Source organism: Trinickia sp. HAY1-2D (genome assembly GCF_056754935.1).
On record NZ_JBPGWX010000002.1, the window covers coordinates 57,672 to 115,342 of the forward strand.

Here is a 57,671-nt window from a genome sequence, read left to right on the forward strand (position 1 = left end):
CGATGCCACGGCGCTTCCCGAGGCGCTCGTGCGCACGAGCGCTTATCTGACCCACCACGTCTTCAACCGGCACCATTCGGAGACGGAGATGCTGCGCTATTTGCGCGGCCTGGCCGACAAGGACCTCGCGCTCGACCGCTCGATGATTCCGCTGGGCTCGTGCACGATGAAGCTCAACGCCACCTCGGAGATGCTGCCCGTCACATGGCCGGAGTTCGGCGCGATCCATCCGTTCGCGCCGGCGGAGCAAACGGTCGGATATCGCGAAATGATCGATCAGCTCGAGCAGATGCTCGTCGCCGCCACCGGTTACGCCGCCGTCTCGCTGCAGCCCAATGCCGGATCGCAGGGCGAATACGCAGGACTGCTGATCATTCGGGCCTATCACGCATCGCGCGGCGAGTCCCATCGCGACATCTGCCTCATTCCCGCCTCGGCGCACGGTACGAACCCCGCATCGGCGCATATGGCGGGCCTGAAGGTGGTGGTCGTGAACTGCGACGCGCAAGGCAACGTCGATACGGAAGATCTGCGTGCGAAGGCGGCCGCGCATGCCGACAAGCTCGCGGCGATCATGATCACCTACCCGTCGACGCACGGTGTGTTCGAGCGCAACGTGCGCGAGATCTGCGAGATCGTGCATGCGCACGGCGGTCAGGTCTACGTCGACGGCGCCAATATGAATGCGATGGTGGGTCTGACTGCGCCGGGCCAGTTCGGTGGCGACGTCTCGCACCTGAACCTGCACAAGACGTTCTGCATTCCGCATGGCGGCGGCGGCCCCGGTGTGGGCCCGGTCGCCGTCGGCGCGCATCTGGCGCAGTTTCTGCCGAATCAGACGTCGTCGGGCTACCGGCGCGCCGAAAGCGGCATTGGCGCGGTTTCGGCTGCTCCGTACGGATCCGCATCGATTCTGCCGATTTCGTGGATGTACATCGCGATGATGGGCGCGAAAAACCTCACCGCCGCAACCGAGGTCGCGATCCTCAACGCGAACTACGTGGCCAAGAAGCTCGCGCCGCATTATCCGGTGCTCTACGCCGGCCCGGGCGGCCTCGTGGGGCACGAGTGCATTCTCGATCTGCGGCCGATCAAGGACGCGAGCGGCATCACCGTCGACGACGTCGCCAAGCGCCTCGCCGATTACGGCTTTCACGCGCCGACGATGAGCTTCCCGGTGCCCGGCACGCTGATGGTCGAGCCGACCGAATCGGAATCGAAGGAGGAACTCGATCGATTCATCGAAGCGATGATCGCCATTCGCGAAGAAATTCGCGCAGTCGAGGAAGGCCGCGCCGACCGCGAGGACAATCCACTCAAGCACGCGCCGCATACGGCGGCCGCCGTGACGGCGAACGAGTGGGAGCATGCCTATTCGCGCCAGCAAGCGGCTTATCCGTTGCCGTCGCTCGTCACCCGTAAATATTGGCCGCCCGTCGGCCGCGCGGACAACGCTTATGGCGACCGCAACCTCTTTTGCTCCTGCGTGCCCGTGGCCGATTACGCGTAACGGGCGGACCGTGCGCGCGCCCGCTACGCCGCATTGCGCGGCTTCGGCGCGGAGCACGTCGCCGCGCGTCGCTCGACACGAATACCGGCTAACATCTCACACCGCGATCAAGCAAACGAAGGAGCGACGCATGGTGCGAATGGGGGCCACGACGAGCGGGCGCGCAACGCGGCTGCGGACATGGCGCGAACAGGGCGCGCGAGCGTTGCGCTGGCCGCGGCTGCTCGCCTGCGCGACGGCATGCACGATGCCGCCCGTACTGGCTCATGCCGCGATGAACTTCTGCGCCGCTCCAGGATTGCAAACGAGCGAACGCGCCAACGCGGCGCCGGATGTTCAGGCGTTGATGAAGCGTGTCGGTGGGCAACTCGGCGCCGAGCCCAAGCCGCTCCCGCGGCTGCACACCGAGGGTACGCTGCCGCACGAGGGGATTTACGACGAGAGCATCGAAGCCGAAAAAGAACTCGAGCTGATGCGCGACGCCGCGCTCGTTTGGCGTGCGACGGGCGATGACCGCTACCTGAAGCTCGTCGACCGGTTTCTCGCGGCCTGGGTGGGCACGTATCGGCCCAGTTTCGATCCGATCGACGAAACCCATTTCGACTCGCTGATCCTCGCTTACGACATGACGGCGAGTGCGCTGTCGGTCAAGACGCGCAATGCGACAGCGGCCTTCATCGCGACGCTGGGCAATGGCTACGTCGCACGCATCGACAGCGCAGCGCGTCCCCTGACCGGCACCTATCGGAACAACTGGGAAAGCCATCGCGTGAAGCTCGTTGCGATGGCCGCTTTCACGCTCGACGATCGCAAGCTCATCGATGCCGCGCAGCGCATCTTCGTCGAGCAGATCGGCAACAACATTGCGCCGGACGGTTCGACCGTCGATTTCGCCGAACGCGACGCGCTGCATTACGTCGCCTACGATCTCGAGCCGCTCGTCGCCGCGGCGCTTGCCGCGCGGCGTCACAACCGCAACTGGCTCACGCTCAAGGCGGGCAATGGCGCCTCGCTTGCGCTCGCGCTCAATTGGCTCGTGCCTTATGCGCTCGGCCAAAAGACGCATGACGAATTCGTGCATTCGAGCGTGCCGTTCGACGCGAAACGGCGCGCGGCCGGCGTGGCGGGCTTTTCGGGTCCATGGGACCCCAAGCGCGCGGCGCCGCTTTTTCACCTCGCGGCGCGTCTGTCGGGGCGCTATACCAGCGTCGCGCTGCTGCTTTCGCCGACGCCGCCGGCCTGGGTGGCCGTCTGTCTGCCGCTTGCGGCGCGATGAGCGGAGCATCGGTCTTCCTTTTCTGGAGCAACAATGGCAGTCAGCGTTTTCGATCTCTTCAAAATCGGCATCGGTCCGTCGAGTTCCCATACGGTCGGGCCGATGCGCGCGGCCTTGATGTTCGTGCAGGGACTCGAACGCGACGGACTCCTCGGCGCCACCGCGGCGCTCAAGGTCGAGCTCTACGGGTCGCTGGGCGCGACGGGCAAAGGCCACGGCACTGACCGCGGCGTGATGCTGGGGCTGCTGGGCGAGGCCCCCGACACGGTCGATCCGACCACGATCGCGGCGCGTCTCGATACGGTGCGCAGCACGCGGCGTCTCGCGCTGCTCGGCAAGCACGAAATCGACTTCACACCGAAGGATCACATCGCGTTTTATCGTCAGGCGCTCCCCGAGCACCCGAACGGGCTCAAGCTGCGCGCGGCCGATTCTGCGGGCACGACCCTGCGCGAATCGACGTACCTCTCGGTGGGCGGTGGCTTCGTCGTGACAGCCGGCGCGCCGAATACGAAGGTACTCGCCGCTGTCGACCAGCTCCCCCATCCGTTTCGCAGCGGTAATGAATTGCTCGCGCGGTGCACCGCCACGGGCAAGAGCATTGCGCAATTGATGTGGGAGAACGAGCGTGTCTGGCATACCGACGACGAGACGCGAAGCGGGTTGCTGAAAATCTGGGAGGTCATGCAGGCGTGCGTTGCACGCGGTTGCGGTGTAGGCAACCCCGACGCCGACGGTACGCTGCCCGGTCCTTTCAACGTCAAGCGCCGCGCGCCGCAGCTTTATCGCGACCTGTCCGGCAATCCGGAGCAAGGTTTGCGCGATCCGCTCTCGATGATCGACTGGATCAACCTTTATGCGATCGCGGTCAACGAAGAGAACGCGGCGGGCGGCCGTGTCGTGACGGCGCCGACGAACGGAGCCGCGGGCATCATCCCCGCCGTGCTGCACTATTACACGCGCTTTACGCCCGGTGCCAACGAACAAGGCGTGATCGACTTTTTGATGACGGCGGCGGCCATCGGCATTCTCTACAAACTCAATGCGTCGATTTCGGGCGCGGAAGTCGGATGCCAGGGGGAAGTCGGCGTGGCCTGTTCGATGGCGGCCGGCGCGCTCGCGGCGGTCATGGGCGGCAGCCCGAAACAGGTCGAAAACGCCGCGGAAATCGGCATGGAGCACAACCTCGGCCTCACCTGCGATCCGGTGGGCGGGATGGTGCAGATCCCATGTATCGAACGTAATGCCATGGCTTCGGTGAAGGCTGTCAATGCGGCGCGCATGGCCTTGCGCGGCGACGGCAGCCACTACGTCTCGCTCGATTCGGTCATCAAGACGATGCGCGAGACCGGCGCCGACATGAAAACGAAGTACAAGGAGACATCGCGCGGCGGGCTCGCGGTCAATATCGTCGAGTGCTGAGGCGCGGCGCTTTCGACGGATCCGCCGTATGGCGTGCCGATGTTTTCTCGAAGGACGTCCAACCAATCAGGAGGTCGCAGCATCATGGTCAACGCCGCTGACGCCGTTTCCACGACGGGTGCACGTCTCATCGTCGATGCCTTGCTCGCGCAGGGTGTCGATCGCGTTTTCTGCGTACCGGGCGAGAGCTTTCTCGCTGTGCTCGATGTACTTCATGACGAGGATGCGCATATCCGCACGTTCGTTTGCCGGCACGAAGCGGCGGCCGCCAACATGGCCGAGGCGACCGGAAAAATGACGGGGCTGCCCGGCGTGGCTTTCGTGACGCGCGGTCCGGGCGCCACCCATGCATCGATCGGCGTGCATACGGCGTTTCAGGATTCGACGCCGATGATTCTCTTCATCGGCCAATGCGCGCGCGAGCATCTCGATCGCGAAGCGTTCCAGGAGATCGACTATCGACGCATGTTCGGTCAAATGGCGAAATGGGTCGCGCAAATCGACGACGCGCGGCGCATTCCCGAATATCTGAGCCATGCGTTTCATGTTGCCTGTTCGGGGCGACCGGGGCCGGTCGTGTTGGCGTTGCCCGAGGACATGCTCTCGGACCCTTGCCCGGCCGTGCCGGCGGCGCCCCGGTTTCAGCGTGTCGCCGCGTCGCCGGCGCCGGCGCAAATCGAGCGCGTGCGCGCACTGCTCGAGAATGCGCGCCAGCCCATGCTGATTCTCGGCGGCAGCGGATGGACGGCGGGCGCCTGCGACGACATGCGCCGCTTCGCGGAAAACTGGCAATTGCCGGTGGGATGCGCTTTCCGCTATCAGGACCTCTTCGATAATGCGCATGCGAACTATGCCGGCGATGTGGGGCTCGGTATCAATCCGGCGCTCGGGCGGCGCATCGGCGAGGCGGACCTGCTGCTGGCGATCGGCCCGCGGCTCGGCGAAGCGACGACGGGCGGCTACACGCTGCTCGACATTCCGAAAACGAAGCAGACCCTAGTCCATGTGCATCAGGGGGCGGAGGAACTCGGGCGCGTTTATGCGGCCGATCTGCCGATCGTTTCGGGCATGCCTGAGATCGCGGCGGCGCTCGCGGCACTCGAGCCGGGCGCGGCGCCCGCATGGGCCGGCAGCGCGGAGGACGCGCATCGCGCCTACCTCGAATGGCACCGGCCACGCCCGATGCAGGGCGACGTGCAGCTGGGCGAAATCATGGTGCAACTGCGCGAGCGGCTGCCGGAAGACGCTTTCGTTTCGAACGGCGCGGGCAACTACGCGATCTGGCTGCACCGGCACTTCGCCTATCGGCGCTTCAAGACGCAACTGGCACCGACGAGCGGGGCGATGGGATATGGGGTACCCGCGGCGCTGGCAGCCAAAGCGCTCTATCCCGAGCGGATCGCGGTAGCCCTTGCCGGCGACGGCTGCTTCATGATGGCGGGCCACGAGTTGGCAACGGCCATGCAGTACGGCCTGAATGCGATCTTCATCGTCGTCAACAACGGTCATTACGGCACCATCCGTATGCATCAGGAGCGCCACTATCCTGACCGGCCGCATGGCACGGCGCTGACCAACCCAGACTTCGCGGCCTATGCGCGTTCGTTCGGCGCGCATGGCGAGACGGTCGTCAAGACGGCCGAATTTTTGCCCGCGCTCGAGCGTTCAATCGCCAGCGGCTTGCCGGCGTTGATCGAAATCCGCGTGCCGAAGGAGGTCAGCACGCCGTCCGCCACGCTGGAACAGATTCGGGAACAGGGACGCAAGGCACGCGCCGGAGCATGATGCCCCGGTTTGCGCGGGCTGTCGTCGCCCGCGCTGCGCCGCGCGGGGCATCCGGCTCAGACGTCAGTCAATGACCACGGTAGATTTCGGTATGCGACTCCGACACCTCGGTGGTCCGCGCCGGTTTGAGCCGCTCGCGGGGCTCGATCTCGGATAGCACCGTGTGCCAGGTCTGCTTGGCCATCGCCAATGGCGACGAGGCGGCTCCATGTTCTTCAGTACGCTCGGCCGTGCGCTCCGTTGCGCGTCGAACGGCCCGGGTCGATACCGCGGAGGCCAAGTGCTGCTTGGGCGTATGGTTCTTCGCCACTCGCTTCGCCGGTGTCTGCGTCTGTGTCTGTGTCTGTGCCTGCGCGGCTTGGCCATGATCCGCGCTGGACGCCCCTGCTGCCGAGGCCGCCGGAGTCCGCTTCACCGCCCCCGACCAGACTTCGTTCGATTGCCCCGCGGGCGGTGCGTGGGAGCCGCTCGTATCGGTAGGCGATGCGGTCTCCTTGCAGTCCGCGCTATCGCCGCCTGCCGCGCAGCCGGGGCGCAGGCGTGGATGCGCTTCGTCACCACGCTCGGCCGGCGCCGGGATGGCTGCCGGCACTGCGAGCGGGGCGGGTGCCGCGGATGTCAGGGATGCCGGCGATGGCCCCGCCGGCACGCGCGGCGTCTCGGCGTCCGTTGCGACCCGCTGTTCGGCGATGTGGGGCGGCTGTGTGGCGGAGGCCGGGCTGGGCGGCAGTGCCGGAGCTTGCGCTTGTGTAGCGGGGGCCTCGGCCGAGCCGGCGGTCGGCCGCGTAGCCGGTGAGGCTGTTGCGCGCAACGGCTCGGAGGCGGCCGGCTGTGTCGAGGCGAGCGCTTCCGATTGCGGTGTCGACGGCGCGGGACTTGCCGGAGGGCGCACCGGTGCTGCGACTTGAGCGGACAGCCGATGAGCCGAGACCGATGGCTGCGGCGCAGCCTTTTTCGCGAGCGTGGGCGAGACCGGCTTGCGCGGCGCAGCCGCAGCGCTTGCCGCGGCGCGCTTCGCATCGGGCGTCGCCGCGGTCCTGTTTGCCGGTTCGCCGCCTGGCGCAACGGCTGCAGGGCGGTTATGGACAGGCGGGCCGCCGATGGTGCGTTGGGCGTCGGCGGCATTCTCGTGGCGTACGGTATCGAGTTGTTGTCGAAGCAAATCGACGAGCGCCGCCGAAGAGAGCGCCTGCAGAGCCGAGCGTGACGCGGCGTGCGTTGCGGGGGCGTCCTGTTGACGCGGCGGCGGGTCTGCCTGCGGCCGGTCTTCCTGCGTTCCCTGGGTGCCGCGCGAGGGCGGGTCCGCCGGGGTGGGCCAAAGCATTTGGGCGTTATCGTGCTCGTCGATGGCCACGACAGCGCCAAAGATGGCCGCGAAGCCGAACAGTATCCATGCCACGCTCGCCGACACTCCCCAGCGCCGCGCCCCGTTCGAATCGCCCGAGGTGAGGCGGTGCGGCAGCGCGGCAAGCAGGCGCCGGCGCATCGGTGCGGTGGCGCCGAGCGCGGGCCGCGCGGGTGGCGCCGGCGACGCCGGAGGAGCTGGAGGAGCCGGACGCGCGGCCTTTCGCACGCGCGTTTGCCGCAAGACGGGCTGCCCACAACGCGGGCAGTGCAGGGCGTCGGAGCCCACGGCTGCGCCGCATCTGACGCAAGGCGCCGGAGCGGCCGACTGTGAGGTGGCTTCCGTCTGCATAAGCTTTCGATGGCGGCGCGCCCGCGCGAACGCGCATGTTTGCTGAGGTTGCCGATGGCCCGGCGAGCGAACGCGGGGCTCGCATGGGGCGCGGCGGTTCGCCTTCTGTCACTTTAGTCAGAACTATGGGCTCGCCTCCCTGCGAGATCAATTACCAATGGCCGGCGGATGTTCGCTGTTTAACATTCGACTGAATCTTGTCGACTATTGCAGCCCGGCAGGCATGCGTTATGAACGCGGCCGCGGCGGAACGAATCGCCATGTCAGCAGCACGATGAACGCGAAACAGGCATAGATCACGGTGAAAAGCCAGCCGGGGAGATCGTAGTAAAGAAGCCGCCCGACCCAGTAGGCGATGAAGCCTTGCGAGCTCGGGCCGCTCTCGCGCAGCCACGCCTCCAGCGTGGTCAGCGGGCACGGCGCGCCGAGGAGGGCGAGCGCTGCGACGATGCCGATCGACGCGAGATGAACGAAGCGAAAACGCGGTTCGCGCACCCAGCGCCAATGGCGTGCGGCACCGCACCAGATCGCCGCGAAGCCGCCCACGATGAAGAGCACGACGCACGCGTGCACGATCAAAACCGTATCGGCGAGCACAGTAGTCATGGACATGTTTGGCGCACGGACCGCAACGCGCCCGGTTTCAGCGACGCCGGTGCGCGCTTCCCGACATCAGTGCAGCAATAACGATGCAAGCGGCGAAGAGCGTTGCCACGACGGCGATGCTATCGCGATAAGCCTGCGCGTGGCGTGCTGCATTCGCCCCCTCGGCCGCGACGGAGAAGAACAGGCCGCCGATCGCCGTCGCGCCGAAGGCCGAGCCGATTTGCAGCATCGATGTGACGATGCTGCCCGCGAGCCCCGCTTTGGCCGGCGGAATTTCGCCGATGACGATGCGCACCACGTTCGGCAGCACCAGACCGTGCCCGGCGCCGGCAACGACCAGGCCCGCGTAAAACAGGCCGCCGGGCATGACCCGCAGCGAGGCGGCCGCTGTCGCGGCGAATCCGAGCGCAAGCGCCGCGAAGCCCGCAGTGAGGACATGATTGCCGATGCGGCGCACGATGGCGGGCGAGCACAGCGGCCCGAGAATCGAGCCTGCGCCGAACGGAAAGACCGCCGCGCCGGCGGCGAGCGCGGACCATCCCAGGCCCGACTGCAGATAGATGCCGTAGGTGAGAAAAAGGCGCTATCGCAATAGAAGCAGAACGCCAGCACGAGCCCGACGGAAAACACAGGATTCCTGAACAAAGCGAGCTCGACGAGCGGGTCGCGCCCGGCCCGATGCGCGCGATACTCCGCCAGCACGAAAGCGGCGAGCACCGGCACGCTGGCGGCGAGCATCGTCCACGCCCAGAGCGGCCAGCCCGCTTCGCGTCCCTGAGTCAGCGGATAAATGACGAGGGCGAAGAACGCCGATAGCAGCGTGAGACCCAGCCAATCGTTGCCCTCCGTGCGTGCGGCACGGCTTTCGGGAACGAAGCGCCATGCGCCTGCCAGTGCGAGCACGCCTACCGGAAGATTGATGAGAAAGATCGATTGCCATCCGAGCCCGAACGGGTGCAGCGTGACGAGCAGTCCGCCGCCGATCTGTCCGGCGACCGATGCGAAGCCATAGACGAAGCCATAGAGACTCATGACCGCCGTCTGCTGCTCTTTCGGAAAGGCGCTGCGGATGGTCGCGAGGATTTGCGGCACGAGCATGGCCGCCGAGGCGCCCTGCATGATGCGCGCCGAGACGAGAAACGCGCCGCTCGGTGCCAGGGCGCATAACAGCGAAGCAACGAGAAAACCTGTCATGCCGCCCATGAAGAGGCGTTTGCGGCCGAAGCGATCGCCAAGCCGACCACCTGTGACGAGCAGCACCGCAAAGGCCGAGGTATAGGCCGAGACGATCAATTGAAGCTCGGCACTGCTTGCGCCCAGGCCGCTGCGAATAGCGGGCAATGCAAGATTGACGATGAAGTAATCGAGCGGCGAGAGAAACGCGCCCGTCAGCAGCACGACCAACGCAGCGGCGTTCGATCGCGTGCCATAGGCCGTGTCGCCACGGGAATCGATTTCGGCGGTTGCCTCCTTTCCCGCCGAAGGTGGCGCCGAACGAATCGTCGTGCGAAGGGAGTCGGATCTGATCATGGTACGAGGCCTCAAAAAAGAGGCGAACGCTCGCATCGAAGGACACACGAGACGCGTTGCGCGCGTTCGCCATTCGTCGCTTGTCGCGCCGCTCGAGTCAAAAGGGTGGCGGCAGCGCCCCCAGCACCGATTCGATCGCAATGCCGATGGCGAGCAGCCTGCGATCGCTACCGAGCGGACCGTCGATCTCGATGCCGACAGGCAGGCCCGACGGTGTCAGGCCTGCGGGAATCGACAGACCGGGGATGCCGGCGATGCTCGCCGGATCGGTATGGCGCAGGTAGGCGGCCATTTCGTCGATGGGCTCGCCATTGCCGATCGTGACGACGGCGGAGCCTTCGATGTGGTCGATGTCGACCGCGGGTAGCGGCGTAGTCGGAAAGAGCAGCGCATCGAGGCCCGCCGTGTCGAATATCGATGCGTAGCGTCGTTGCAGCTCGGGGCGCAGGACCTGAATGGCATGCGGGTACGCCTCGGCATAGGTGCCGGCAAGCGTCGCCTCATAGATGCGCCTGACATCCGGGCTCGCAATGCGCTCGGCCAACGCGCCGAGCGTTTGCACCGGAGCGCCGTTTGCGGCGAGCCACGCGGGCACATCGTCGCCAAGCTCGGCAAACGCGATGGGCAGGCTGATGCGCTCGCAAATCGACATGACCTCTGTCAGCTCCACATCGACGAACGTCACACCAGCTTTTTCGAGGCGCTCGCGCGCCGCATGGGCAATCGCTTCGACTGTACTGTCGAGTTGCCGCCAGCAATCGCGCGGCAGGCCGATACGCAAACGCGCGAGTTCGATCGCGGGCAGCGCGGTATCGCCGGTCGCGATGCCGTCGATGAAGGCGAGGTCCGCGGCGGTGCGCGCCATCGGGCCGACCGTATCGCGCGTATGGCTGATCGGCACGACATCGTGTTCGTTGCGGTAGCGACGCTCGGCCCCGCCGTTTCCGACGGAGGGCCGCAAGCCGGCTGTACCGGTGAGGGCCGCGGGAATGCGCGTCGAGCCGCCTGTGTCCGTCCCTAGCCCGGCGGGCACGATGCGCGCGGCGAGCGCCGCGGCGGTGCCGCCGGATGAGCCGCCGGGTATCTTCGAGCGATCGTAGGGGTTGCGAACCGGCCCGGCGTGCGCAGCGAGGTTCGTGCTCGTGATGCCGACAGCCAGCTCGTGCATATTCGTTTTTCCGAGCACGATGGCGCCGGCCTCGACGAGCCGTGTCACGGTCGGCGCGGTGGTGGGTGCGACAAAACCTGCGAGCGCCGGTGTGCCGGCGCAAGTCCGCGTGCCCTTGACGTTGATGTTGGCTTTCACGGCGATCGGCAAGCCGGCGAGCGGGTAGCGCGCGCGCTCGTTGCCGGTGAGGCCGTCGATTCGCGAAGCAGCCGCAATGGCGCTTTCCGTTTCGAGGGTGATGAACGCGTGAAGCGAGCTGTAAGTGTCGGCACGCGCGAGCAGTGCCGTTACATAGTCGACGGCTTTCAGCCGCCCCGATCGTATCGCTTGGACAGCTTGCCGTGCGTCCAATGCCCAGCGTTGCGCGATGGTCGATGAGGTCATGCGGTATCTCCTGATTCGGTGAGCGCTTATTTATGAATGAACGGTCAATAAATTGCGGCGCTGCAGCCGGCCGCTGTCTGCGTCGAGCGCGACAAGCCCAATAACATGTCAGCTATTTTAGTAGTGACCGGCCCCAACTTCGGCTGGATCGCCGTCGATCACTCGTCGACACCTTGGCTTGATATTATGACTATTCAGTCAAGATATCAACCGGTGTATCGGACGGCTGCTCAGGTCCCTGCAAGCCGACGCCGGTGCTCCGATTGCACGCCCGGGCCATTGCGAGTAGCCTTCAAACCTGCGTCATTCATTCAACGGCAGCCCCACAACCCGTTTTCCTCATGAAAAGTGCAGCGCGTTCGTGTTTTGCCGTTGGCGGCATCGAGACATCGCTCGATGCTGCGCGCCGCTGCTGTCTCATTGCGTTTCCTCCTCCTGTCGCCTCGCCGCCCCCGTTCGGGCGGGTCGTCGCAGCGCTTGCACCGCCACACACGGCGGTGCTCGGCTAAGCGCCGACACTTCGTTTTCTCCTGCAGACCGGCCGTTCGGCCCGTGTAGCTGCGCCAAAGGGCGTAGATGCGGGTGCGCGAGTACGCGCGTGCGGATGCGTGCGCGTGTCCGTCGACGTGTGCCGGTCTGCCAGTTCAACGAATTCGACTGGCAGGTGAACTCATGGCTTGGTTCAAAACCGCTTTGGCGGCCTATGGTGCGACTGCGCTTTTTATTCTGCTTTGGAGCAGTGGCGCCATTTTTGCGGAAATCGGGGTGACGCATGCGAGCGCCTCGACGTTTCTGACGATGCGCTTTGCGCTTGCGACGATCATCCTTGCGCTCATCGGTGCAGGGCGGCACCGTTGGTTGCCGGCGCGCGGCACGCGCGTCCATGTCGCCGCCACGGGCGCGCTGATGATGGGCGGCTATTCGATCTGCTACTTCCTTTCGCTCGAGCGAGGACTGACGCCCGGGCTATTGGCGGCCATTCTCGGCGCACAGCCGATTGCCACGCTCGTTGTCACCGAGCGACGTTTTTCGGCGATGCGGATGGCCGGTCTTTTCATGGCGATGCTGGGCCTTGCGTCGATCGTGTTTCGCGGCGCATCGGCGTTGAATCCTTCGACGACCGAAGGAATCGCGCTCGCCCTTGCCGCACTTGCGAGCATTACGGTGGGGGCGATCATGCAAAAGCGCATCGTGCAGAAACCGATGGACGTGCTGCCCTTGCAGAACTTCGTAGGCTTGCTGCTTTCGCTGCCTCTCGGGGTTGCCGAATGGAACGGGTTACGGCTGGACGCACCGCTCGCCGTCTCCGTACTCTGGCTCGGGATTGTCATCTCGGTGCTTGCCCAATTGCTGTTCTATCGGCTCGTGCGCCGCGGCAATCTGGTCAATGTGACCAGCCTTTTCTATCTCGTGCCCGTCATTACGGCGCTGATGGACTACCTGTGGTTCGGCCACGCGCTGCAGCCGAGGGACGTCATCGGAATGATCTTGATTCTCGCCGGGCTGGCCCTGACGCTTCGCAACAAGGAGAAGGTGCACAGCGCGCCTCGCGAGATGACGCGTGAGCCGCGCGGCTAATGTCTCGTGGGCTGAACCGGTTCAGTGCAAGCGGGCGGAATCGGGTGGCCGGATACAATGCGGCAGCGTTGCATCGATCCGAATACATCCGATTCCCTCTATGTCCGAATCCGTCCGGGCCTTTTTACTCGGTCCGCTGTTGAAGAGCGTTTCACGCTCGTTTTACCTGACGCTGCGCATCTTGCCCGCCGGCATGCGCGACCCCGTTGCGCTCGCTTATCTGCTCGCGCGCGCGGCCGATACGATCGCGGATACATCGCTGATCGACCCGGCGCAGCGGCTCGAGCTCTTGCTTGCATTGCGTGCCAGCGTGAATGGCGCGCCGCCCGACGACGGCTCGCTCGTGCGTCGCCTCAGGGATGACGTGGCGAGCCAGCAAGGGCATGCCGACGAAAAATTGCTGCTCGAATCGCTCGGTGGCGCATTCGACGCCTTGACGCAATTGGATACGGCAGACCGGGACGCGGTGCGCGAGATCGTGACTACGCTGACGATGGGCATGGAGTTCGATCTGCGCACCTTCCCTGACGAACGTTCGGGCCAGCTCGGCGCGCTCGCGACGCTCGACGATCTGGACCGCTACACCTATCTCGTCGCGGGCTGCGTCGGCGAGTTCTGGACCAAAATGACCTACTCGCATCTACCCGGCACGCTCAAAGAGGCGGCCGCGACGATGATCGAGCGCGGGGTCCGCTTCGGCAAGGCGTTGCAGATGACGAACGTGCTGCGCGATTGCGCGAAGGATTTGCGTATCGGGCGCTGTTACCTGCCTGAGCGGATGCTCGAGCGCTTCGCATTGACGCCGCAAGACTTGCTCGCCCCCGATGCCTCGTCGCGCGCCCGGCCGCTGCTGTTCGAACTGGTCGGCAAGACGCTCGAGCTGTACCGCGATGCGCTGGCCTATACGTTCGCGATTCCTGCGCGCTCGGTCCGTTTGCGTCTGGCCTGCATCTGGCCGATTCTGATCGGCCTCGAGACGCTTGCGCTGCTTGTCGAAAACGACCGATGGCTCGATCCGGCATGCGTCTCGAAGGTCGGCCGCTCGCGCGTGTACGGCATCGTTGCGAAATCGAGCATGGTCGTCATGTCGACGCGGACCTTGAACGCTTGGGCGGAACGGCTCATCGGCACGATCGAAGCGCGCATCGGTGGCCGTGTTGGCGGGCAAGCGAGTACCGCTCGATCGTGAAATAATCGCCGGGTCCGCGCGACTGGCGCCTGGAGATGGACCACCATCGGGAAACGCGGACAGTGCCCGTGAATCGGGTGCATTGCCGCGCGCCTGGGCGTCGTCCTTCTTTCCTTCTCCGAGGAGTGATGCAATGCCCACGTCCAGTTCGTTGCTCGCTTTTGGCCTCGTCGCGCTCGGCATGGCGCTGACGCCCGGCCCGAATATGGTCTATATCGTCTCCCGCTCCATCTGTCAGGGCAGCGCCGCCGGCCTGGTCTCACTGGGCGGCGTCGCACTTGGCTTCGTCTTGTATATGGTTGCCACGGCATGCGGCATTACGGCCTTGCTGATCGCGGTGCCGCTTGCCTACGATGTGCTGCGCTTCGGCGGCGCGCTTTATCTGGGCTACCTTGCATGGCAGGCGCTCAAGCCGGGCGGACGCTCGCCGTTCCAGGTTCGGGACCTGCCTGCCGATAGTCCGCGCAAGCTCTTCGTCATGGGCTTTTTGACCAACATGCTCAATCCGAAGATTGCGGTGCTCTACCTGTCGTTGCTGCCGCAATTCATCGATCCGCAACACGGCCACGTCCTCGCGCAGTCGCTCGCGCTCGGCTCCCTCCAGATCGTGGCGAGCCTGACGGTCAACTCGGTCGTCGCTCTGTCTGCTGGCACGATTGCTCGATTTTTGGCCGGAAGGCCCCTCTGGCTCGTCGCTCAGCGGTGGCTCATGGGCACGGTACTGGCGGGGCTCGCGGTCAGAATGGCGACGGAAGCGCGGCGCTGAAGGGGCGAGCCGCTCGAAAGTGCGTTTGATGGCGTGCTGCTTCGGATCGAAGCGGTCGTGAACGCCGCGCCGCTATAGAGTTCGGCGGTATTCCAAACGCAGCGAGTGGTGAGCCGATATGATCAAGGGTCCCGAGGGAAGCGACGGGTTGCCGCCACGCCCCGTCGATGGTGGAACAGGCAGCGAGGCTGCTGATGGGACGGGAGACAATGCCTCCCAGCCTATGCCGGGCTCTGCGCACAGAGGAGGCATCAATCCGCGACTGAGTGGGTTGGTCCCGGGTGCTGACGCAGCCGCGGTGAGCGGGGGGCGTGCATCGCCCGGGAATCCTTCGCTCGCCGAGCTTCAGCTATCGCTGGACAGGCTCGTGGCCGACGTCGAGCGGTTCTCCGATCTGCAGCCGTTGCTCGGTCCGCAAGACGCTTCAGCGCGGCCGCCAGTCATCGACGGCCTGCCCGATTCAGCGAAAGACTATCTGCTGGCCGGTCTCACCGGCCGCATTCAAGCGATGCCGGAAGGGGAACGGCCCGCCGCCGAACTGGCCATTTCCATGGCGACCGATCGATCACCGGCGTTGGCAGAGCGAACCGCGTTGCTACTACTCCCTTCTTCGATTCTGCCCGCATATGAGCAAAGCACGAAGCTGAGCAAGTATGCCGCCCGTGCCAGCGATCTGAAAGACGTGCAAGCGGTATTGGCGCAACAAGCGCTCGCGGGGCCGCCGCCGCTGCCCCACGAAAGGCTCGAATCGACTGCGCGCTTCATCGGCGCCCCGGAACTCGGGCTGGTTGCGCGCCCAAAGCCGCTTTGCGTGTTAGCTATGCGAATAGCCGACGATGCATTTCCGGCGGCGCATCGCTACGCCGCTGTTTCGCTCGTGCTGGGCGCCATCGGCGAAGTACAGTTCAAGCGCCACCGGGTCGAGCCATTGGCCGATACGGCGGAGGCCGCCTCGTCGGTGGAGGATGAATCCCTTCGTACCGAAATGTACGAAGCCGTGTTGGAGGCGGTCCAACAACTCTGGCACGAGAGAGAAGAGGCGCCGGACAAGGCGGGCGAGATCACCGGGGCCGACTATGCCCACATGGTCCTGAGCCTTTCGCTGAATTTCCGTTGTTTGAATGGCGACACGGGTGGCATCCGAGATAAATTGCGGCTTGTAATCGAAGAGCTCCCCGAACGAGAGCAGCGTGAAACGGCTTACAACGCTCTCGCCGGCTGAAAAAGTGCCGGGCGGTGGTTCGCACCGGTAGTTGCCCGGCATCCCCCTTCAACGACGCGTCGCCTGATTCGCATCCGGATAATCGAGCTTCGGATACCAGTCGGTGCCGCGCCCGCCCGGCGTCAGATCGAGAATGGTCCAAAGCGGCATCAGATCGGGCGCGCCGCGGGGGTCTTGCCCGGGATCGGCCGTCTCGGGTCCCATCTCGCCCGCATAGAAATGGTGAATGGCGCCATTGCGGCGAACGAATACATTGATTGCCGGGTTATCGCCCGTGTCCGGATCTTCATGGGCGTAGTCGACATTGAACCTGTTGCCGCCCGACGAAAACAGCCGCAAATGGCGCCAGCCCCTTTCATTCTTGAAAGCGACGAGCCGATCGATGGGCGATCGTGCGACGACGGCCAACGCGACTCGCTGCTCGATGTCGCGCGCCTCGCCGTCGAGCGCGCTCAGAAATGAGGTGCACATCGGGCAGGGGCGCTCGCGCCGTGGGCCGAACATCCAGTTATAGATGACGAGCGTATCGTGCTTGCCGAACATGTCGGACAGCGTTGTGGAGCCGTGCTCGCCTTGAAAGCGATAGTCCTGCGGCACGGCGCCGCCGACCGGTAACGCGCGGCGCATCGCCGCGACGCGCTCGATCTGGCGCCGCAATTCGATTTCCTGTTCGAGCAGTGCATTGCGGGCTTTGCGGTATCCCTCGCTTTCGCCGGGAAAGCGGTACTTCGATTGGGCAAGGAGTGTGGCGGGCTTCAATGCGGGTGTGGATGTGTCTGCTTGACTCATGGAGCGTCTCCTTAGGAGTGCCGAACGAATGGGGGCGGAGCGCCGGTATCGATGACCTCGCCTCGGCATCGGCTCCCCCTTTTCGACGACGAACGAGCCCCGCCAGAATCGACACATCGCCACGAGTTTTGTGTTTCTGCATTTTTCGCGCCCGTTCGTCACACGAGGCTGGCGGCGCTTACGAAAAGCTGTCGCCGAGCGATGCGCGAATCGGATAAGTGTCGTAGATGATCAGCAGCCGCGCGATGCGACCCGCCTCGTCGAACTCGAATACATCGACACATTCAAACCGCACGGTCGGCCCGTCCTTGAGCGCCCATTCATAGACGAAATATCCCGTGGCGCGCGCGGCGCCCGTCGTGCTGACGCAGACATCGATCGGCGTAATGCTGCTTTGCCCCGACGCCGCCGACAGTTTCTCGAAGAACGGGCGCGGCGACACCCAGCCCAGCAAGGGCGAATACACCTGAGCATCAGACGCGAAGAGCGCGCAAATCGCCGCTGCATCGCCGCGTTCGAGCTGGCTCAGGTACTCGCGTATTCGGCTGGTATAAAGTGATTGCGCGGATGTCATTGCGAATTCCTCCATTCATCCGTTATCAAATACCGCACGCGCGATCTCTATGTGGCTACACGTGGGGCGGCTTCGGGACAGACGATATCGACGCCCAGATGAACCAACAATCGAAAAATTCGCAAACGGGCCATGAGCCGCTTGCATACCCGCTCGCCGAACTGACGCGTCCGTTTCCGACGCTCGCGGGCCTGCAGGTTTTCGTTGCCGTGGCGAGCCTCGGCAGCCTCACGAAAGCCGCGGTTCATCTGTGCCGCACGCAAGGCGCCGTGAGCCGGCAAGTCCAGCAGGTCGAGGCGCACTATGGATGTGCGCTGTTCGTTCGCCATGCAGGGGGGCTGACGCTGACGCGCGAAGGCGAGCGCTTGCTCGAAGTCGCGTTGCGCGTGCTCACTGAACTGAGCGATTACGCGCGCACGCGAATCGACGAGATCTCGATCGTGACGTTGAGATTGCCGTCGACGTTTGCCGTGCGGTGGCTCTTGCCGCGCATGGCACAGTTCGAGCGTGCGATGCCTGGCGTTGAACTGCGCATCGCCACGTCATCGGACGATCGCCCCGATTTCGCTCGACAGGATATCGATGCGATGGTCGTGCGGGGCAGGGGCCCGTGGAGCGGCATGGAGGCGGTCGAGCTTTTTCCCGAGTCGCTGACGCCGATGTGTGCTCCCGCGATCGCCGCATCGATTCGCTCCATTGACGACCTGAGACGAACGGTGCTCCTGCATGCCGGGCCGAGCCGCGCGGAGTGGCGTTGTCGGCTCGATGCGATCGGCGGCGCGGGTATCGATGTCACGAAGGGGCCTGCGTTGGACACGCTCGAACTCGCGCTGGCTGCGGCAGCCGACGGCCACGGTGTGGCCATCGGCGATCCGCGCATGGCCCGCGAACGGCTGCGCGAAGGCGTGCTCGTTGCACCGTTCGAGGAGGTCGCGCTGAATGGCGCGTCCTATTTTCTCGTCTACCCGTCGCAAAGCGGCGAGCAGCGGAAGATACGAGCACTGGCCGCCGCGCTGGCTACGCTCGCGCGCAACGAAGACGGCCAAGGTTCGATGGCTCAGGCGTAAGCGATGGCGTCATTCGCCGATTGCGCGCGCCGTCCCGTCCAGTTCGTGATTGAGCACGCGCTGCTCTTCATCGGACAGGCCGCCGCCGTGCTGCGCGGCCATATCGCGCGCTTCCTGGCGAATGACGTCAAGACGATGGTGCAGTGCGTTGCCTTGGGGAGGCGGGTAATAGCCTCCGTTGACGTGCCAGTCGATGCGGCGGCCGAGATTGTCGATGCGACTGTTGACCTGACCGAAACGCTCCAGTGCGACCTCGCGCGGGTTCGGGCGCAGCACTGGTGCGGGCGCCGGTACAACGACCTGGCGCGGCGGCGGTGGCTGATTGACGACGCAGGCGCTCAGCGACGCGATCAATGCGCTGCAAGCGAGCGCGCGAACCATTGTTTTCATCGTTTCGTTATCCCTTGTGATTTGCACGGCAGGGAGCGCCGCGGTCGACGTTCCCCTCCGGGGGATAAACGCGCCAGATGCCCAATGCGATGACAACGATCGGCGCGGTGCCGCGGCGGGTCAAGCCCCCATGCGCTCGAATCGCAGGCGTCGCCCTTCGCGCACGCTGCGCTCGGCGAGCTCGATGATCGTCATGACATCGACTGCATCTTGCGGCGAGACCGGGAATGGCTCGCCATCGCGAATGGACGCGGCCAGCGCGCGATAGAACTCGGGGTATGCACCGGTGAGCGTCGGCCATTGCCGCTCGATTTCACGCTCGCCTTCGAGCACGCGCAGCGTGGCCGGCCGATTGTCCGCTCCGAAGCCCGCGTTGCCCGGGCGAAGACCCGCTTTCAATTGGTCTTCCTGTGTATCGAGACCGTACTTCACATAGCTGCCGAGCGTGCCGTGAATGGCGAACCGGGGCGGCTCGATCGCGCAAAGCGCGCTCGCATGCAGGACCGCTTCCTTGTCCGGATAGCTGAGCAGCAGATGCACGTAATCGGCTGCGCCCGCGCCATCGCGATGCACCTTGACCGTGGCATAAACCGTTTCAGGCGGCCCGAACAGCACGAGCGCCTGATCGATCAGATGCGGACCGAGATCGAAGAGCAGGCCGCCGCCGCGCGACGCCTGCTCGCGCCAGCGCTCGCGCACCTGCGGGCGGAACCGGTCGAAATGCGATTCGTAGTGCGCGACGCGGCCCAGCGTGCCCTTCGCCAGTAGTTGACGCACGGTAAGGAAATCGCCGTCCCAGCGGCGATTATGGAAGGGCGCAAAGACCAGATTGCGCTCGTGCGCGAGGCCGGCGAGCGTGACCGCCTCCGCGGCACTCAGCGTCACGGGTTTATCGACGACCACATGCTTGCCCGCGCGAAGGACCTGCGCCGCCATATCAAAGTGCGTATCGTTGGGCGTGGCGATGACGACACATTCGATGTCGTCGAGTGCGAGCAGCGCGTCCAGGTCCGGGACGGCTCGCGCTTTCGGATAGTCGGCGAGCGCCTTTGCGGGCTGGCTCGTGGCGATGGCGGCGAGGCAGGCGTAAGGTTCGTTCGGTCGCTGCGCGGGCGCGCCGCAGTGCGCGATGACCGGTGCGTGAAACGTCGCGCCGGCGAAGCCGTATCCCATCAAGCCGATCTTTACGGATGTCGTCATCGTAGGGGACCTCTGGTTTGTCGTGGATGCCCGTGCTCGTGCGCGTCGCACGCATCGCAACAGGCGGCATGCGGCGCATGGAATTCGGGACGATGAAGCGTGCATTGTGGCACGCGTCGCCCGCCGCTTTGCAAGTGCCCATGCGCAAGCGTCTTGGGGCCAAAGCGATCGTGTGCTGCTCGTGTTAACATCGCGCACTCGCCCTCGATGGCATCGTCCGGAGCGCACGCGTGTGCGCCTTCGCGCGAGCCGCCAAACTGTAAGATCCACCAGAAATGTCCGCAGGATTGAATCCCGCCCAAAGCGAGGCGGTCCGCTATCTCGACGGCCCGTGTCTCGTGCTGGCCGGCGCCGGTAGCGGGAAGACCCGCGTCATCACGCAAAAGATCGCGCACCTGATCGAGGCGAAGGGCTTCGAGCCGCGCCATATCGCCGCCGTCACCTTCACGAACAAGGCGGCCGCGGAGATGCGCGAGCGCGTCGGCAAGCTGCTCGAAGGCAAGACGCTCACGGCGCCGGGCAAGGAAGGGCGCAAGGTGCCCGTGAACCAGTTGACCGTTTGCACGTTTCATTCGCTCGGCGTGCAGATCCTGCGGCAGGAAGCCGAGCATCTCGGCCTGAAGCCGCAGTTCTCGATCATGGATGCGGACGATTGTTTCGCGATGATTCAAGAGCAGGTGGGCTCGACCGACAAAGGCTTCATTCGCAAAGTCCAGACGATCGTCTCGCTCTGGAAAAACGGTCTCGTGACGCCGGAAGAGGCCATGGCCACGGCGTCGAACGAAGACGAGCACCTGGCCGCGATCGTCTATCGCAACTATGTCGCGACGTTGCATGCGTATCAGGCCGTCGATTTCGACGACCTGATTCGCCTGCCGGCCGAACTCTTCGCGAAGAACGAGGCTGTACGCGAGCGTTGGCAGAACAAGCTGCGTTACCTGCTCATCGACGAATACCAGGACACCAACGCCTGTCAGTACGAACTGCTCAAGCTGCTGGCCGGGCCACGCGCGGCGTTCACGGCCGTGGGCGACGACGATCAGGCGATCTACGGCTGGCGCGGCGCCACGCTCGAGAACCTCGCACAGCTCGGCAAGGATTTTCCGAAGCTGCATGTCATCAAGCTCGAGCAGAACTATCGTTCGACGGTGCGCATTCTGACCGCGGCGAACAACGTCATCGCGAACAATCCGAAGCTCTTCGAGAAGAAGCTGTGGTCCGAGCACGGCATGGGCGACTCCATCACCGTGACGGCTTGCAACGATGAAGAGCATGAGGCCGAATCGGTCGTCTTCCGGCTGTCGGCCCACAAGTTCGAGCGGCGCGCGCAGTTTCGCGATTACGCCATTCTTTATCGCGGCAATTTCCAGGCGCGCATCTTCGAGCAGGTTTTGCGGCGCGAGCGGATTCCTTACGTGCTCTCCGGCGGGCAATCGTTTTTCGACAAGGCCGAGATCAAGGACATCTGCGCCTACTTGCGCCTGATCGCCAATCCGGACGACGACCCCGCCTTCATCCGCGCTGTGACGACACCGCGGCGCGGGATCGGCAACACCACGTTGGAAGCGCTGGGCTCGTTCGCAGGACAAGCGAAGGTGTCGTTGTTCGAGGCTGTCTATATGGGCGGAATCGAGGCGCGCTTATCGGCACGGCAAGTCGAGCCGTTGCGGGTTTTTTGCGATTTCATGCAGCGCATTGCCGAGCGTGCGACTCACGATGCCGCCACGACGCTGCTCGACGACCTCATGGAGGCGATCCATTACGAGGCGTATCTCTACGACACGTTCGACGAGCGTCAGGCGCAATCGAAATGGCAAAACGTCCTTGAATTTCTCGAATGGCTCAAGCGCAAAGGTACGAAGCCGGAGGTCGAGGAACCGGAAGACGGCGACGCGACCGGCTACGACAATGCCGATGGCCTTGCCGATACGGGCAAGAACCTGCTGGGTTTGATTCAGACCGTCGCGCTGATGTCGATGCTCGACGGCAAGGAGGAAGACCCGGACGCCGTGCGCTTGTCGACCGTGCATGCGTCGAAGGGGCTCGAGTATCCGCACGTGTTTCTCGTCGGGGTCGAGGAAGGGATCATGCCGCATCGCGGCAATGCCGAGGACGACGAGATCGATGACGCGCGCATCGAGGAAGAACGGCGGCTCATGTATGTCGCCATCACGCGTGCGCAGCGCAGCCTGCATTTGAATTGGTGCAAGAAGCGCAAGCGCGCGAGAGAGACCGTGGTGTGCGAGCTGTCGCGATTCATCGCCGAGATGGGGCTCGACGAGGCGCCGCCACCGACCGCCGAGGAGGCGCCGATGTCGCCGAAGGATAGGCTTGCCAGCCTCAAGGCGCTGCTGCAGAAGGGGTGAGGCGCGCGAAACCGCGCGGCAGGCTTCGCGCGCGCATCGATCGGTTTCGCTTCGACCGATGCGCTTGATTGCCTTCGGTTCCCTACTCGATGAGCGGGCTATTTGGCGGCATTGACCATATAGTCGACGGCCGCTTTGACCTCGGCATCCGGTGCGTTCGAGCCGCCTTTCGGGGGCATCGAGCCTTTGCCGTGAAGTGCGTAGTTGTAGATCGTGTCCATCGGATCTTTCAGGCGCGGCGCCCATGCCGCCTTGTCGCCGAACTTCGGTGCATTGAGCACGCCGGCGGCGTGGCAGGCCTGGCAAACCTTTTCGTAGAGCGCCTTGCCGGCCTGCGCGGTGTCCGCGCTTGCCGTGGCCGCGGCAGGCGCGGCGGCGGGAGCCGTGGCGTTCGTCGATGCCGAAGCGGGGACTCCGCCCGTTTGAGCGGTCGGCATCGAGGCAGCCGTTGCCGCGGTTTGTTCGCTGGCGGCTGCCGTCGGGTTGGCCGATTCCGCTGCGGTGGGGCTTGCCGGCGCGGCGGCCGTTGCGGCTGCGCTCGAGCTTGCGCCTTGAGCGGGTGCCGGTGGCTCGGGGAAGTTCGCGCCGCCGTGATCGGCCATATAGACGACTGCGCGTGCGATTTCGTAATCGCTGTAATCGTCCGGAGTCGTGCCGCCGCGCGCGGGCATGGCGCCTTTGCCGGTCAAGGCGGTGTGCAGCAGGGTGTCGAAGCCTTGGGCGATCCGGGGCGCCCAGGCGCTGCTGTCTCCGAATTTCGGTGCGCCTGCGGCGCCGGTGGCGTGACAGGTCGAGCAGACGGCCTTGAAGACTTCTTCGCCGGTCTTGTAGACGTGGGGCGCGTTAGCGTCTCGTACGGTGACTTGCGCGAGGGGCGCGATGCGTTTTGCTACGGCGGAATCTTTGGCTTCGTCGGTGCCGGCGCCGGTGCGCACCGTCTGGTTGACGTTATAGGCCAGGAGCCAGATGACGACGATGGGAATGGCGAATGCGGCGATGACTGCTGCAATCAGTTGCCCGGGGGTTTTGATCGGGGCTCCGTGTGGTGCTTCGCTCATGCTTGACTCGTCTCCCGGTGGGTATTGTTGGTGAGCGGTACAGCGTGACGGCAACGGCTTGACGGCAACAACTTAATTCATTCAGTCAAACACGGCGATTATAGACGGAAGGTTTTCGCGGCGGCCAGACGCGTGCAGGAATGCTGCCGGCCGCGTTTACCCGTAATTGGGGTGGGAAGAGACGTTTTTCGGGCGGCGACGCTTAGCGGGGAAGGAGTCGCGCGGGGGCGTGCGGTGGACGTGTCGCGTGAAACCGGGTATCCTCTCGGTCTCGCTCGGCGCTGCGCCCTCCCGGTCGCGGCGCCTTCGTGTTCAAGCGAAGCGCCCGTAGCTCAATGGATAGAGTACTGCCCTCCGAAGGCAGGGGTTGCTGGTTCGATCCCAGCCGGGCGCGCCAAAATTCGAACTGATGCTAGGTGGCTGAAACCTAGGAGAATCAAGGCCCTGAGGCAAATGCCGAGGGCCTTTTGCATTTCGAGCGCCGCCAGGAACCTCGCTATGCGCCATTTGGCGGGAATCGGGCAGAGCTGAGAATAGTTTTCGCCTGTGAAGAAGGGCGGCGCCGACGAAATCTTACGAATGGTTTGAATTGTGTTTGACGGCGAGTGCACCGTTAAGCGGGGCGAGTTGCTTGTAGTAAAGACGGGTAGCGCAAAGAGGGCCGTCCGGCATTAGCGCGTAATTGGGGATCGTTCCGCACGCAAGCCAGCCACCGCGTTCGTAGAGGCGCTCGGCGACGGGGTTGGCGGTGTCCAGCACGAGCAGTGACTTGCCGGCCTGCAACGCCGCCGCCTCAGCATGTCGCAGTAGCTCTGTGCCGACGCCACGCCCGCGGGCGCGGCGATGTACTAGCATCTTCGCGAGATCGCCGCGATGCGGTTGATTCTCGGGCTGGTCCAGCAGTACCTGCACAGTACCAACGCAGCCTTCTTCGTCTTTCGCGATCAATAGGATGCGCGCACCGCAGGCCACGCTCGCTCCTACGCCGCGCCAAAATTCCATCGCCTTGTGACGTTCTAGCGGCAGCATGAAGCTAACGGATGCGCCCCCCTCGACGCAATCTATCAGTAGGTCGCATAGCTCGCCGAGTTCTTGTTCGGTGATCGCCTTGACAGACTGAATAACGAACTTTTTCAATTTCCATCTCCAAAGCAACATCCGCTCGGGTGCGACATGATCACGGCATAGCGGGCGGGTTCGTTGGCGACATTGCGGTACGAGCGACCCCGATTCAACGCTGGAGAGTCGCCGCCTCGATCGTGAACGATGCCTAGCGCGCCCGCTGACGTCGTGCGATCAGCCGGCAGCCAAGCCAAGTCGCGATCGCTAAGACGACACCAACCAACGCTGAGCACGCCAAAATCGCGAGGATGATGGCGATCGTCTCGATGTCGTCCGTGTTGTCGAGTTGGCTGGCGCCAGTCAGGCGAATCCCCGCACGGATGCCAGAGTCGAGCCAGGACGGCATTTCATAAGGCAGGCTCGCGACGAACTGTGCTAGCCACCACCCACCCACCAGCGCAACCAGCACGTTGGCAAAAATAAAGAGAGCTTTCTTCATCGAACTTCGACCGTGCCGTAAGCCTTGAACTCAGCGCCAGGAACCGACAGCGTCGGGGCGCTCGGCCGCAGATAGGTTGCGGTCCCACAGGTCGCGGAGCGCCCCGACCTGCACACAACAACCCGGCTTCGGTCGCGACGGCCTTCTTAGACCTAGTGACGGTACCGTCATCAGGTTCAATGTCAGTTCCGCGCCGCGTGTGCTGAAACAGTTTCAGCAGCCCGCCGCAACGACCGCCCTCGACGATTTGAGAGTCCCGCTCAACGTTTCAGCGTCGTACGGCCTTCGTCCGGATCAATGCCGTGTTGACGCAATAGCTTCGTCAGGCGTGCGACCCGAAACCATAGCCCGACGGCCGTCACTGTGACGACCGTCGAATACACGTTGTCGTTGCCGATCCATCGCGACAGGAAGATCACGCCGGCAACGAACCCAAGCGCGCAAAGCAGCAACAGGCCGCGATCGATGAGCCATGCTTTCATCACTTCAACCCCGTGCCCGCTCGCGCATGCATCCCGTACGTCGCGCCCTTTGGGGGGCGCCCTTTTTACCGCACACCCGTCACACAGCGGGCCTCATGCCAGCTGTTGAGCCACGCTTCGAGCCGATCAGGCGGCAGCGGTCGACTCAAATGGAAACCCTGCGCCAAGTCGCACTCGAGATCGGTCAACCGTTGCAAGACAGCTTCCGACTCCACGCCTTCGGCAACGACCTTGAGCCCCATGTTGTGGGCAAGATCGATCGTCGAACGCACGATCGTTTCGTCGTCCCTGTTCTCGGTCATCCCCATAACGAACGATTTGTCGATTTTCAATTCATCGACAGGCATTCGCTTCAGATACGACAACGAAGAATAGCCGGTTCCGAAATCGTCGACGGAGAGTCGTATGCCTAGCGCGTGCAATCGATCGAGTGTTTCGATCGCATGATTCGGGTCGTCCATGATCGCGCTTTCGGTGATCTCGATCCACAACAATTCGGCCGGGACATTGTATTTGCGCAGCAACCCCGAGAACGTGTCGGGCAGCGACGACTGAATCAGCTCGCGCGCCGAAACATTGATGGATATAGCCAATTCGATGCCGACCTCACGCCACATCGCGCATTGCCGAATGGCCTTGTCTGCAACCCAATACGAAATCGTCTTGATGTATCCCGTCTGCTCGGCAAATGGGATGAACTGATCGGGCGACACGTAGCCGCGCGTAGGGTGATCCCATCGAACCAATGCCTCTACGTATTTGACCGTCTGCGTCGAGAGATCGACCTTCGGCTGATAGAACAGCAACAACTGATCTTGCTCGACCGCGCGCCGCAACTCGCTCATCAGCGAAAGCCGCTCGGCGCTGCTGTTATCGTAGCGCTCCTCGTAACGCGCCACGCCTGCATTCGATCGCTTCGCGACGTACATCGCAATGTCGGCTCGCCGCAGCAGCACGTTCATGTCTACGCCGTTATCGGGAAATGTGACGATGCCGATGCTTGCGCCGACGTCGACGGGCTGTCCCTCGATCGAGATCGGCTGCTCGAGCGCCTTCAGTATTTGAATGGCGACTCGCTCCGCATCGGCGAGATCGGCATCGGGCAACAGCACGCCGAATTCGTCGCCACCCAAGCGGGCCACCAAGCCCGAATGAACCGCCAACGCATCGCGCAAACGCAGCGCCACTTCGCGCAGCAGCAAATCGCCGATCGGGTGTCCGAGCGTATCGTTGACGTACTTGAAGCGATCGAGATCCATCAGCATGACGCCGAACGGCGTTTCGTTCGGGAGGGCCTCCGCAATGGCTTGCTGCAGCCTGTCGCTGAACATCGCGCGGTTGGGCAGGCCCGTCAGGCGATCGGTGTAAGCGAGCTCGGTGATCCGATGCTCACGGCGCGAAATACCTTCTTGCATGCGGTTGAACGCCTGGGCGAGCTCACCGATTTCGTCTTGATGGCTGACGGCGATCGGCTCGGCATAATCGCCGGAGCCGACGCGGCGCGCGAAATGCTTCAGCGCGGAGATCGGGCGCGTTACGCTGCGGGCCGTCACGATGCTGCCCGCGATCGACAGCAAGACGCCGATCAGCGTAATAACGAGCAGGGTCGACTGCAGCCGATGAAACGGCGCCATCGCGGCCGTCAGCGAGCGCTGGAGCACGACGACGACCGGCTTGCCCGTGGAGGTCAGCGAGATCACACGCGTCGCGTAGCGATCGTCCGCCACATCGCTCGGGTTCATGTGGGCAGTACGCTGGGCCGACAGCGTGCTCGCCAACGTGGTCCAGCGTCCATCAGGCTGTTGATCGAAGAAAGAAACGTCGAGCGAGGTCAAGCTCGCCATCTCGCGCGCCATCCTGTCGTCGATCAGAAAACCCATCGCGACCCAAGCCACGGGCAGCGGCGCTTTGACGGGCACGGCGACGAGTTGATAAAGACGCCCGTCGATTACGTCGATCGCAGAGCGCTCGCTCCCGTGCGTCGCGGTCTGCATCAACGCGCGAAAGGGGAACGCCTGGCTGCCGTGCGTATAGCCGCGGCTATCGGCAATGAGCTTGCCGTCGAGACCGGCCAGGATCACGAGGTCGGCGTCGATGCGGCTGCCGTGGTTTCTCAGCGCCGAAACGACGGTGCTTTCGTGATGCGTGGCGACGGCCTCGCGAAATCCGAAATCGGCCGCCACGACCGTGGCCGCTTGCGTCAGCTTTTCGGCGTTGGTGCTCAGCACTTGCCGGAAGACGCGCTCAGCGACAGCGAGTTGCTCTTGCGCGTTGCTGATCGCATTGCGTTCGATGACCGAACTGATGACGACATACGCTGCCGCTTGCGCCCCCAGCATCATCAGCACGACGACGAACGCAATTCTCGCGCGCAGGCTTTTGAATCGCATGGCGCTCACCTATTCGCTCTCGAGTTGAAGGGTGAACGCTGCGGGCTCGCCAGCGCCGGCGCTGGCCGAGACATCACGCGAGGGACGTTGCTCAGGCGCGGCCATCCGATAGTGCCAGACGGCGAGCCGATAAGCGCCGCCCGGCACATTGTCGATCGATGCTTGGCCGCGGGCGTCGGTCTTCGCAAACCAAGGCGTATCGACGACGAGCAAGTACGCGATCATCTGATCATGGATGTTGCAGCCCATCACCACTAGCCCGGGTTTGTCGAACATCACAGGCTTAGCCGGCACCCCGTGATAAAGATGCAGTTCGAACCGCTTGGCCGGCGAGAACGAATAGACATCGTGCTCGATGTTGTCGCGGTTCGGAAAGGCGACGGCAGTGCCGGTCTGCACGACAGACACCAATGGCACGAAGCGCCGCTTGATTTGATCGATGATGGCTTTTGGCCGTTTCGACACCGGCGCTTTCACCTTCATGTCGATCGGCATGGCGTAGACGACCGCATCGACTACCGGTGCGCCCGTTTGATCGACGACGGACGCACGCAACTGCTCCGCCCCTGCGCTGGCGGCGTGCAAGCACAGCGCGCTGACAAGGCACGTCAGCCCCACGCTCCGCATAGTTCGCATGTCGATCTCCCCGTACCGACGGGTGCGCATTCGCGCGTCCTCGCTCACACCGAGATCGCCTTGATCTCGTCATCGGCGATCTTGGATGTCGTGCGCCATCGGCATCAGCTTGGCCAGCAGCTTGTTCTGCGCATCGACGGGAATGTGATTCTTCTGCATCGCCTGTTTCAGATCGTCGATCCCGGCGGCGAATGCTTTGCCGTCGATGCCCAATCCCTCGTGTGTCCGCTTCATCGAACGGCCGGTATAGACGCAGGGGCCGCCCGTCAACGCACAGAATTGCTGATTGAGCATTTTTTCGATATGCGGAATCGATGCGCCGTCAAAAAACGATTTCGTTCTCGGATCGTCGAGCATTCGATCGTAGAAATCGTCGATGACATGTTCGATACCTTTTTTGCCGCCGAATTGGCGATAGAGCGAATCGTCGGCGAACGCGGGCGTTGAGATCGTCGCGGCCAGCGCTGACATCGTCAGCATGCAATGAATCGAAAGGCGGGAGAGCGTGCGCATCAAAGCTACTCGCTGAATGAGGCGTCGCCGTCTTGCGAACGACGACGCACGGAAATGCCGTCCGGCACGGCATTTCGCACTGTATGGGTCTGGGCGCGCCGGCGCCCCCTTACGGAAATAGCGACATGCGCGAGCGACTGATCCCTTTCAAGGTAGACGAAATGCGCGTCACCGTCGCTCTTTTGCGTTATCGGCCTGAATCGAATCGACTTGAGTGGGGGGAAAGCACTTACGGAGAATCGCGGAATATTTTGAATGTAAACGTTTTACATTTCGCGTCCTCACGGCGCGAGGCACGGCGAATGAGGCTGGGATGGCCTTGTTTCAGCGCGAAGAGCCCCTGGCGAGCTTCGGAAGCGACTGCTGTCGGCGTACGATATCGATCAAAGTCATCAGCGCGGGGTGCTTGTAACGGCGGCTGCCGTAGTAAATGTGAAACGGGTCTTCGTCGAACGCGTGTTTCTTCAACACGATTTGCAATTCGCCTCGCGCCAGCTCGTCGGCGATACGGGCCTCGAGCACATACGCGATACCCAGCCCCGCCTTGCATGCGCCGATCGTCGTGGCCGTGTCGTTGATCGTCAGTAGGCCGGGTACTCGAAGGCGGCGAGCCTCGCCGCCATCGTTGACCTCCCATCGATAGCTCGAGTTGTCCCCGAGCAGCAGTTGAAGGCACGTGTGATCGGACAGATCCTTGAGGCTGCGCGGCGAGCCGTGTCGCTCGAGATAGTCCGGCGAGGCCACCATGACCCATCGCTGGGGCCCCGTCAGCGGCACCGCGACCATATCCTCCGGGACGTAATGCCCGTAGCGAATGCCGGCATCGTAACCCTCGGCCACGATGTCGATCGGCCTGTTTTCGACGACGACCGTCAGGCGCACGTCGGGACACATGCGCGTGAACTCCGGCAACGCCGGTGCGACCAGCAAATGCGCGGCGTCCGCGAACACGTTCAAGCGGATTTCTCCGAGCCGTGCCGTGCCGGGAGCCTCGAAGGTTTCGAGCGCCGAGCCGATTTGATTGAAACCTTCCTCCAACCGCGCCGCAAGATCGCGTCCGGCCGCGGTCGTCGAAACGGATCGGCTGCTACGGTTGAGCAACTTTGCGCCGAGGCGATCTTCGAGCCGGCGCATGGCATGGCTGACGGCCGACGGCGTTTGCCCCAGTTCGATCGCGGCGAGCCTGAAGCTGCGGCACCTGACGATCGCTAAAAACGACTTCAAATCCGCGAAGTCGATTCGGTCTGATTTGCTCATGATGAATGATATTCAATAGCGCAATGAATCCAGTTCATTCTACGCCGTGCAATCATTGCCTCTGAACCGATGCAACGGCGGCGACAGGCGGCGCTTGCCAAGGCTGCGAACGAAGCTTTTCGAGAGGAAACGTATGCCGAATTTCGAGCACATGCGGATCAGTGATTTGGCCGGCACGAGGGTTTTCGTCACGGGCGCGTCGACCGGGATCGGAGCCGCGGTGGCTCGCGCATTCGCAGCACAGGGCGCTCACGTCGTCGCTCACTTCAACCGTAGCAAGGCGGCCGCTGAAGCGCTGCGCGCCGAATGGCCGGACCGTATCGAGCTGATTCAAGGCGAGCTGGGCGAACCGGGCGCTGCGTCGAGCGTCGTGCAGGCCGCGGCGAACATGCTCGGCGGCCTCGACGGACTCGTCAACAACGCCGGCGGCATGTTGGGGCGCATTGCCTCGACGGACATGCCGCCCGGTCATTTCGATGAGGTCGTCAATCTGAACGCCCGCTCGGTCTGGGAGGCGACGGTGGCCGCTCACCCGTTTCTGAAGGCGGCCGGCGGGTACGTCATCAATACTTCATCCGTGGCCGCGCGCACCGGGGGCGGCGCGGGCGCAGTGCTTTACGCCGCCACTAAAAGCTTTGTCAGCAGCCTGACGCGCGGCCATGCCAAGGAGTTCGTCCGCGACGGCATACGGGTCAACGCGGTGGCGCCCGGTCTCATTCAAACGCCGTTCCACGATAAATACACGCCGCCGGAACTGCTTGCTCAGCAAACCGCGTCGGTGCCGATGGGGCGCGAAGGCACGCCCGAGGAATGCGTTGGCGCATTTTTGTTTCTCGCTTCTCCCGCGCTGTCCGGGTATATCACCGGCCAGATCATCGAAGTGAATGGCGGGCAACTGATGCCTTGAAAGAGGAAAGACAATGAATCAACGGCCATTTGGCAATATTGGGCAAGTCGTTTCAGAGATCGGCTTTGGCGCGTGGGCGATCGGCGGCTCATGGGGCGAGGTGTCGGAAAGCGATGCAAAGGCGGCGCTGCATGCGGCGCTCGACAGCGGCACGACGTTTATCGACACGGCCGATGTCTACGGCGATGGCCGCTCCGAGCGCATCATCGCGGCCGTGCTGAAGGAGCGCGGCGGGCCGAAACCCTTCGTCGCGACCAAGGCGGGTCGCCGGCTCGACCCTCATGTGGCGCAGGGCTATACGGCGGCCAATTTGAATGCGTTCGTCGACCGGTCGCTCAAGAACCTCGACACTGAATGTCTCGACCTGGTGCAGCTGCATTGTCCGCCGACTGAGGTCTACTACCGGCCGGAGGTTTTCGATGCCATGGACGCCATGGTCGCAGCGGGAAAGATCCGCCACTACGGCGTCTCGGTGGAAAAAGTCGAGGAAGGTCTGAAGGCGATCGAATACCCCGGCGTCAAGTCGGTGCAGATCATCTTCAACGTATTCAGGCAGCGTCCCGCCGATTTGTTTCTTCGGCAAGCGCGCGAGAGAGGGATTGCCGTGATTGTTCGTGTTCCGCTCGCGTCGGGCCTGCTGACGGGCAAAATGACGGCGGAAACGGCGTTTGCGGCCGACGATCATCGCCATTTCAATCGGGAGGGGCAGGCGTTCGACAAGGGCGAAACATTCGCGGGTGTGCCGTTCGATGTGGCGCTCGAAGCCGTGGATGAAATCCGGCCGCTCGTTCCGCCGGGCGTCACGATGGCGCAATTCGCGCTGCGTTGGATTTTGATGAACGAGGGCGTGACGACCGTAATCCCCGGGGCCAAGAATGCGGAGCAAGCCAAGGCCAATAACATGGCAAGCGACTTGCCGCCGCTGACCGACGCCGCAATGGCCGCGCTGCGAAAGTTGTATTTGGACAAAATCGCGCCGTATGTCCATCAACGGTGGTGATGGCGCTCCCGATGCGGGAGGAGCTGGCCGGACGGGGGGGCAGTATGCGCTCTTCCGGCCTTCGGCTCTGCCTTGTAACCTGCCGTCCGCCGCACTGTTGTACTAGAATCGCCAAACAGTATTTGCCGGAATCTGCACTCGCCCCTTCCAAATCGAAGCGAGTTTTCATGACCAAAGCTTTTATTGCCATCGCCATCGGCATCGGCTGTCTGATCGCGGCGATTTTTACAATCCATTCGACGCGCGATTTTCTTCGTGCGTCTGTCGTCGTTCCGGGCCGCGTAATAGCGCTCAATGCGGGCGGAAGTCACCCGCAGATCGCATTTGTCACGCAATCGGGCGAAGCCATTGCCTATCCGCAAGGTGGCATGATCTTCGGCATGAAGATCGGCGATGCCGTGCAAGTTCGCTATCTCCCCGAAACGCCCCGACATAGTGCGACGCTCGATCGGTTCGGCGCGCTGTGGGATACCACGCTGTTTTTGGCGGTGCTGGGCAGCGCTGCGATCGTCTGCGGCTTGTTGAATCTGCCGTCGCGCCAATGATCCGAGCTCTTGAGGAGTGCACCGATGTCTCTCCTGAGACCCAGTAAATGGACCTATACGACAGGCGCGACGGGCGGCGTCAGCATTGAGTTCGTCGTCGCTTCCGGAGGCACGATCGTTCTCAACGACCCGGCCCAGCAAGAGCAGGACTTTCATTACGGCGGTATCGGCGTGGGCCTCGGTTTTGGAGCTAAGCTGCCGAAAATCAAGCTGCCCAAGATGACGTTGCCCGAATTGAGGTTGCCGAAAGTGGCGGGGCGAGAAGTTGGCGGCGCGGGCTCGGCGAAATCCTTTCCGAGCAGCGGTTCGGTCTATATGACGAACGCCTTTCGCGGTGACGAGTTGACGCGCTCGAATATTCAGGGCGGCACTATCTATGTCGACGCGGGGGCAGGGCTCTTCGTCGGCGAAGCGGGCTCCGCCATGCTGCTCGGCATCAACCCCGCGATGCTCACGCTCGGGATCATGAATCCAGGATTCGCGTGGCTCCTCCATGATGCGATCGCGCACGCGCCGGCAGTGCTCGTCATGCATGGATTGACCGCAGGTGTGCAAGCCGGGGCAGGCGTTGGATTGCTCGCCGGCTATTTGCATTGACTTGATACGTCCCATAAGCGGACAACGCATCTGCTCGAAGCCGAACTCAAACCAACGGCCGAGCCCCTCGCCGAGCGGGACACCGAATCAGTACCGCGCCGGTCCGCGCCGATCGCACAACCAACCGCACGAAATTATTTGTCGACGCATACGATTCGAAAAAGCGCGCCAATATGGCGGCGAAAACGCTGAGGCTGATATCGACCAACGCCGCGTCATCGAATCCGACAGTGATTTCCATACCCCGCACGAAAGAAGGAAACGAATCGTCGAGCGACATCCATTCGATGGCCGGTTTCCAGCCGAGGCTCGCGAGCGCGTCGATGCAACGGCGCGCGGCGAGACTGGAGCGGGCGGCATGCTGCTCGAACAGCGCTTTCAGTGAAGGCAGCCCCGCTTGCGTGAGCTCGATTGCATGCGGCGTCAGCGCTGACAACAACCGCCATAAGGCACCATCGCCGCGCGGCAGTTCGGCGGGGCCGCTGGGGGGCGCCAATAGCCTGATCGGGCATGAAAGCGCCGTTTGCTCATTCGAGAGATCGCCATCGGGCGAATCGATCGGCAAGCTCGACGGCAGATCGCCGTTGGTCGCGGTCGTCTCCACGTCGAGTTGAGGTTGCGCGGCGCGAGCCGGCTTACCATCCAGCCCGACGAGCGATAGCAGCAAGTCGCCGTTCCTGCCGACGAGCGCGGCGTCTCGGTCTCGCGCGGCGATCCAGTAGACCGCCGAACCCGTGGCGCCCGGGCGATGTCCGAACGCACGAAATGGTTGCACCTCGATGCGCGTGCCGCGCTCGGCCCGCGGCGCCGTTTTGTCGGTGCCAGCGAGCTCCCCGAGCCAAACACTGTCGATCGAAAAGACTTCGGTCACGGACTCGGCGGCAAGCGGCACTGGCCGCACGGGATAGCGGGTGTCCGTCGGCGTGAGCACGATCGGCGCCGCTGGCCGTTTGAACAGGTTGATGACCGGCGTACAGCCGAGTTTGAGGGCGGAAGCGTCGAGCGTACGCAGCGCTCGGCCGGCCGCCGAATCCGCCTGTGCGCCGGATACCGCGACATGCAGCGTGATCCGCGCTGCCGGTCCTGCTGCTCGGCGCATTCGCCCCATGTCGATATCGACGAAATCGAACAGCTCGGGAAACGCAAAGTATTCGAGCAGACATTGAAAAGGCGTTGAAGCGCCGTGCGATTCGCGCGGCAATAGCCGATCGTTGTCGTCGAAGCCGACCTGCTCGAATGGCACGACCGGCAACGCTTTCCAACGCCCACTATCGTCCGCTTCGACGAATGCGGCGCGCGCATGCAACAGCATCGCATCGAGCAGGGCGCAAACGAGCGCTCGCGTGCCGGCAAGATGAACGCGCACACGCGACGATGGAACCGAATCGTCGAAGTGCTGCGTCGGTGTGATGGCTGCAAACGCGATCGAGAGCAGTCCCGAAGCATCGGGCGGGAGCTGTACGGTAGATGGTGCATAAATCGCGGGGGCGAAGCGCGCCGCATCGATGCGCAGCGTCGAAAGCGTCACGTCATGGACGGTCGTGAAGCGGCAATGCGCGGCGAGCGCATCGAGTTCGGTGCCGCGCTCCACGCGCTGGGGTTCGGTCAATAGATCGACGACGGGCGACGGATCGAACTGCGCGATCGCGCACGATGGCACCGTGCGCAAGTAGCCCGGATACAGCAGCTCGAGCAGTGGCTCGGTGAATTCCGGGTAATCGTCGCCGATCTTCACGCCGATGCGTGCCGCCAGAAACGCGAACGCCTGGCTCAGGCGTTCGACATGCGGCTCGTCGGAATGCCCGTTCGACAAGCCGAGCCGCGCCGCGATCCGCGGATAGCGCTTGCCGAACTCGGCCAACGCGTCGGCAATGAGACCGAGTTCGTATTCGTAGTGCGCAAGCAAGTCTTCCATCTACGCTCCATCGAACGCGGCATTGAAAGCCGTCAGCCGCCGCCTCGTTCCTTGTACCTGTTCGACCGTCACGGTTTTTTCAACTAAAAAACGTTTCATTTGGCATTCGTCCGACGGTAATATCTCGATTCCCTCGTGCGACGTTTCGAGGTTTCCCATGCAAATGTCCGAGATTGCGAGTTTCTTCCGGCTCCAGGGCAATCGCCTGCTCACGATAAAAACGCCGTTGGCAGGGCCCTCCGAATTGGTGGTGGTCGATTTCCAATGCACGGAAGGTTTGTCTCAGCTTTTCGAAATTCACGTGCGATTGGCCTCGCAGGATCGAAAGATCGAGTTGAAGCAAATGATCGGGCAGCCTGTGACGGTCACCTTGCAGCTGACGTCGGCGCTGGCCAGCTCCGAAGAGCGCTTCTTTCATGGCTATGTCGCCGCTTTCACGCATCTCGATACCGATGGCGGCTTCGCACTCTATAGTGCCGCCATTCGACCCTGGGTATGGATGCTTTCGCGGCGGCAGGACATCCGGATATTCCAGGAGCAACCGGTTCAGGCGATTCTGGAGAAAGTGTTTCAGGAATATGGCGCATTGGCTTCCTATGCGTTCAGATTGATGAAGCCTACTAAAAATCGTAGTTACTGCACGCAATACAAAGAGAGCGACCTCGACTTCGTTTTGCGATTGATGCAGGAAGAGGGCCTCTTTTTCTTTTTCGAACACACAAAAGACGGTCACAAGCTGATCGTTACCGACACCTCGGTGACGGCGAAGCCGATCGACGGCCGCAGTCCGTCGATTCCCTACCTGCAGGGCGAGGCGCTCGACGACCGCGACGTCGTGACCTCGTTCCAAGCCTCGCGGCAACTCGAATCCGGCAAAGTCGCCCTCAAGACGTTCGATTACAAGGCACCCGGCGCGCGGCGTGCTGTGTCCAACAGCACGCAAGTCGACCAGGGCGATGTCGCTTCGTTCGAGGTCTATGACTATCTGGGCGCTCACGGTTTTGCCGACAGCGATCGCGGCGAGGAACTGGCGCGGTTCAGGACCGAGGCGCTCGCCGCCCACAGCAAAGTCTTCACGGGCGCGACGACGAGCCGGCGGCTGATGCCGGCGCGATACTTCGAGCTCGACGAACACTACGATCATGCGGGCGCGCCGGCTGAAGATCGGCAGTTTCTGTTGACGACGGTCACGCACAGCGGCCAAAACAACTACCAGGCCGGCGACGGCGCTGCGTCCTACTCGTGCAGCTTCACCTGCATTCGCAAGAAGATCCCGTACCGTCCCGTGCTCGCAGCCGAACGGCCCACGATCGCGGGGCCCCAAACCGCCATTGTGGTCGGCCCTGAGGGAGAAGAAATCTACACGGATGAGCTGGGGCGCGTAAAGGTTCAGTTTCATTGGGACCGTCTCGGCAAGCGCAATCAAGCGAGCTCGTGCTGGGTGCGTGTCGCGCAGCCCTGGGCCGGGCGCGGTTTCGGGATGATCCAGATTCCCCGCATCGGCGATGAAGTGGTGGTCTCCTTTCTCGATGGCGATCCCGACCGGCCGCTCATTACCTCGCGCGTCTACAACGCGCAAAACATGCCGCCGTGGGCGCTGCCGGCCAATGCTACACAAAGCGGCTTTCTGACGCGATCGAGCAAAGGCGCTACACGCGAAAACGCCAATGCGATCCGCTTCGAAGACAAGCTCGGTCAGGAGGAACTCTGGATTCATGCGGAGAAGGATCAGCGGATCGAAGTCGAGCATGACGAATCGCATTCGGTCGGCAACGATCGGGTGAAGACGGTCGTGCATGACGAAACCGTGAACGTCAATCATGACCGTACCGAGACAGTCGGTAACAACGAGACGATTACGGTTAGGGTGAACCGCACAGAGCGCGTCGGCGGCAATGAGACGCTGACGGTGGTCGGCAATCGTAGCGAGACGATCGAAGGCGCACAGAACCTTTTGATCGCGTTGGCATCGGCGGAGACGGTAGGGCTGGCCAAGGCGCTGACGATCGGAGGTGCCTATACGGTAACGGTTGCGGGCGCGATGAATACGGCCGTCGGGTTGGCGAGTGCCGAGGAGGTCGGGCTCACGAAAACGACGATGGTCGGGAAAACGTACACCGTGACGGCAGGCGATCGGATCGAATTGAGGACGGGGAAGTCCGTGATCATCCTCGAGAGTAACGGACACATCACGATCACAGGCGTGGCTATCAACATCGCTGGCTCCGAATCGGTCGAGGTTGACGGTAAGACTGTCGACCTAAATTAGAGACGCGCGCTATGGAGTTTCGAAATCTCACGCCATTACACGCCATCGCGTTCAATGCCATCGATGTGCAGCGTAACGAGTTTCACGTTGTTGCACTCAAGGCTGGATATCGACTTGACCCGGTCCATGATGCAACCGACACATCAAGGGATACCCACCGTTGCGCGTTGCTCGAAGGGGATGCGGCCGTTGCTTTGGCAATGGCAGACGAATTCGAGGGCGAGACGGCCAAGAGCAGCATCGGGGTCGAGAGCGATCTCGCGCCTTTCAAACCGAGATGCGATGTATTGATACGCGCGACGTCCTACGCGCCGAACGGCATTCCCGCTGAATCTTGGCCGGCGCGCGTGCGAATTATGGACGATGAGAAGCTTGTTGTCGAAAAGGGCATCCGAGTTTCGGGGCCGCGACTTTTTTTTAAGACTTGGAGAGGATGGCGCTGTGGAAAGCCAGAGTTGTGTGCGGCTGTCCCCGTTCGATGGGAGTACGCATACGGCGGCATGAGTATCGTCAAATCGGGCGACTCAACGGAGGACCGGTTGAACGAGGTCTGCTTTAGCAACCCCCTGGGTTGTGGTTGGATCGAAGCGCGCTATTTCGATGAGGCCGGGCGAGATGGAACGATAGCATCGCCGGATATTCTCAGTGAGCCGAAGGAGCTCGCGCGAATCGACCACTTGCGCGCCCCCCAGATCGAGGCGTGGGATGATCCCATCGAGGGTATCGATCGAGTCAGACATCCCGGGACAGCAATCGATTCAAGGCAAATGGCTGAGATCGTAGCTCAGTACCGGCACGAACCGTTCGGTATTGGGCCGATCGGGCGCGCATGGACACCGCGGCTCCAACGTGCCGGAACGTATGACACCGAATGGGAGCAGACCGTGTGGCCGTATTTGCCAAGCGACTTCGACTTTCGATACTGGAATGCAGCTCCTGACGATCAGCAGATTTCGTGGCCTACGCCGCGCCTTGCATTCGAACTGGCGAATCTGGCGCCGCCTCAGGACACGCGTGCCGGGTTTTTGCGTGCCCGCCTGCCCGGGCACCGAGCGCTGATAGCGCTACGTTTTACGAGTGGTGCAATTGCACCCATTGCGATGAAGCTCGACACGGTGTTCATCGACACCGAGGAAATGAAAGTGTCCACGACATGGCGGGCGGTCTTCCCTTTGCAGCCGGAAGTGCGCATATGCGAAGCGCGTTTTGAAACAGATGTATGCGCGCCGCTGCTTCGAACGGGTGTGCAATCGACGCAAAGGCACGAGGAGGCGGCATGGCAAACAACGTGACGGCACGTAAAGACGGGAAATGGCGGATCGTGTCGTTGATGCCGGATGTGTGCAAAACGCCCATGGGCAGTAGTACGCCGCCAGTGCCTTATCCAGTCACGGCTGACCTTGGCGATAGTCGGGCGACTGCAGTCTCGGTTCGAGCTAACGGAAAATCCGTCGTGCGATTCGATTCCAGCTACGCGCCGTCGACGATCGGCGACGCAGCGGGGACGGCAAAGGGAATCAAAAGCGGTACGGTCGGGGCGCAGTGCTGGCCTAAAGACAAAAGCTCAACGGTGCGAGTGGAAGGCAAGCCGATCATCCGGCATGGCGATCAGTTTTGGATGAACGGAGATTATCCAGCCTGAACGCGGTGCATCAAACGATGCTGCTGCGGGCTGGGCAATGCGAGTAACGTGGGACCTTCGGAGCGATTCGTGAGCAATCAGGGCAATACGATTGGCCGACTGCAAGGCGAAGTGGCGGTTTCGCGCGCGCCGGCTGCGTCTGCCAATCCGGCCGTCGTCGCCGAGACGGCTGCGGAGGCTGGCTGGCTCGGTTCCGCGGGCCAATGGATCCATGGCGGCCTCGATGCGCTCGGGGCGATTCCCGAGGTCGGTGCCGTTTTCGACGGCGCCAATGCGCTTGTCTATGCGGCGGAGGGTAATCTCGTGCAAGCCGGAATTTCCGGTGGCGCGGCTGTGCTGGACTTGGTGCCCGTGGCAGGTACTGCTGGAAAGGTCGCCGAGTTCGGCGTAAAGGGCGCTGCAAAACTCGCTGCCAAGGACGCTGGCGAGGCGGCCGCAAAGGAGTTGGCCGAACAGGAAGCGAAGAAGCTTGCGGAAGAAGAGGCAAAGCGAATTGCGGATCAAGAGGCGAGGCGTATCGCTGAGCAAGAGGCGAAGGAAGCGGAGGAGCGTGCCGCCAAAGAGGCCGCGGCGGGAGAAAAACCGCCCAAGGGGGCGGACGGAGGGAAGATCAAAGGGGGCCCCTGCGATCATCTGAAACAAGGATCGGGCAAGGGGAAATATAGGGGGGGCGCGCACGGCAAGACCAGCAAACCTGCGAATGACGGAAAGGACTCTCACCATATGCCCGCCGACGATGTTAGTCCGCTCAAGCGCAACAACGGCCCCGCGATCCAGATGGATCCCGACGACCACGCGTTGACTTCGAGCAATGGTCAAAACGGACGGGTGGGCCGGCGCTACCGCGCTATGATCGAAAGTCTACTGAAAGAGGGAAAGTGGCGCGAGGCAATGCTCAAGGAAATACAAGATGTGCGTCGAATCGCCAAACAGATCAAAGACGCCAGAAGGTACAACGAAGCGATGCTAGAGATGCTGGAGTACTTTAAATGCCTCCAGAAGAACGGCTTATTGCCGATGGGTTGAACTATGGATCGCAATAGAAACTACGATGTATTCCCGCAAAGCGGCGTTGCGGAGATCAAGTTTGGGATGTCCGCGAGCGAAGTTGAATCGCTGTGGGGCCCTCCGACGCGCAGCTCGAAAAACATCCTCGGTGACAGCACTGAGGTGCGCGACGCCAGCTTGATCACCTATGACAGTGCGGATGGTGGCGTTGCAGAGATTGGGTTTCCATCCACCTATCCGAATGTGATTGTCAAAGGGGTACGGGTCTTTCAGCAACCGCACGCGAAAACCATTGAGCAGTTGAAGCAGCTCGATGCGGACGCATATGTGGGGCAAGGATTCATCGTCTTCAAGAACTTGGCAATCAGCCTGTCCGGCTTCGGAGCGGACGACTTCGAAGCGTTGACGGTTACGGCCTTCAAAGCGGGATGGTGGGACGACGATCTTGCCGATATGGCGAAACTGTCTTAGGGGACGGCCGCAGGCATTGGCTGTTCGTCTGGTACCGTCAGGTTGTTGTAGATGTCGGCGAATATCTTGGGGCATGAAAAAAGCTTCCATCACCGTCGACGACACCGCGGCGCGGACCGAGGCGCTAATGGCAACAGACGTCACATTCACGGTAGCGAAAGTCATCGAAGACGATTGGCTGCTGATCGCCGGGTCCCCCGACAGCGACGAGCCCTACACTCCATTTACTCGTTGGTTCCAATACATCGAGGGCGGCGCCGAACCCTGGACTAGTCACGAAACGCAGTGGTGGGCGCGCAGCGCTACGACTTACCTGCCACCGGGCGTCGGTAAAACCGAAGACTGGGCGTTGGTCGGCATGTCGCACGAAGGACATGTGGAGTTCAGCTTTGCAGAGACAATCGTCGAAGAAAAAATTCCGGGCGCAGGCGTATTCGTCCCGGACGCTACCGGCTGGGGCTACGTCAGCTCGATCAGACAGATCGGGGATTTTCTGTTTGTCTGCGGAGCAGGCGGGCAGGTATACAAACGCCTGAGCTCCAATAATTGGCATCATATGGATGACGGTCTGTTGCAGACCTTGCCGATCGATCAGCGATTGTTGTTGAGCGACATAGGTGGGCCTAACGAGGCGGATATATACGTTTGCGGAAGCTACCCCGGTCCGGCAGGCATGGAGGGACGATTGTTCCACTTCGACGGAAGCAGATGGAGCGGGTTGGCGATTCCCGAGGTGGGCTATTTGAACCGCGTGTTGATCGAATCTCCCGACAGCATCTGGGTCTGTGGTCACAATGGCGCACTTCTGAACGGTAATGCGCGAGATGGCTTCAGAGACGTGTCGAGCGTAGAGGACAATCAGCTGTTCTACTCAATGGCACTTTTCAGTGGGAACTTGTACCTCGGCTCGAACTTAGGCCTTTACTCGTACAAGCTCAACGATCCTCGCGCGAAAATCGGCGAGGTTGTCACCGGGTTGACTCCGCCAGTGAGCGACGCGGTCACGGTCGACTCGGTTGGCAACGTGCTCTGGTCCGTAGGAGAAAAAGATATCGTGCGCTTCGATGGCTCATCTTGGGCTCGCATCGATCACCCGGACAATGTTCCTATCCGCTAGCGAAATCGATGGGCGCCAGAGAAGTTTGTCAGAGCTGGGGAGTGTTCGCATGCTTGGTACAGAAGTCTATTTCGTCTCAGGTTGTGCGGTTGAAAGCGACATCGTCTATCTCGCCACTCAGCTTGAAGAGGTGGACTCTGCCGACTATGCGCATACGCGTATGAGCGCGTACGTTGGCCGTTTGGATCCCGGCCGTCAGTGGTTCTATCACGACCTCAATGCAAACGTCGTGTCTGTCTGCGAAAGGAAGCAAACGGGTACGGAACGCAGGCAACTGGTTGCGCTTTCCAAGGAAGGCGAGGTCGAATTGTGGACGAGCAAGGATGGCTCTTCCGCCACCGAAAAGATTTCGGACGCTGGCGTGCGTTTCGGCAATCTTGGCTACCTGCGCTCGATTCGAGAGATCGGTAAGACGCTGTTTGCATGTGGGTTCAACAGCCAGGTCTATGCGCGAAGCAACGGTGCGTGGGAGTCACTGGTGTCGGCACCTTTGGCATTTCGTCATGCAGCATCGGACGAGTATGTCGTGTTCAACGGAATCGACGGATTTTCGGAGGACGATGTGTATGCCGCCGGTTCCAACGGTTCCCTTTACCACTGGAACGGCAGCGCATGGCGGCAAATCGAGCTCGAGACTGAGGCGAATCTGGAGTGCATTCGTTGCTATGGGCGGGACGACGTATGGATCGGCGGCGCGAACGGCACATTGTTGAACGGCAATATCGTCAGGGGCTTCCGAGATGTGAGCGATATCGCGGACAACGCTACGTTTTGGTCGCTCGCGAAGTTCAAGGAAAAGGTCTATCTCGGCACGACAAAGGGCTTGTTTGCCTATGACGGGCATGCGATCGCGCCGGTCGTAACCGGACTGAACCCCGAAGTCGAAACCTACACTGTCGATTCGACAGACGATGCGCTTTGGTCGATCGGAGCCAAGGACCTGGTCCGGTTCGACGGAAACGTATGGACACGTATCGATCATCCCGACAATCCGTCCATTAGGTCCTGAGGACACGATCGATATTGATGAAATTGCGCAGCGACTCAGCGCCAAGACGCGGGCGCCTATCGACACCCGCGCCCGACGCCAATCAGGGTTTCATGCCCGCCACATGCGGAAACGCGGTCTTATAAAGCACATGCAAGAGGCGATACCGCTCCGAATCGGTGTCGAGAATCGAGCGCGTGTCACTCCCGATCGACTGGCGCACGAGTCCGCTACGCTCTTCTCGCGCAGGCGGCCAGAGCGGCAGCCCATCGCGCTGGAAGCTCGGGCGGTCCTTCGGCGAACCGATCTTCTCGAGCCCTTCGCTGTTCGGATCCCCCGTCTTGACGAACCGCGCAACGTAGCCGGAAAACACGCGCGCGATCTTGCGATCTTCATCGGTCCAGGCGTACTGAGGCTGTTGCCGGAAATTGTCGAACATATATTCGACCTCCGCGCCATGTTCGGCGCCCATGACCGGCTCGGGCCGCGGGTCGGCTTTCTCGCCGGGCACCGGGCGCGCCAGTGGCGGACGCGGCTGCGTGAAGAAGTAGTAGTAGACGGGCGCTGCGCCCGTTTCCCGATGCAAGTCCGCCCAAAGGCGCGTGCTGATGCCGAACATCATGTCGCTCGCGAGCGCCGTGCCCGAGCGCATGACTTCCTGCTCGTCGCCACCCGGGTATAGCGCCATGATTTGTGCGGGGTAGTTGTGCGGGAAGATCTCCTCGAGCATGCGCCGCCAGTTTTCGGGTGTGGGTGCACGACCTTCCAGCACGCGGCTGAAGTGCACCTCCTGAGAGTTCGATCCGACCATCAGCGGCACGCGCGCTTGCCCGCCGGCAGCGAAGACGGCCCCGGGCCGCTCGGTCAGAAAATAACCGTCGACGGTAGGCCAGAATCCGAACGGCGTTTCGTCCTCAGGGTCTTGCACATCGAGCAGCGCCTCGGCCGGGCGGGAACGAAGCGCTTCCAGGGTGGACGCCCCGAGCCGGTTCGCAAATGCTTTGGATACGTCTTCGGCGTATTCCTTCGTCCAGAAGTTGATCGGCGTGAACGCGCCGGCGCTTTGTCCAATGGCTCGCGCAAAGAGTCCCCGCGAGAGCGGCGAGGCCATGTGCGCGCTGACTGACACCGCACCCGCGCCTTGGCCCCCGATCGTGACCTGTTCGCGATCCCCGCCGAACTGCGCGATGTTCTCGCGCACCCATCTGAGCGCAGCGAGCTGGTCGAGCAGACCGTAGTTTCCGGCCGCGCCATACCCGGACTCCTGCGCGGCATCGGGATGCGCGAAAAAGCCGAACACATCCAGCCGATAGTTCACCGTGACGACGATCATGCCTTTCGCCGCGAGATTCGCGCCGTCAATGCGTGCGTCGGATCCGTCACCGCCTTCGAAATCCCCGGTGTGGAAATAAACGAGGACCGGCAGCTTGGCACGCTGCGGATCGGGCGGCGCCCAGATATTCAGGTAAAGACAGTCCTCGCTCATTCGCGTGGAGCGGGAGGTCTTTGCGAATCCGTCCGACTGCATGCAGCGCGGCCCGAATTCGGTTGCGCGCCGCACGCCGGCCCATCGCGCCACGGGTTGGGGAGCGCGCCAGCGAAATGGGCCGACCGGCGGCGCGGCATACGGGACACCGGTAAACGCATGCACCCGCGTCTGCCCCGTGTCGATACTGACGCCTTCGATCACGCCGTCGGGCAATTGGGCGCGCGGTGCGGAAAGGGCCGGCGCGGCAGACGCCGCCGCTGGAGAGAGCAGCGCAACGAGCACAACTGCGGCGGTGAGCGCCGGATATCGGCGCGTACTGGCAAAACCTATCGATTTCATGGGTGGCCTCTTCTGACCCGAACCGTCGAAGCGGCGCGGGCAGGGTGAAATGGCCCTCGATGATGTTGCGGCCACGCGCATTGATCCGGGCTTCGCTGGGAAACCGGACCGAATGAGGACGCGAGCCATCGTCGAATAAAAATGAACGTGACGATTCAGCGGGCCGGTCATTCATACCGAGCCGCGTAATTGGGGCTCAACCGGCGAGCAATTTCGTTTGAACCCGGTCTTCAGACCGGCCTCTGCCGAGCCGTTAGCAAGTCAGAAGGAAACGAAGCCGTGCCGCCGCGGCTATCGAATCGGTCATGGGCCCCATGCCGCTCGCTCGGCTCGGCATAGCGCGGGCATGCGCATTCGCATTGCGTTAAGCGGATGCAAGGCGCCCTCATCGACCTCATCGCGCGGCAAGGCTCGCGAGTGAATGCACTCGCGGCTATAGGGAGAGAACATGTTTGTCGCAATTGGATGGATCGTCGTACTCGGTTCGGTGATCGGAAGTTTCATCGGTGTAGGCGGGCATTTGCCGGCGCTCCTGCAGCCGTTCGAACTTCTTTGTATCTTCGGTGCCGCGTTCGGTGCGTTCGTTGTCAGCAACCCCATCACGACGCTCAAGAAAACGATCAAAAGCCTGCCCACCGTCTTTCATGGCCGCGGCTATGACAAGGCGAAGTACCTCGAGCTCATCGCGCTGCTCTACGAGCTGCTGCAAAAGGCCCGCAAGGAAGGAATGATGGCGCTGGAGTCGGATGTCGATGCGCCCGAACAAAGCCCGCTCTTCCAGAAGTATCCGCATATCGTCGCCGATCACCATCTGCTCGACTTCATCCTCGACTATCTGCGCATGATGTCGACGGGCAACATCAACGTGCTCGAAATGCAGGACTTGATGGACGAAGAGCTCGTCACGCACCACGCGGAAGAATCGATCGTCGCCAACGCGATTCAAAAAATGGCCGACGGTCTGCCGGCGTTCGGCATCGTCGCGGCCGTCATGGGTGTGGTGCATACGATGGGCTCCGTCGGCGAAGCGCCGGCCGTGCTCGGCAAGATGATCGCGGGCGCGCTCGTGGGCACGTTCCTCGGCATCCTGCTTTCCTACGGATTCGTCGGCCCGCTCGCCGATCTGCTCAACGCCAAGGGACGTGCTGCCGCCAAGCCCTATCACTGCGTGAAGGCGGTGCTGCTCGCCTCGCTGAGCGGCTACGCGCCCTCGATCGCGGCGGAGTTCGGTCGCAAGGTGCTCTTCACGTCCGATCGTCCGACGTTCCAGGAACTCGACGACGCCGTGCGCGCCACGAAGGGCGCCGCGAAGGCGCAGGCCTAAGGGGCGCGGCATGGGTGACAGGCTTTCACGCGACGCCGCCGAAAAGCGGCCGATGAGCGTTGTCATACGACGCAAAAAGGGCGAGGAACACGCTGGCCACCATGGCGGTGCCTGGAAGATCGCTTATGCCGACTTCGTGACGGCGATGATGGCGTTCTTCCTGCTCATGTGGTTGCTCGGTTCGACGTCGAAGTACGACAAGCAAGGCATCGCGGACTATTTCAACACGCCGCTCTCGGCGATGATCGAGGGCAAGGAAAGCGCCGACGCCGTGCGGCCCAGCATCGTGCAAGGCGGCGGTCAGAACATCATCGATACGCGGCCCGGCGTGGGCGCACAGACCCAGACCGAGCCGGCGAGCGCCAGAATGGCGCCCTCGCCGGAGCAGGCCGACATGCAGCGTTTGCAGCAGCTGAAGGCCAAACTCACGGCGCTGATCGAACATACGCCGGCGCTCAACGCCTATCGCGATCAGATCCGCATCTCGATCACGGCGGAAGGCCTGCGCATCGAGATCGTCGATTCGCAAAAGCGGCCGATGTTCGCGCTGGGCAGCGTCAGGCTCGAAACCTACGCGGTAAACATCCTTCAGCAGATCGGCGCAACGCTCAACGATGTGGACAACCATATCTCGATCGCCGGTCATACGGACGACGTCCGCTACGCGGGCGGCCCCGTCGGCTACACGAACTGGGAGCTTTCCGCCGAACGGGCCAATGCGGCGCGCCGGGCGCTCGTGGCGGGCGGCCTGCACGACGAGAAGGTGCTGCAGGTGCGCGGTCTTGCCGACGTGTTGCCGCTCGCGGGCAACGGCGCGGCCGAGCCGACGAACCGCCGCATCAGCATCCTCGTCATGAACAAGGCGGCCGAACAGGCGTTTTTCCGCGACGGCGGCCGCACGTCGATCGACGAATCGCAGCCGGCCGGCGATACGGTTCGACAAGCCATTCGGCCCTTGGCGGCGCGGCCGCCCCAAAGCGCGGCGCGTTCCTGAGCGTTCCTCGGGCCCCAAGGGGGCCGGAGCGCCGCCAAGCCTCCTTCCTGGGCGGCGGCTCAGCCGCCCGGCCGCCGTTTCCTGGCGCATCATCGTCCATCCGTACAAGCCTCCGAGCCCCGCTCCACGGGCTCAAGCGCCAATATAGCGGCCAAATCGGCGTCTGTTTGGCCGATTGAAGCACGATCGCCGCCGCTAATCTTCCAGCATCGCAAAAACCGCTCGGCGCCGCAGCTTCGTTACCGCTGACGCCGCGCCCCGGTCGCCGCGCCGGCTCAATCACCGAAGGACCGCTTCAATGCCAACAGTCAGCATTCTCATTCCCGCCTACAAGGCCGAGTTTCTGGGACGCGCGATCCTGAGCGCGCTCAACCAGACGTTCGAGGACACCGAAATCCTCGTCGGCGACGACACGCCCCAGGGCGTGCTGCGGGAAATCGTCGAGCGGTTCGACGATCCACGCGTGCGGTATTTCCATCACGGTTTCCAAAAAGGCACGCGCAATTCGCGCGCACTGTGGGACAAGGCGAGCGGCCAATACGTCAAGTGGCTCTTCGACGACGACATGCTGATGCCCGAGTCGGTCGAGACGCTCGTGAACGCGCTGCGCGTGAATCCCGGCGTCGCGCTTGCTTTTCATGCACGCGTCATAATCGACGAGAACGACGCGATCATCGCGACGCCCCCGTCGCTGCTGCCGTCCGGGCAGGCCGCGCTCATCGACCGAGCGTCGCTGGTCGAGAACATGATCGGCAGGATCAACAACTTCATCGGTGAGCCGAGCAACGTCATGCTCGTGCGCGACCGCGTCGATATTTCGCGCGCTTTCGATTACCGGACGTGGGTACTCGATTTCCTCGGTGACGTGGCGCTCTATCTGAACTGTGCCGCGGAGGCCCCGCTGCTCGCCGTCGGCGGCTATCTGAGCGCATTCCGTCAGCATTCGTCGCAAGCGTCGGCGGCCGCGGGCGCGAACTACAGCGCGGGCCTCTACGAGTGGGAACTGATGGTGCGTGGGGAAGCGGCTGCCGGGAACTTGCGAGGGGCCACGCTCGAAGGGGCGCAGCGTGCGCTTCGCGGGCTCTACGGGCGCTGGGCGCCGGCTTTGCCCGAAATCGCGCGTCTGTTGGCCAATCTCGGCGAACTCACCGAGCTTGCGCCTCATCAGCTTTATACGTCGGAGCGCTTCGTCGCCGATCTCGCGCATGCGCGCGCGGCGGTGGCCGAGCGTGTGGGCACTCGCAACAATCGCGCGCAGGCCGCGGCGGCGGTGGCGAGCGCACCGGCCGCAACCGCCGCAACCGCCGAACCGGCCCAGCAGCAACCGTTTTGCGTGGTCTGCGAGCAGTCTGTGTCCGGCTGGTTGCCTCATCCCCAAGCGGGCAAACTCGATCGCAGCTTCATGCAGCAGGTGGAATCGGTGGGTTCGACGCTCGAACACTATCAGTGCCCCAACTGCGGCTGCAATGATCGCGACCGGCATCTGTGGCTTTATCTCGCTTTTTCGCGCGTGCTCGAAGACGCTCCGCAAAAGCGGATCCTTCACATCGCGCCGGAAGCGCGTATCGAGCCGCGGATTCGCGCGCTCGCGCCGCTCGAATATGTCGTCGGCGATCTGCACCCGCGTGTCCACCATCACCGCCAACTCAACGTGGAACGGCTCGACTTCCCGGATGGCTATTTCGATGTGGTCATCTGCAATCACGTGCTCGAGCACGTCGCCAATCCGGACCGCGCAATGGCCGAGCTGACCCGCTGCCTCGCGTCGAACGGCCATCTGATTGCCCAGACGCCCTTTTCCCCGGTGCTGCGCAATACCTTCGAGCTCAACAAGCCGGTGAGCGGCCCATTCGCGACGCACTACTTCGGACAGAGCGATCACGTGCGGCTCTTCGGGGCCGATATCGTCGACCGGTTCCGCGCGGCCGGTCTCTCGGGCGATCTCTACTCGCATACGGAGGTGCTCGCCGAGGTCGATCCCAAGACGTTCGGCTGCAATGGACGCGAACCGTTTTTCCTGTTTTCCAAGGGGCGCGCGCCGGAATTCGCCGGTTGATGCGCATGCATCCGGTTCGGCTGACGATTGATGAGGACTGCTTTCCCGATGAAGCCTAACGAATTGCCGAGCGCCGTTCCCCTCGACGATCGGTCTGCGATGCACGCGTCGGCGAGCGCGCTGCAGCCGGTCGGTGTCGACGAGGCCGCACAAAGCGGCCAAGCCGGCAAAGCCGGGCTAGCCGGGCAAGCCGGCGAGGGCGAGCACCCGATCAATACGCGTGTATCGACGCTCGCGGATCCGAAGCAGGGCTTCGTGCCGGTGACGCAGCCGTATCTGCCGCCGCTCGCCGAGTTCACGCCCTATCTCGAGGAGATCTGGCAGCGCAAGTGGGTCACCAACAATGGCGTGTTTCACCAGCGGCTCGAAGCGGCCCTGTGCGACTACCTCGGCGTCGAGCACTTATCGCTTTTCGCCAACGGCACGCTCGCGCTGATCACGGCGCTGCAGGCGCTGAAGATCACGGGCGAAGTCGTCACGACGCCGTTCAGTTTCGTCGCGACCACGCACGCGCTGCATTGGAACGGCATTCGGCCCGTGTTCGCCGATATCGATCCGGTCAGCATGAATCTCGATCCGGCCAGAATCGAAGCGGCCATTACGCCGCTTACCACGGCGATCATGCCTGTGCATGTCTACGGTAATCCCTGCGACGTGGAGCGCATCGACGCGCTCGCCGACACGTACGGACTGCGCGTGATCTATGACGCAGCCCATGCGTTCGGCGTGCGCGTGCGCGAGCGCTCGGTGCTCGAGTATGGCGATCTTTCCGTGTTGAGCTTTCATGGCACGAAGGTGTTCAACACGTTCGAAGGCGGCGCGATCGTCTGCCGCGACGCCAAGATGAAACGCCGCATCGACAACCTCAAGAACTTCGGCTTCATCGACGAGACGACCGTCGTCGCGCCCGGCATCAACGGGAAGATGAACGAAGTCCAGGCGGCGTTCGGCCTGCTGCAACTCGAGCATATGGAACACGTGATCGCAGCGCGCGCGCAAATCGATCGGCGCTATCGCGAAGCGTTCGCGGGCGTGCCGGGCATCGTGCTGCACGAGACGGCCGCCCATTGCACGCGCAACTATGCCTACTTCCCGGTACGGATCACACGTGATTTCGCGCTGAGCCGAGACGGCCTTTATCAGACGCTGCGCGAGCATCAGATCGCGGCGCGTCGCTACTTCTTTCCGCTCATCAGTGAGTTCCCGACCTATCGCGGATTGCCGTCGTCCGATTCGCGCAACTTGCCGGTCGCGAACGAAGTGTCGCGCGAAGTACTGTGCCTGCCGCTTTACCCGGATCTCGATAGCGACGATCAACAGCGCATCGTCGACGTCGTCCTTTCCTGCGCGGCGCGCCGCCGTTCGAATTGAAACGGCGAGCGAACCCTTTATACGCCACATCGATCATGTCAAACGCCAACGCCACCGAGCGCGACTATCCCACCGTCGATTACGATGCGCATGCGCGCACCTGCCCGCCCGATGCTTTCTGGGCACAGGTCAAACGAACGGTGCACGGCAAGCCTGTACCGGACGAGCAGATCGATCTGATCGTCGAGGAGATCAAGCAGCAACTGTCGCTGACGCCGGCCGACGTCGTGCTCGATCTCGCGTGCGGCAACGGTGCGCTGTCGCATCGGCTCGTCGAGGGTTGTGCCGCGCTCGTCGGCGTCGATCTTTCGCCGTATCTGATCGAAATCGCCAACCAGCACTTCGCGCAAGCGCCGCGCGTGAGCTTTTTCGCCGATGGCGCCGCGCAATATCTGCGCGCCGAAGCCACACCGGAACGCTTCACGAAGGTGCTCTGCTACGGCAGCTTCGCCTACTTTTCCGATGAGGATGCGCGCGCGACGCTCGCGCTGCTGAACACGCGCTTCGTCAACGTCGAATCGGTCTTCATCGGCAACCTGCCCGATCGCGCCCGCGCCGCCGCCTTTTATGCACCGCGTGAGCCGCTGCCGGGCGAACTCGACGATCATCAGGCGCAAATCGGACTCTGGCGCACCCGCGAAGCGTTCGCCGACATGGCGGCCGCCGCCGGTTGGGAGGCAAGCTTCTCGACGATGCCGGGCGGATTCTTCTCGGTTCACTATCGCTACGACGTGTTGCTGCGCCGACGTGGCGCGACCGCGAACGGTGTGGCAGGGAAGGCGAGATGAACGCACGCCACGAGCAATCCGGGCTCGTCGATCTCGCGCTCTTCGGCGGGCGCAAACGCTTTGCCGTGCCGAAGTCGACGTCGAATCTCGTTCAGCCGTCGATCGAGCGTTTTCTCGACTATGCGCGGCCGATGTTCGACGCGCCCGGCAATGCGTCCGGCGGCCCGGGCGTCGTCGCCGCCCATCTCGAAACGCGCCTTGCCCAGTTTCATGAAGTCGCGCGCTGCGTCACGTTCTGCAGCGGTTTTTGGGCGTTGGCCACGTCGATCGTCGAACTCGCGCGCCCCGGGCGGCGCGAAGTCGTGATGCCTTCGCTGACCTATCGGCGGATGGCCGATGTCGTCGCCTGGACGCGGCTCGTACCGCGCTTTTGCGAGGTCGATCCGGCCACGCTCGCGATCAGTGCCGAGACGGCGGCCGCTTGCATCGGCACCGACACGGCACTGCTGCTCGCCGTTCATCCGATCGTCAACTGCTGCGATGCGAGCGGACTCGTCGAGCTGGCGGCGGACAGCGGCCTGCCGTTGCTGTTCGACGGCGTCGAGTCGGTCTACGAGCGTTGTACCGACGGGCGGGGCGTCTCGCGCAAGGTCGGCGCATTCGGCGACGCGGAATGCTTTTCGCTTCACGCGAGCAAGCTCGTCAACGGCTTCGAAGGCGGATACGTCACGACCGATAACGAGGCGCTCGCCGATCGGCTCGTGGCGCTGCGCGACGGTGGTCTCGTCGCGCCTGGCGCGCTCGATGCGCGATTGAGCGACGTCCATGCCGCCATGGCGCTTGCCAACCTCGACGAGCTCGACGCTCAGGTCGAGCGCAATCGCAGCCGCTATGCGCGGTATCGGCGCGCGCTCTCGGGCGTGGCCGGCATCCGGCTCGTCGCCTTTGACGAATCGCAGCCGACGAGCTACAAGAACATCGTCGTCGAGTTGCTCGATGACTGGCCGCTCCCGCGCGCGCTGACGATCGAGATCCTCAATGCGGAGAACGTGCTTGCGCGTGCCTACTATGCCCCGCCGCTGCACAGCAAGCCGATGGCCTATCCGTATGTGCCGGCCGTGCTGCCGGTGACGGATCGACTCGCCGAGCGGTTCATGCTCCTGCCGTGCGGCGAGTTCGTCACGCTCGACGACATCGATGCCGTAGTCGATTTGCTCGCCTTCATGCGGGCGCACGCGCAGCCCATTCTCGGCGCGGATGCCGCGCGAAGGGCCATGCGATGAACAGCGCGTTGGACAACAAAGGCTCCGCGACGCCCGCGTTCGCGGCACCGCTGCGGCTCGGCCAGCACAACATGCCGTCCCGGGACCGCTTCGAAGCGGCCATGCGCGACATCTTCGAGCGGCGCTATTACACGAACCAGGGACCGCTCGCACGCGCTTTCGAAGAGCGCTTGCAGTCGCGGCTCGCCGCGCGTCACGTCGTATGCGTGACCAACGTCACGATCGGGCTCATGATGGCCGGCGAGGCGCTCGGCATGGCTTCGCCCGTGCTGGTCCCACGCGTTTGCACGAGCGCGTTGACGCATGCGTTGAACTGGTGCGGCCTATCGACGCTCAGTGTCGAGCCCGACGCCTCGAGCGGTCAGCTCGATGTGAACGCCTGTGCCAAGCGGGTGGGCCGTGCGGGAGGCGTCGGCGCGATCGTGGGCGCGAACTTGTGGGGCGGCGCGTGCGATGCCGCGGCACTTGCCTCGCTTGCGCGTGCGCACGATCTCCCGCTGATGTTCGATTCGTCGGAAGGGTTCGGCATCACGGTGGCGGGTCGGCGGGCCGGTCAAGGCGGTGCCCTCGAAGTGTTTTCGTTCGATGCCGCCGATATCGTGAATGCCGGCGGCGGCGCCTGCGTGGCCACGGATGACGACGAGCTCGCCGCACGCCTGCGCAACATTCGCAGCAGCTACGGCGCGGGCCGCCCCGTGTCGGTGGTCAAGACATCCAACGGACGCATGTCCGAAGCGCAGGCCGCGCTCGGCCTGATGTCGCTCGACGATTTCGACGCCAATCGCGAGCGCAACCGCGCCAGCTTCGAGGCCTACCGCGCCGGCCTCGGCGGTCTGGCCGGCGTCCGCCTCGTCGTACCGTCCGGCGTCGACGCATCGAATCATCAAACGGTGGTCTGCGCGTTCGACGAGGACGCGGCGGGCCTCTCGCGCGATGCGTTGATCGCGGCACTCGCAAGCCACGATATCGAGGCGCGCGGCATTGCGTCGTCGTGGTTGCGGTTGCCGATCGGCGCGCATGTCGATATCGCTGCCGTGGGCCGCGTGTGCGAGGCAATCGGCGCGGCACTCGCCGCCGGTGCGACGCATGAAGGAGTGGCCGCGTGAAGCTCGGCATCATGCAACCGTACTTCTTTCCGTACTTCGGTCATTTCGCGTTGATCGCGGCCGTCGACGAATGGATCGTCTTCGACGTGACGCAGTACACGCCGAAGACGTGGATGAACCGAAATCGCATCTTGCATCCGAAGCAAGGATGGCAATACCTGAACGTGCCGCTCGCGAACAGCTCGATCTCGATTCGCACGCATGAGGCGCGCCTGCTTGATCCGGCCGGCGCGCAGGCGAGCATCCTCGGCAAACTCACCGCGTTTCGCCGGCATGCGCCGTTCCATGCGCGCGTGAGCGAACTCGTGCGCGCGGCGTTTGCCGGCGCGGCCGACGATTCGCTTTGCGCGCTCAACGTGAGCAGCTTGCGCACCGTTTGCGACTATCTCGGCATTCCGTTTTCGTATCGGATCTGCTCGCAGCTCGGCCTCGAGTTCCCCGACGAGATGGAGGCGGGCGACTGGGCGCCGTTCGTTTGCAACGCGCTCGGTGCGACCGGCTATGTCAATCCGGCCGGCGGCCGCGCGCTTTTCGAACCTGCCGCGTTTGCGCGCATCGGCGTCGCGCTCGAATTCGCCGATGTGGCCGAATTCGCCTACGATCCCGCGCCGTTTCGCTACGAACCGCATCTGTCGATCGTCGACGTCCTGCTCTGGAATGCGCCCGAGCGCGTCGCCGCTGCGCTGCGCAGCAATCTGACGCTCGAAGCGGCGTAAACGCGCCGTATGGCCTTAACCGACACTCTCCCGATTCCGATGAAGCCGATCCGCCTTGTATGTGGCACCCGATACTCCGAAGCGCAGTTCGTCGAAAACACGGCGCTCGCCCGATCGCTCAAGCTCTACGATCATCCCCCCGTGCAGCAGTTGCTGCTGTTCGACAACAACACGACGGGTCTTTCGACGATCTACAACCGCGCGATCGAGCACGCGAAAGAGCATCCGGCCGTGCTCGTGTTCATCCACGATGACATATCGCTGTGCGACTTCTTCTGGGCCGAGCGCATACGGGAGGCACTCGAACGCTTCGATATCGTCGGTCTGGCGGGCAACACGCGGCGCATGCCGCGACAGCCGTCGTGGGCGTTCTCGCCCGATCTCAAGTGGGACAAGCCGGAGTTCCTGAGCGGCACGGTTGGGCACGGCAAAGGTTTCCCCTGCGATATCGTTTCGCAGTTCGGCCCGTCGGGCCAGGCCTGCAAGCTGCTCGACGGGCTTCTGCTCGCCGCGGACAGCGAGCGGCTCGTCGCGAGCGGGCTGCGTTTCGACGAGCAGTTCGATTTTCATTTCTACGACCTCGATTTTTGCCGTCAGGCCGAGCTCAAAGGCATGACGATGGGCACTTGGCCGATCAGCGTGGTGCATGAAAGCGGCGGCGCCTATGGCAAGCCCGCCTGGCGCGAGGCTTACGAGCGCTATTTGCGCAAATACGGCGAGTGAGGCAATGGCGACCGAAGCTTTGTCCGCGCCGCCGATCGAAACGGGGCTTGCACTTCAGCAAGCCGGGCGGCTAGCCGAGGCGGCAGCCGTGTACCGCCAGATACTCGCCGTCGATCCCAGGCATGCCGACGCACTGCATCTGCTGGGTCTCGTTGCCTATCATCAGGGCGATTACACCGCGTCGACCGAACTCATCATGGCTGCGCTCAGCCATCGCGAGAGCGAGATCTATTACGGCAACCTCGGCAATGCGTTGACGGCGCGTGGCATGCACGCAGCCGCCATCGAAAGCTTTCGCCGTGCCATCGTGCTGCGCCCGGACTATGTGCCGGCACACAACAACCTCGGCAATCTGCTGCGCGATCAGGGCAAGCTGGCAGAATCCGCGCAGTGCTTCGAGACGCTCATTGCGCTGAAGCCCGATTACGCCGAAGCCCATAACAACCTCGCGAACGTGCTCGTCGATATGGGCGAGCTCGAAGCGGCGATCGAACACTACCGCATCGCGATTCGCCTGCAGCCCGAGTTGCTCGAGGCACGCAGCAATCTGTTGTTTATCCTCAGTTATCGCGAGCGTTTCGATGCGGCCGAGTACATGCGCGAGGCGCGTGAATTCGGTCGTGTGGCGGCCGAGCGGGCCCAGCCGTGGCACGATTGGCCTCTCTCGCTCAGTCCCGGGCGCAGTGGACCATTGCGCGTCGGCTTTATCTCGGGCGATCTCAAGGTGCACCCGACGGGGCACTTTCTCGAGAGCCTGCTCGCGCATATCGATCCGCGGCGCATCGAGCTCATCGCCTACCCGACGCGCCGGTTCGAAGACGCACTGAGCGCGCGCATCAAGCCGCGTTTCGCGCAGTGGACGCCGATCGCGGGAATGACGGACGAAGCCGCCGCGGAGCGTATCCGAAACGACCGCATCGACATCCTCGTCGATATGTCGGGGCATATGAATTTCAACCGCCTCTCGCTGTTCGCCTGGCGACCGGCGCCCTGCCAGGTCAGCTGGCTCGGCTATTTCGCGAGCACCGGCGTGGCGGCCGTCGACTATCTGCTCGGCGACCCGCACGTGCTTCCGGCCGGCGCCGAGGATCAGTACGTCGAACGCCTCTGGCGGCTGCCCGACAGTTATTTGTGCTTCACGCCGCCGGCCGAAGACGTGGAAGTCGGCGCATTGCCGATGCTCACGCGCCGGCACGTCACCTTTGGCTGCTTCAACCATCTGATGAAGATGAACGATGGCGTGGTCGACGTATGGGCGCGCATCCTTCACGCGGTCCCGGGCTCGCGCCTTTTTCTGAAGGCCAAGCAACTCGATGTGCGCGAAACGCGCGAGGCGACGTTTGCCCGCTTCGCTGCGCGCGGCATCGATGCACGCCGCCTGATTCTCGAAGGCCGATCACCGCGCGCCGAGTACTTCGCCGCGTACCGCAACGTCGACATCGCGTTGAGTCCGTTCCCGTATCCCGGCGGAACGACCAGTGTCGAAGGTCTGTGGATGGGCGTGCCGGTGTTGTGTCGCCGAGGCGATCGGTTCCTCTCGAGCATTTGCGCGAGCATGCTGCACTCGGCCGGCCTCGAAGACTGGATTGCCGACGACGACGATGACTACGTCGAAAAAGCCGTGGCGTTCGCGAACGAGCCGCTGCGCCTTGCGATGCTGCGCGACGGTTTGCGCGATGCGCTCATCGCGTCGCCGCTCGTGGACGCTTCGCGTTTCGCCCGGCATCTCGAAGCGGCGCTCGAGGGTATGTGGCGCGAGCGTGTCGCCGACATCGAGAAGCATTCCGGGTCCATGCGATGAAGAAACGCCAGGCAACGTTGCCGCACCGCACGGGCGAGCTGCCGACGCTCGGCGCCTTGTTGAACGAGGCGCTCGGCCATCATCAGGCTGGCAGGCTCGGCGAAGCCCAGACGCTCTATTCGCGCATTCTCGCGGTTGATCCGCGGCATGCCGATGCATTGCATTTCATGGGCCTGCTTGCATGTCAGATCAAGCAGCATGAGCCCGGGCTCGCATTGATTCGCGAATCGATCGCCCTTCATCCGAATGCGATCTATTACAACAACCTCGGCAACATGCTGCGGGAATCGGGTGCTCGCGACGAGGCCGTTCATGCTTACCGCAGTGCGATCGCGCTCAAGGCGGATTATGCGGAGGCGTACAGCAACCTCGGGAACGTATTGCGCGAAAGCGGCGATGCGAAGGCCGCGCTCGAGCAGTGCGCCCGTGCGCTCGAACTGCATCCGGGCTATGCGCAGGCCTATAACAATCTCGCCAATGCATTGAAAGATCTGGGCGAGCTCGAGGCGGCGGCTCTCAGCTACGGCAAGGCGATCGCCGCCAACCCGGGCTTCGTCGAAGCCCATCTGAACCTGGGGCACGTGCGCAAGGCGCAAGGCGATCTCGATGCCGCGGCGGCGAGCTACCGCAGCGCGGTCGCGCTGGCCCCGCAAATGGCCGCGGCGCACGACGGCCTCGGCGGGCTGGCGTTTTTTCGCGGCGAGGTGGACGCGGCGATCGAACACTATCGGTGCGTCGTCGCGCTCGAGCCGCAATCGGCGCACGCGTGCAATACGCTGGGCAACACGCTCAACGCGGCCGGCCGCGTTGGCGAGGCCATTCCCGTCTACGAGCAGGCCATCGCGCTCGATCCCGACTTCCCGGATG

General features: G+C 63.2%; 50 protein-coding genes, 1 tRNA gene, 1 pseudogene and 1 riboswitch (2 of these 53 cut by a window edge). Of the genes and pseudogenes, 33 read left to right on the forward strand and 19 right to left on the reverse strand.

Annotated features, from left to right (window positions below; genetic code table 11):
- The 4 genes from gcvP to ACR9ZC_RS07175 form a co-directional block, all read left to right on the forward strand.
- On the forward strand, positions 1–1,510 hold the 3' portion of the coding sequence (gene gcvP, locus ACR9ZC_RS07160) for an aminomethyl-transferring glycine dehydrogenase (protein WP_481579790.1). 1,448 nt of this gene lie to the left of the window's left edge; the window shows 1,510 of its 2,958 coding nt (coding positions 1,449–2,958); the start codon falls outside the window, past its left edge; the stop codon is at positions 1,508–1,510.
- A gap of 247 nt (positions 1,511–1,757) precedes the next feature.
- Entirely contained in the window at positions 1,758–2,786 is a 1,029-nt protein-coding gene (locus tag ACR9ZC_RS07165) for an alginate lyase family protein (protein WP_331567506.1), read from the forward strand.
- 33 nt (positions 2,787–2,819) lie between these two features.
- A complete protein-coding gene (locus ACR9ZC_RS07170) occupies positions 2,820–4,208 on the forward strand; it encodes an L-serine ammonia-lyase (protein WP_481579791.1) in 1,389 nt (462 codons plus the stop codon).
- Between the two features lie 84 nt (positions 4,209–4,292).
- On the forward strand, positions 4,293–5,993 hold the full coding sequence (locus ACR9ZC_RS07175; protein WP_481579792.1) for a thiamine pyrophosphate-binding protein: 1,701 nt from the start codon (positions 4,293–4,295) through the stop codon (positions 5,991–5,993).
- Positions 5,994–6,060: 67 nt separating this feature from the next.
- Here ACR9ZC_RS07175 and ACR9ZC_RS07180 read toward each other — a convergent pair whose 3' ends face one another.
- From ACR9ZC_RS07180 to iaaH, 5 genes and pseudogenes are all read right to left on the reverse strand, one after another.
- Positions 6,061–7,479 (reverse strand): hypothetical protein, encoded by a 1,419-nt coding sequence (locus tag ACR9ZC_RS07180; RefSeq protein WP_481579793.1) that lies wholly within the window; start codon positions 7,477–7,479, stop codon positions 6,061–6,063.
- Between the two features lie 438 nt (positions 7,480–7,917).
- Positions 7,918–8,301, reverse strand: a complete 384-nt coding sequence (locus tag ACR9ZC_RS07185) for a DUF2784 domain-containing protein (RefSeq protein WP_481579794.1) — start codon at positions 8,299–8,301, stop codon at positions 7,918–7,920.
- Between the two features lie 31 nt (positions 8,302–8,332).
- Positions 8,333–8,857: an MFS transporter gene (locus tag ACR9ZC_RS07190; RefSeq protein WP_481582612.1), complete on the reverse strand. Its 525-nt coding sequence runs from the start codon at positions 8,855–8,857 to the stop codon at positions 8,333–8,335.
- 92 nt (positions 8,858–8,949) lie between these two features.
- Positions 8,950–9,861, reverse strand: a pseudogene (locus ACR9ZC_RS07195) (MFS transporter); the annotation flags it as partial.
- Between the two features lie 61 nt (positions 9,862–9,922).
- The gene (iaaH, locus tag ACR9ZC_RS07200; RefSeq protein WP_481579795.1) at positions 9,923–11,377 is read right to left on the reverse strand and encodes an indoleacetamide hydrolase; all 1,455 of its coding nucleotides are present in this window, start codon (positions 11,375–11,377) and stop codon (positions 9,923–9,925) included.
- Positions 11,378–12,049: 672 nt separating this feature from the next.
- On the opposite strand from iaaH, the gene ACR9ZC_RS07205 reads away from it, so the two are divergent.
- The 4 genes from ACR9ZC_RS07205 to ACR9ZC_RS07220 all read left to right on the forward strand — a co-directional run bounded on the left by ACR9ZC_RS07205 (position 12,050) and on the right by ACR9ZC_RS07220 (position 16,132).
- On the forward strand, positions 12,050–12,955 hold the full coding sequence (locus ACR9ZC_RS07205; RefSeq protein WP_481579796.1) for a DMT family transporter: 906 nt from the start codon (positions 12,050–12,052) through the stop codon (positions 12,953–12,955).
- A gap of 100 nt (positions 12,956–13,055) precedes the next feature.
- The gene (locus ACR9ZC_RS07210) at positions 13,056–14,144 is read left to right on the forward strand and encodes a phytoene/squalene synthase family protein (protein WP_481579797.1); all 1,089 of its coding nucleotides are present in this window, start codon (positions 13,056–13,058) and stop codon (positions 14,142–14,144) included.
- A gap of 8 nt (positions 14,145–14,152) precedes the next feature.
- A riboswitch (ZMP/ZTP riboswitch) is annotated at positions 14,153–14,250 on the forward strand.
- A gap of 27 nt (positions 14,251–14,277) precedes the next feature.
- Positions 14,278–14,910, forward strand: a complete 633-nt coding sequence (locus ACR9ZC_RS07215) for a LysE family translocator (protein ID WP_481579798.1) — start codon at positions 14,278–14,280, stop codon at positions 14,908–14,910.
- Positions 14,911–15,277: 367 nt separating this feature from the next.
- Positions 15,278–16,132, forward strand: coding sequence for a hypothetical protein (locus ACR9ZC_RS07220; protein WP_481579799.1), 855 nt, complete (start codon positions 15,278–15,280; stop codon positions 16,130–16,132).
- A 48-nt stretch (positions 16,133–16,180) separates the two neighbouring features.
- On the opposite strand, the gene ACR9ZC_RS07225 is transcribed toward ACR9ZC_RS07220, so the two are convergent.
- Entirely contained in the window at positions 16,181–16,921 is a 741-nt protein-coding gene (locus ACR9ZC_RS07225; protein ID WP_481579800.1) for a DUF899 family protein, read from the reverse strand.
- Positions 16,922–17,099: 178 nt separating this feature from the next.
- Complete coding sequence (locus ACR9ZC_RS07230) at positions 17,100–17,495, reverse strand: nuclear transport factor 2 family protein (RefSeq protein ID WP_440561974.1); 396 nt, start codon at positions 17,493–17,495, stop codon at positions 17,100–17,102.
- A gap of 98 nt (positions 17,496–17,593) precedes the next feature.
- Here ACR9ZC_RS07230 and ACR9ZC_RS07235 point away from each other — a divergent pair, with 98 nt between their 5' ends.
- On the forward strand, positions 17,594–18,562 hold the full coding sequence (locus ACR9ZC_RS07235) for a LysR substrate-binding domain-containing protein (RefSeq protein ID WP_481579801.1): 969 nt from the start codon (positions 17,594–17,596) through the stop codon (positions 18,560–18,562).
- A gap of 9 nt (positions 18,563–18,571) precedes the next feature.
- Here the strand turns inward: ACR9ZC_RS07235 and ACR9ZC_RS07240 are convergent, their stop codons facing one another.
- Together ACR9ZC_RS07240 and ACR9ZC_RS07245 are read right to left on the reverse strand one after the other, a co-directional pair.
- Positions 18,572–18,952, reverse strand: a complete 381-nt coding sequence (locus ACR9ZC_RS07240) for a hypothetical protein (RefSeq protein ID WP_331567426.1) — start codon at positions 18,950–18,952, stop codon at positions 18,572–18,574.
- A gap of 120 nt (positions 18,953–19,072) precedes the next feature.
- Positions 19,073–20,152 carry an oxidoreductase gene (locus ACR9ZC_RS07245; protein WP_481579802.1) on the reverse strand — a complete coding sequence of 360 codons (1,080 nt, stop codon included), beginning with the start codon at positions 20,150–20,152 and terminating at the stop codon, positions 19,073–19,075.
- 275 nt (positions 20,153–20,427) lie between these two features.
- Between ACR9ZC_RS07245 and ACR9ZC_RS07250 the strand changes: the two genes are divergently transcribed.
- Complete coding sequence (locus ACR9ZC_RS07250; RefSeq protein WP_331567430.1) at positions 20,428–22,518, forward strand: UvrD-helicase domain-containing protein; 2,091 nt, start codon at positions 20,428–20,430, stop codon at positions 22,516–22,518.
- Between the two features lie 98 nt (positions 22,519–22,616).
- Here the strand turns inward: ACR9ZC_RS07250 and ACR9ZC_RS07255 are convergent, their stop codons facing one another.
- On the reverse strand, positions 22,617–23,576 hold the full coding sequence (locus ACR9ZC_RS07255) for a c-type cytochrome (protein ID WP_481579803.1): 960 nt from the start codon (positions 23,574–23,576) through the stop codon (positions 22,617–22,619).
- Between the two features lie 321 nt (positions 23,577–23,897).
- Here ACR9ZC_RS07255 and ACR9ZC_RS07260 point away from each other — a divergent pair.
- Positions 23,898–23,973, forward strand: a tRNA-Arg gene (locus ACR9ZC_RS07260).
- Between the two features lie 176 nt (positions 23,974–24,149).
- Here the strand turns inward: ACR9ZC_RS07260 and ACR9ZC_RS07265 are convergent.
- The 7 genes from ACR9ZC_RS07265 to ACR9ZC_RS07295 form a co-directional block, all read right to left on the reverse strand.
- Positions 24,150–24,713 carry a GNAT family N-acetyltransferase gene (locus tag ACR9ZC_RS07265; protein WP_481579804.1) on the reverse strand — a complete coding sequence of 188 codons (564 nt, stop codon included), beginning with the start codon at positions 24,711–24,713 and terminating at the stop codon, positions 24,150–24,152.
- A 133-nt stretch (positions 24,714–24,846) separates the two neighbouring features.
- Complete coding sequence (locus ACR9ZC_RS07270; protein ID WP_331567488.1) at positions 24,847–25,137, reverse strand: hypothetical protein; 291 nt, start codon at positions 25,135–25,137, stop codon at positions 24,847–24,849.
- A 260-nt stretch (positions 25,138–25,397) separates the two neighbouring features.
- Positions 25,398–25,619 carry a hypothetical protein gene (locus ACR9ZC_RS07275; protein WP_481579805.1) on the reverse strand — a complete coding sequence of 74 codons (222 nt, stop codon included), beginning with the start codon at positions 25,617–25,619 and terminating at the stop codon, positions 25,398–25,400.
- Between the two features lie 65 nt (positions 25,620–25,684).
- The gene (locus tag ACR9ZC_RS07280; RefSeq protein WP_481579806.1) at positions 25,685–28,009 is read right to left on the reverse strand and encodes a putative bifunctional diguanylate cyclase/phosphodiesterase; all 2,325 of its coding nucleotides are present in this window, start codon (positions 28,007–28,009) and stop codon (positions 25,685–25,687) included.
- Between the two features lie 9 nt (positions 28,010–28,018).
- Entirely contained in the window at positions 28,019–28,645 is a 627-nt protein-coding gene (locus tag ACR9ZC_RS07285) for a methylamine utilization protein (RefSeq protein WP_481579807.1), read from the reverse strand.
- A 69-nt stretch (positions 28,646–28,714) separates the two neighbouring features.
- Positions 28,715–29,125, reverse strand: coding sequence for a group I truncated hemoglobin (locus ACR9ZC_RS07290; RefSeq protein WP_481579808.1), 411 nt, complete (start codon positions 29,123–29,125; stop codon positions 28,715–28,717).
- Between the two features lie 357 nt (positions 29,126–29,482).
- On the reverse strand, positions 29,483–30,415 hold the full coding sequence (locus tag ACR9ZC_RS07295) for a LysR family transcriptional regulator (protein ID WP_481579809.1): 933 nt from the start codon (positions 30,413–30,415) through the stop codon (positions 29,483–29,485).
- Positions 30,416–30,566: 151 nt separating this feature from the next.
- Here ACR9ZC_RS07295 and ACR9ZC_RS07300 point away from each other — a divergent pair, with 151 nt between their 5' ends.
- The 4 genes from ACR9ZC_RS07300 to ACR9ZC_RS07315 are packed head-to-tail and all read left to right on the forward strand — an operon-like array spanning position 30,567 to position 33,464.
- The gene (locus ACR9ZC_RS07300; RefSeq protein ID WP_481579810.1) at positions 30,567–31,322 is read left to right on the forward strand and encodes an SDR family NAD(P)-dependent oxidoreductase; all 756 of its coding nucleotides are present in this window, start codon (positions 30,567–30,569) and stop codon (positions 31,320–31,322) included.
- 13 nt (positions 31,323–31,335) lie between these two features.
- Positions 31,336–32,322, forward strand: a complete 987-nt coding sequence (locus ACR9ZC_RS07305) for an aldo/keto reductase (protein WP_481579811.1) — start codon at positions 31,336–31,338, stop codon at positions 32,320–32,322.
- An 11-nt stretch (positions 32,323–32,333) separates the two neighbouring features.
- Positions 32,334–32,867: a DUF3592 domain-containing protein gene (locus ACR9ZC_RS07310; RefSeq protein ID WP_481579812.1), complete on the forward strand. Its 534-nt coding sequence runs from the start codon at positions 32,334–32,336 to the stop codon at positions 32,865–32,867.
- 24 nt (positions 32,868–32,891) lie between these two features.
- Positions 32,892–33,464, forward strand: coding sequence for a hypothetical protein (locus ACR9ZC_RS07315; protein WP_481579813.1), 573 nt, complete (start codon positions 32,892–32,894; stop codon positions 33,462–33,464).
- A 46-nt stretch (positions 33,465–33,510) separates the two neighbouring features.
- Here the strand turns inward: ACR9ZC_RS07315 and tssF are convergent, their stop codons facing one another.
- Positions 33,511–35,379 carry a type VI secretion system baseplate subunit TssF gene (gene tssF / locus ACR9ZC_RS07320; RefSeq protein WP_481579814.1) on the reverse strand — a complete coding sequence of 623 codons (1,869 nt, stop codon included), beginning with the start codon at positions 35,377–35,379 and terminating at the stop codon, positions 33,511–33,513.
- A 157-nt stretch (positions 35,380–35,536) separates the two neighbouring features.
- Between tssF and ACR9ZC_RS07325 the strand changes: the two genes are divergently transcribed.
- The 7 genes from ACR9ZC_RS07325 to ACR9ZC_RS07355 all read left to right on the forward strand — a co-directional run bounded on the left by ACR9ZC_RS07325 (position 35,537) and on the right by ACR9ZC_RS07355 (position 42,895).
- Entirely contained in the window at positions 35,537–37,648 is a 2,112-nt protein-coding gene (locus ACR9ZC_RS07325; RefSeq protein ID WP_481579815.1) for a type VI secretion system Vgr family protein, read from the forward strand.
- An 11-nt stretch (positions 37,649–37,659) separates the two neighbouring features.
- A complete protein-coding gene (locus tag ACR9ZC_RS07330; RefSeq protein WP_481579816.1) occupies positions 37,660–38,940 on the forward strand; it encodes a DUF2169 family type VI secretion system accessory protein in 1,281 nt (426 codons plus the stop codon).
- Positions 38,925–39,290, forward strand: coding sequence for a DUF4150 domain-containing protein (locus ACR9ZC_RS07335; RefSeq protein ID WP_481579817.1), 366 nt, complete (start codon positions 38,925–38,927; stop codon positions 39,288–39,290). The genes ACR9ZC_RS07330 and ACR9ZC_RS07335 overlap by 16 nt, the downstream gene beginning before the upstream one ends.
- Positions 39,291–39,359: 69 nt before the next feature.
- On the forward strand, positions 39,360–40,316 hold the full coding sequence (locus ACR9ZC_RS07340; protein ID WP_481579818.1) for a hypothetical protein: 957 nt from the start codon (positions 39,360–39,362) through the stop codon (positions 40,314–40,316).
- Between the two features lie 3 nt (positions 40,317–40,319).
- Complete coding sequence (locus ACR9ZC_RS07345; protein ID WP_481579819.1) at positions 40,320–40,769, forward strand: hypothetical protein; 450 nt, start codon at positions 40,320–40,322, stop codon at positions 40,767–40,769.
- A 73-nt stretch (positions 40,770–40,842) separates the two neighbouring features.
- Positions 40,843–41,886: a hypothetical protein gene (locus ACR9ZC_RS07350; RefSeq protein ID WP_481579820.1), complete on the forward strand. Its 1,044-nt coding sequence runs from the start codon at positions 40,843–40,845 to the stop codon at positions 41,884–41,886.
- 49 nt (positions 41,887–41,935) lie between these two features.
- Positions 41,936–42,895, forward strand: a complete 960-nt coding sequence (locus ACR9ZC_RS07355; protein WP_481579821.1) for a hypothetical protein — start codon at positions 41,936–41,938, stop codon at positions 42,893–42,895.
- A gap of 82 nt (positions 42,896–42,977) precedes the next feature.
- On the opposite strand, the gene ACR9ZC_RS07360 is transcribed toward ACR9ZC_RS07355, so the two are convergent.
- A complete protein-coding gene (locus ACR9ZC_RS07360; RefSeq protein ID WP_481579822.1) occupies positions 42,978–44,702 on the reverse strand; it encodes a carboxylesterase/lipase family protein in 1,725 nt (574 codons plus the stop codon).
- A gap of 448 nt (positions 44,703–45,150) precedes the next feature.
- On the opposite strand from ACR9ZC_RS07360, the gene motA reads away from it, so the two are divergent.
- The 11 genes from motA to ACR9ZC_RS07415 all read left to right on the forward strand — a co-directional run.
- On the forward strand, positions 45,151–46,026 hold the full coding sequence (gene motA / locus ACR9ZC_RS07365) for a flagellar motor stator protein MotA (protein WP_331570954.1): 876 nt from the start codon (positions 45,151–45,153) through the stop codon (positions 46,024–46,026).
- A 10-nt stretch (positions 46,027–46,036) separates the two neighbouring features.
- Positions 46,037–47,020, forward strand: a complete 984-nt coding sequence (motB, locus tag ACR9ZC_RS07370; protein WP_481579823.1) for a flagellar motor protein MotB — start codon at positions 46,037–46,039, stop codon at positions 47,018–47,020.
- Positions 47,021–47,318: 298 nt separating this feature from the next.
- The gene (locus ACR9ZC_RS07375; RefSeq protein WP_481579824.1) at positions 47,319–49,076 is read left to right on the forward strand and encodes a glycosyltransferase; all 1,758 of its coding nucleotides are present in this window, start codon (positions 47,319–47,321) and stop codon (positions 49,074–49,076) included.
- A 48-nt stretch (positions 49,077–49,124) separates the two neighbouring features.
- Positions 49,125–50,447, forward strand: a complete 1,323-nt coding sequence (locus tag ACR9ZC_RS07380) for a DegT/DnrJ/EryC1/StrS family aminotransferase (protein WP_481579825.1) — start codon at positions 49,125–49,127, stop codon at positions 50,445–50,447.
- 35 nt (positions 50,448–50,482) lie between these two features.
- Positions 50,483–51,235 (forward strand): class I SAM-dependent methyltransferase, encoded by a 753-nt coding sequence (locus tag ACR9ZC_RS07385; protein ID WP_440559305.1) that lies wholly within the window; start codon positions 50,483–50,485, stop codon positions 51,233–51,235.
- Complete coding sequence (locus ACR9ZC_RS07390) at positions 51,232–52,458, forward strand: aminotransferase class I/II-fold pyridoxal phosphate-dependent enzyme (RefSeq protein ID WP_481579826.1); 1,227 nt, start codon at positions 51,232–51,234, stop codon at positions 52,456–52,458. The genes ACR9ZC_RS07385 and ACR9ZC_RS07390 overlap by 4 nt, the downstream gene beginning before the upstream one ends.
- Positions 52,455–53,564, forward strand: a complete 1,110-nt coding sequence (locus ACR9ZC_RS07395; RefSeq protein WP_481579827.1) for a DegT/DnrJ/EryC1/StrS family aminotransferase — start codon at positions 52,455–52,457, stop codon at positions 53,562–53,564. The genes ACR9ZC_RS07390 and ACR9ZC_RS07395 overlap by 4 nt, the downstream gene beginning before the upstream one ends.
- Positions 53,561–54,280, forward strand: coding sequence for a WbqC family protein (locus ACR9ZC_RS07400; protein ID WP_481579828.1), 720 nt, complete (start codon positions 53,561–53,563; stop codon positions 54,278–54,280). The genes ACR9ZC_RS07395 and ACR9ZC_RS07400 overlap by 4 nt, the downstream gene beginning before the upstream one ends.
- Before the next feature lie 39 nt (positions 54,281–54,319).
- Complete coding sequence (locus ACR9ZC_RS07405; RefSeq protein ID WP_331570938.1) at positions 54,320–55,003, forward strand: glycosyltransferase family 2 protein; 684 nt, start codon at positions 54,320–54,322, stop codon at positions 55,001–55,003.
- A gap of 4 nt (positions 55,004–55,007) precedes the next feature.
- Positions 55,008–56,804 (forward strand): O-linked N-acetylglucosamine transferase, SPINDLY family protein, encoded by a 1,797-nt coding sequence (locus ACR9ZC_RS07410; RefSeq protein WP_481579829.1) that lies wholly within the window; start codon positions 55,008–55,010, stop codon positions 56,802–56,804.
- Positions 56,801–57,671 carry the start of a tetratricopeptide repeat protein gene (locus ACR9ZC_RS07415; protein ID WP_481579830.1) on the forward strand. Its footprint extends 1,463 nt past the window's final position, so 871 of the gene's 2,334 nt are visible here — the first part of the coding sequence; the start codon lies at positions 56,801–56,803; its stop codon lies off the right edge, out of view. Before ACR9ZC_RS07410 ends, ACR9ZC_RS07415 begins: the two co-directional genes overlap by 4 nt.

Coding starts and splice junctions, on each gene's coding strand:
- ACR9ZC_RS07295 (WP_481579809.1), bottom strand. CDS start 30,415: ATGAGCAAATCAGACCGAATCGACTTCGCGGATTTGAAGTCGTTTTTA.
- motA (WP_331570954.1), top strand. CDS start 45,151: ATGTTTGTCGCAATTGGATGGATCGTCGTACTCGGTTCGGTGATCGGA.
- ACR9ZC_RS07335 (WP_481579817.1), top strand. CDS start 38,925: ATGGCAAACAACGTGACGGCACGTAAAGACGGGAAATGGCGGATCGTG.
- ACR9ZC_RS07180 (WP_481579793.1), bottom strand. CDS start 7,479: ATGCGCCGGCGCCTGCTTGCCGCGCTGCCGCACCGCCTCACCTCGGGC.
- ACR9ZC_RS07360 (WP_481579822.1), bottom strand. CDS start 44,702: ATGAAATCGATAGGTTTTGCCAGTACGCGCCGATATCCGGCGCTCACC.
- ACR9ZC_RS07275 (WP_481579805.1), bottom strand. CDS start 25,619: ATGAAAGCATGGCTCATCGATCGCGGCCTGTTGCTGCTTTGCGCGCTT.
- ACR9ZC_RS07390 (WP_481579826.1), top strand. CDS start 51,232: ATGAACGCACGCCACGAGCAATCCGGGCTCGTCGATCTCGCGCTCTTC.
- ACR9ZC_RS07285 (WP_481579807.1), bottom strand. CDS start 28,645: ATGCGAACTATGCGGAGCGTGGGGCTGACGTGCCTTGTCAGCGCGCTG.
- ACR9ZC_RS07330 (WP_481579816.1), top strand. CDS start 37,660: ATGGAGTTTCGAAATCTCACGCCATTACACGCCATCGCGTTCAATGCC.
- ACR9ZC_RS07345 (WP_481579819.1), top strand. CDS start 40,320: ATGGATCGCAATAGAAACTACGATGTATTCCCGCAAAGCGGCGTTGCG.
- motB (WP_481579823.1), top strand. CDS start 46,037: ATGGGTGACAGGCTTTCACGCGACGCCGCCGAAAAGCGGCCGATGAGC.
- ACR9ZC_RS07375 (WP_481579824.1), top strand. CDS start 47,319: ATGCCAACAGTCAGCATTCTCATTCCCGCCTACAAGGCCGAGTTTCTG.
- ACR9ZC_RS07350 (WP_481579820.1), top strand. CDS start 40,843: ATGAAAAAAGCTTCCATCACCGTCGACGACACCGCGGCGCGGACCGAG.
- ACR9ZC_RS07410 (WP_481579829.1), top strand. CDS start 55,008: ATGGCGACCGAAGCTTTGTCCGCGCCGCCGATCGAAACGGGGCTTGCA.
- ACR9ZC_RS07325 (WP_481579815.1), top strand. CDS start 35,537: ATGCAAATGTCCGAGATTGCGAGTTTCTTCCGGCTCCAGGGCAATCGC.
- ACR9ZC_RS07300 (WP_481579810.1), top strand. CDS start 30,567: ATGCGGATCAGTGATTTGGCCGGCACGAGGGTTTTCGTCACGGGCGCG.
- ACR9ZC_RS07355 (WP_481579821.1), top strand. CDS start 41,936: ATGCTTGGTACAGAAGTCTATTTCGTCTCAGGTTGTGCGGTTGAAAGC.
- ACR9ZC_RS07185 (WP_481579794.1), bottom strand. CDS start 8,301: ATGTCCATGACTACTGTGCTCGCCGATACGGTTTTGATCGTGCACGCG.
- ACR9ZC_RS07380 (WP_481579825.1), top strand. CDS start 49,125: ATGAAGCCTAACGAATTGCCGAGCGCCGTTCCCCTCGACGATCGGTCT.
- ACR9ZC_RS07170 (WP_481579791.1), top strand. CDS start 2,820: ATGGCAGTCAGCGTTTTCGATCTCTTCAAAATCGGCATCGGTCCGTCG.
- ACR9ZC_RS07395 (WP_481579827.1), top strand. CDS start 52,455: ATGAACAGCGCGTTGGACAACAAAGGCTCCGCGACGCCCGCGTTCGCG.
- ACR9ZC_RS07240 (WP_331567426.1), bottom strand. CDS start 18,952: ATGAAAACAATGGTTCGCGCGCTCGCTTGCAGCGCATTGATCGCGTCG.
- ACR9ZC_RS07315 (WP_481579813.1), top strand. CDS start 32,892: ATGTCTCTCCTGAGACCCAGTAAATGGACCTATACGACAGGCGCGACG.
- ACR9ZC_RS07245 (WP_481579802.1), bottom strand. CDS start 20,152: ATGACGACATCCGTAAAGATCGGCTTGATGGGATACGGCTTCGCCGGC.
- ACR9ZC_RS07270 (WP_331567488.1), bottom strand. CDS start 25,137: ATGAAGAAAGCTCTCTTTATTTTTGCCAACGTGCTGGTTGCGCTGGTG.
- ACR9ZC_RS07250 (WP_331567430.1), top strand. CDS start 20,428: ATGTCCGCAGGATTGAATCCCGCCCAAAGCGAGGCGGTCCGCTATCTC.
- ACR9ZC_RS07305 (WP_481579811.1), top strand. CDS start 31,336: ATGAATCAACGGCCATTTGGCAATATTGGGCAAGTCGTTTCAGAGATC.
- ACR9ZC_RS07235 (WP_481579801.1), top strand. CDS start 17,594: ATGAACCAACAATCGAAAAATTCGCAAACGGGCCATGAGCCGCTTGCA.
- ACR9ZC_RS07175 (WP_481579792.1), top strand. CDS start 4,293: ATGGTCAACGCCGCTGACGCCGTTTCCACGACGGGTGCACGTCTCATC.
- ACR9ZC_RS07225 (WP_481579800.1), bottom strand. CDS start 16,921: ATGAGTCAAGCAGACACATCCACACCCGCATTGAAGCCCGCCACACTC.
- ACR9ZC_RS07210 (WP_481579797.1), top strand. CDS start 13,056: ATGTCCGAATCCGTCCGGGCCTTTTTACTCGGTCCGCTGTTGAAGAGC.
- ACR9ZC_RS07310 (WP_481579812.1), top strand. CDS start 32,334: ATGCGGGAGGAGCTGGCCGGACGGGGGGGCAGTATGCGCTCTTCCGGC.
- ACR9ZC_RS07205 (WP_481579796.1), top strand. CDS start 12,050: ATGGCTTGGTTCAAAACCGCTTTGGCGGCCTATGGTGCGACTGCGCTT.
- tssF (WP_481579814.1), bottom strand. CDS start 35,379: ATGGAAGACTTGCTTGCGCACTACGAATACGAACTCGGTCTCATTGCC.
- ACR9ZC_RS07290 (WP_481579808.1), bottom strand. CDS start 29,125: ATGCTGACGATGTCAGCGCTGGCCGCGACGATCTCAACGCCCGCGTTC.
- ACR9ZC_RS07230 (WP_440561974.1), bottom strand. CDS start 17,495: ATGACATCCGCGCAATCACTTTATACCAGCCGAATACGCGAGTACCTG.
- ACR9ZC_RS07405 (WP_331570938.1), top strand. CDS start 54,320: ATGAAGCCGATCCGCCTTGTATGTGGCACCCGATACTCCGAAGCGCAG.
- ACR9ZC_RS07385 (WP_440559305.1), top strand. CDS start 50,483: ATGTCAAACGCCAACGCCACCGAGCGCGACTATCCCACCGTCGATTAC.
- ACR9ZC_RS07255 (WP_481579803.1), bottom strand. CDS start 23,576: ATGAGCGAAGCACCACACGGAGCCCCGATCAAAACCCCCGGGCAACTG.
- ACR9ZC_RS07280 (WP_481579806.1), bottom strand. CDS start 28,009: ATGCGATTCAAAAGCCTGCGCGCGAGAATTGCGTTCGTCGTCGTGCTG.
- ACR9ZC_RS07215 (WP_481579798.1), top strand. CDS start 14,278: ATGCCCACGTCCAGTTCGTTGCTCGCTTTTGGCCTCGTCGCGCTCGGC.
- ACR9ZC_RS07165 (WP_331567506.1), top strand. CDS start 1,758: ATGCCGCCCGTACTGGCTCATGCCGCGATGAACTTCTGCGCCGCTCCA.
- iaaH (WP_481579795.1), bottom strand. CDS start 11,377: ATGACCTCATCGACCATCGCGCAACGCTGGGCATTGGACGCACGGCAA.